The 57,671-nt window shown below is 71.7% G+C and carries 48 protein-coding genes and 3 tRNA genes (2 of these 51 only partly in view); 26 read left to right on the top strand and 25 right to left on the bottom strand.

Annotated features, from left to right (window positions below):
• A protein-coding gene (locus tag ACIRRU_RS09210) for a YtxH domain-containing protein (protein ID WP_363205047.1) crosses the window boundary here: on the bottom strand, positions 1-208 show its 5' portion. It extends 101 nt beyond the left edge of the window; only the first 208 of its 309 coding nucleotides appear in the window; the start codon lies at positions 206-208; its stop codon lies off the left edge, out of view.
• A gap of 180 nt (positions 209-388) precedes the next feature.
• Here ACIRRU_RS09210 and ACIRRU_RS09205 point away from each other — a divergent pair.
• The 9 genes from ACIRRU_RS09205 (at position 389) to ACIRRU_RS09165 (ending at position 17,206) form a co-directional block, all read left to right on the top strand.
• Positions 389-461, top strand: a tRNA-Asn gene (locus ACIRRU_RS09205).
• 5 nt (positions 462-466) lie between these two features.
• A tRNA-Asn gene (locus ACIRRU_RS09200) sits at positions 467-539 on the top strand.
• A 255-nt stretch (positions 540-794) separates the two neighbouring features.
• Positions 795-868 (top strand) — tRNA-Ile (locus tag ACIRRU_RS09195).
• A 1,445-nt stretch (positions 869-2,313) separates the two neighbouring features.
• Entirely contained in the window at positions 2,314-5,976 is a 3,663-nt protein-coding gene (locus ACIRRU_RS09190) for a LamG domain-containing protein (protein WP_403678157.1), read from the top strand.
• A 206-nt stretch (positions 5,977-6,182) separates the two neighbouring features.
• A complete protein-coding gene (locus ACIRRU_RS09185; RefSeq protein WP_403678155.1) occupies positions 6,183-12,620 on the top strand; it encodes an RHS repeat-associated core domain-containing protein in 6,438 nt (2,145 codons plus the stop codon).
• Positions 12,621-12,639: 19 nt separating this feature from the next.
• Complete coding sequence (locus tag ACIRRU_RS09180) at positions 12,640-13,071, top strand: hypothetical protein (protein WP_403678153.1); 432 nt, start codon at positions 12,640-12,642, stop codon at positions 13,069-13,071.
• Positions 13,072-14,046: 975 nt separating this feature from the next.
• On the top strand, positions 14,047-14,847 hold the full coding sequence (locus ACIRRU_RS09175) for an SAM-dependent methyltransferase (protein WP_363205046.1): 801 nt from the start codon (positions 14,047-14,049) through the stop codon (positions 14,845-14,847).
• A 97-nt stretch (positions 14,848-14,944) separates the two neighbouring features.
• Positions 14,945-16,210, top strand: a complete 1,266-nt coding sequence (locus ACIRRU_RS09170; RefSeq protein WP_403678151.1) for an MFS transporter — start codon at positions 14,945-14,947, stop codon at positions 16,208-16,210.
• Between the two features lie 108 nt (positions 16,211-16,318).
• Positions 16,319-17,206, top strand: coding sequence for a LysR family transcriptional regulator (locus tag ACIRRU_RS09165; protein WP_403678149.1), 888 nt, complete (start codon positions 16,319-16,321; stop codon positions 17,204-17,206).
• A gap of 78 nt (positions 17,207-17,284) precedes the next feature.
• Here the strand turns inward: ACIRRU_RS09165 and ACIRRU_RS09160 are convergent, their stop codons facing one another.
• The gene (locus ACIRRU_RS09160) at positions 17,285-18,136 is read right to left on the bottom strand and encodes an SDR family NAD(P)-dependent oxidoreductase (protein WP_403678147.1); all 852 of its coding nucleotides are present in this window, start codon (positions 18,134-18,136) and stop codon (positions 17,285-17,287) included.
• Between the two features lie 411 nt (positions 18,137-18,547).
• On the opposite strand from ACIRRU_RS09160, the gene ACIRRU_RS09155 reads away from it, so the two are divergent.
• Positions 18,548-18,988: a hypothetical protein gene (locus tag ACIRRU_RS09155; RefSeq protein ID WP_403678146.1), complete on the top strand. Its 441-nt coding sequence runs from the start codon at positions 18,548-18,550 to the stop codon at positions 18,986-18,988.
• A 171-nt stretch (positions 18,989-19,159) separates the two neighbouring features.
• On the opposite strand, the gene ACIRRU_RS09150 is transcribed toward ACIRRU_RS09155, so the two are convergent.
• The 3 genes from ACIRRU_RS09150 to ACIRRU_RS09140 all read right to left on the bottom strand — a co-directional run bounded on the left by ACIRRU_RS09150 (position 19,160) and on the right by ACIRRU_RS09140 (position 23,458).
• Complete coding sequence (locus tag ACIRRU_RS09150) at positions 19,160-20,551, bottom strand: carboxyl transferase domain-containing protein (RefSeq protein ID WP_403678376.1); 1,392 nt, start codon at positions 20,549-20,551, stop codon at positions 19,160-19,162.
• 46 nt (positions 20,552-20,597) lie between these two features.
• Positions 20,598-22,118, bottom strand: coding sequence for an acyl-CoA synthetase (locus ACIRRU_RS09145; protein WP_403678145.1), 1,521 nt, complete (start codon positions 22,116-22,118; stop codon positions 20,598-20,600).
• 122 nt (positions 22,119-22,240) lie between these two features.
• A complete protein-coding gene (locus tag ACIRRU_RS09140; RefSeq protein ID WP_403678143.1) occupies positions 22,241-23,458 on the bottom strand; it encodes a nitrate/nitrite transporter in 1,218 nt (405 codons plus the stop codon).
• Positions 23,459-23,564: 106 nt separating this feature from the next.
• On the opposite strand from ACIRRU_RS09140, the gene ACIRRU_RS09135 reads away from it, so the two are divergent.
• Positions 23,565-23,996, top strand: a complete 432-nt coding sequence (locus ACIRRU_RS09135) for an Lrp/AsnC family transcriptional regulator (protein WP_363205040.1) — start codon at positions 23,565-23,567, stop codon at positions 23,994-23,996.
• 160 nt (positions 23,997-24,156) lie between these two features.
• Here ACIRRU_RS09135 and ACIRRU_RS09130 read toward each other — a convergent pair whose 3' ends face one another.
• The 3 genes from ACIRRU_RS09130 to ACIRRU_RS09120 form a co-directional block, all read right to left on the bottom strand.
• Complete coding sequence (locus ACIRRU_RS09130; RefSeq protein WP_403678374.1) at positions 24,157-25,686, bottom strand: GAF domain-containing protein; 1,530 nt, start codon at positions 25,684-25,686, stop codon at positions 24,157-24,159.
• 56 nt (positions 25,687-25,742) lie between these two features.
• A complete protein-coding gene (locus ACIRRU_RS09125; RefSeq protein ID WP_363205039.1) occupies positions 25,743-26,780 on the bottom strand; it encodes a rod shape-determining protein in 1,038 nt (345 codons plus the stop codon).
• A 253-nt stretch (positions 26,781-27,033) separates the two neighbouring features.
• Complete coding sequence (locus ACIRRU_RS09120) at positions 27,034-27,600, bottom strand: hypothetical protein (protein ID WP_363205038.1); 567 nt, start codon at positions 27,598-27,600, stop codon at positions 27,034-27,036.
• Positions 27,601-27,724: 124 nt separating this feature from the next.
• Here ACIRRU_RS09120 and ACIRRU_RS09115 point away from each other — a divergent pair, with 124 nt between their 5' ends.
• Complete coding sequence (locus ACIRRU_RS09115; protein ID WP_403678140.1) at positions 27,725-28,588, top strand: hypothetical protein; 864 nt, start codon at positions 27,725-27,727, stop codon at positions 28,586-28,588.
• 94 nt (positions 28,589-28,682) lie between these two features.
• Here ACIRRU_RS09115 and ACIRRU_RS09110 read toward each other — a convergent pair whose 3' ends face one another.
• From ACIRRU_RS09110 to ACIRRU_RS09100, 3 genes are all read right to left on the bottom strand, one after another.
• Positions 28,683-29,588: an oxygenase MpaB family protein gene (locus tag ACIRRU_RS09110; protein ID WP_403678138.1), complete on the bottom strand. Its 906-nt coding sequence runs from the start codon at positions 29,586-29,588 to the stop codon at positions 28,683-28,685.
• A 58-nt stretch (positions 29,589-29,646) separates the two neighbouring features.
• The gene (locus tag ACIRRU_RS09105) at positions 29,647-30,540 is read right to left on the bottom strand and encodes a 4-hydroxybenzoate octaprenyltransferase (protein ID WP_403678136.1); all 894 of its coding nucleotides are present in this window, start codon (positions 30,538-30,540) and stop codon (positions 29,647-29,649) included.
• Positions 30,541-30,737: 197 nt separating this feature from the next.
• A complete protein-coding gene (locus ACIRRU_RS09100) occupies positions 30,738-31,175 on the bottom strand; it encodes a MarR family winged helix-turn-helix transcriptional regulator (RefSeq protein ID WP_403678135.1) in 438 nt (145 codons plus the stop codon).
• Between the two features lie 125 nt (positions 31,176-31,300).
• Between ACIRRU_RS09100 and ACIRRU_RS09095 the strand changes: the two genes are divergently transcribed.
• The 3 genes from ACIRRU_RS09095 to ACIRRU_RS09085 all read left to right on the top strand — a co-directional run bounded on the left by ACIRRU_RS09095 (position 31,301) and on the right by ACIRRU_RS09085 (position 33,721).
• On the top strand, positions 31,301-32,320 hold the full coding sequence (locus ACIRRU_RS09095; RefSeq protein ID WP_403678133.1) for an NADP-dependent oxidoreductase: 1,020 nt from the start codon (positions 31,301-31,303) through the stop codon (positions 32,318-32,320).
• 93 nt (positions 32,321-32,413) lie between these two features.
• The gene (locus ACIRRU_RS09090; RefSeq protein ID WP_403678131.1) at positions 32,414-32,842 is read left to right on the top strand and encodes an organic hydroperoxide resistance protein; all 429 of its coding nucleotides are present in this window, start codon (positions 32,414-32,416) and stop codon (positions 32,840-32,842) included.
• A 75-nt stretch (positions 32,843-32,917) separates the two neighbouring features.
• Positions 32,918-33,721: an EI24 domain-containing protein gene (locus ACIRRU_RS09085; RefSeq protein WP_403678129.1), complete on the top strand. Its 804-nt coding sequence runs from the start codon at positions 32,918-32,920 to the stop codon at positions 33,719-33,721.
• Between the two features lie 16 nt (positions 33,722-33,737).
• Here the strand turns inward: ACIRRU_RS09085 and ACIRRU_RS09080 are convergent, their stop codons facing one another.
• Positions 33,738-34,322, bottom strand: a complete 585-nt coding sequence (locus tag ACIRRU_RS09080; protein ID WP_403678128.1) for a TetR/AcrR family transcriptional regulator — start codon at positions 34,320-34,322, stop codon at positions 33,738-33,740.
• A 170-nt stretch (positions 34,323-34,492) separates the two neighbouring features.
• Between ACIRRU_RS09080 and ACIRRU_RS09075 the strand changes: the two genes are divergently transcribed.
• Complete coding sequence (locus ACIRRU_RS09075) at positions 34,493-36,982, top strand: glycoside hydrolase family 3 protein (protein WP_403678127.1); 2,490 nt, start codon at positions 34,493-34,495, stop codon at positions 36,980-36,982.
• 18 nt (positions 36,983-37,000) lie between these two features.
• Here ACIRRU_RS09075 and ACIRRU_RS09070 read toward each other — a convergent pair whose 3' ends face one another.
• Together ACIRRU_RS09070 and ACIRRU_RS09065 are read right to left on the bottom strand one after the other, a co-directional pair.
• Positions 37,001-38,002, bottom strand: coding sequence for an aldose epimerase family protein (locus ACIRRU_RS09070; RefSeq protein ID WP_403678126.1), 1,002 nt, complete (start codon positions 38,000-38,002; stop codon positions 37,001-37,003).
• Positions 38,003-38,013: 11 nt separating this feature from the next.
• Positions 38,014-38,943, bottom strand: a complete 930-nt coding sequence (locus ACIRRU_RS09065; RefSeq protein ID WP_403678125.1) for an SGNH/GDSL hydrolase family protein — start codon at positions 38,941-38,943, stop codon at positions 38,014-38,016.
• A 374-nt stretch (positions 38,944-39,317) separates the two neighbouring features.
• Between ACIRRU_RS09065 and ACIRRU_RS09060 the strand changes: the two genes are divergently transcribed.
• Positions 39,318-39,812 (top strand): DUF3145 domain-containing protein, encoded by a 495-nt coding sequence (locus tag ACIRRU_RS09060; protein WP_363202746.1) that lies wholly within the window; start codon positions 39,318-39,320, stop codon positions 39,810-39,812.
• Between the two features lie 93 nt (positions 39,813-39,905).
• Here ACIRRU_RS09060 and fabF read toward each other — a convergent pair whose 3' ends face one another.
• From fabF to ACIRRU_RS09035, 5 genes are all read right to left on the bottom strand, one after another.
• On the bottom strand, positions 39,906-41,171 hold the full coding sequence (gene fabF / locus ACIRRU_RS09055) for a beta-ketoacyl-ACP synthase II (RefSeq protein ID WP_403678124.1): 1,266 nt from the start codon (positions 41,169-41,171) through the stop codon (positions 39,906-39,908).
• 76 nt (positions 41,172-41,247) lie between these two features.
• Positions 41,248-41,496 (bottom strand): acyl carrier protein, encoded by a 249-nt coding sequence (locus tag ACIRRU_RS09050; protein WP_084745743.1) that lies wholly within the window; start codon positions 41,494-41,496, stop codon positions 41,248-41,250.
• 63 nt (positions 41,497-41,559) lie between these two features.
• The gene (locus ACIRRU_RS09045; RefSeq protein ID WP_363202744.1) at positions 41,560-42,591 is read right to left on the bottom strand and encodes a ketoacyl-ACP synthase III; all 1,032 of its coding nucleotides are present in this window, start codon (positions 42,589-42,591) and stop codon (positions 41,560-41,562) included.
• Between the two features lie 9 nt (positions 42,592-42,600).
• A complete protein-coding gene (locus ACIRRU_RS09040; protein WP_363202769.1) occupies positions 42,601-43,515 on the bottom strand; it encodes an ACP S-malonyltransferase in 915 nt (304 codons plus the stop codon).
• Between the two features lie 89 nt (positions 43,516-43,604).
• Positions 43,605-44,807, bottom strand: a complete 1,203-nt coding sequence (locus ACIRRU_RS09035) for a helix-turn-helix domain-containing protein (protein ID WP_363202743.1) — start codon at positions 44,805-44,807, stop codon at positions 43,605-43,607.
• Positions 44,808-44,949: 142 nt separating this feature from the next.
• Between ACIRRU_RS09035 and ACIRRU_RS09030 the strand changes: the two genes are divergently transcribed.
• The 6 genes from ACIRRU_RS09030 (at position 44,950) to ACIRRU_RS09005 (ending at position 50,699) form a co-directional block, all read left to right on the top strand.
• Entirely contained in the window at positions 44,950-45,606 is a 657-nt protein-coding gene (locus tag ACIRRU_RS09030) for a pirin family protein (RefSeq protein WP_403678122.1), read from the top strand.
• A 208-nt stretch (positions 45,607-45,814) separates the two neighbouring features.
• The gene (locus ACIRRU_RS09025; protein WP_403678120.1) at positions 45,815-47,086 is read left to right on the top strand and encodes an aminotransferase class I/II-fold pyridoxal phosphate-dependent enzyme; all 1,272 of its coding nucleotides are present in this window, start codon (positions 45,815-45,817) and stop codon (positions 47,084-47,086) included.
• 228 nt (positions 47,087-47,314) lie between these two features.
• Positions 47,315-47,854 carry a hypothetical protein gene (locus ACIRRU_RS09020; protein WP_403678118.1) on the top strand — a complete coding sequence of 180 codons (540 nt, stop codon included), beginning with the start codon at positions 47,315-47,317 and terminating at the stop codon, positions 47,852-47,854.
• 37 nt (positions 47,855-47,891) lie between these two features.
• Entirely contained in the window at positions 47,892-49,307 is a 1,416-nt protein-coding gene (locus ACIRRU_RS09015) for a hypothetical protein (protein ID WP_403678116.1), read from the top strand.
• Positions 49,308-49,310: 3 nt separating this feature from the next.
• Complete coding sequence (locus tag ACIRRU_RS09010; RefSeq protein WP_403678114.1) at positions 49,311-49,895, top strand: hypothetical protein; 585 nt, start codon at positions 49,311-49,313, stop codon at positions 49,893-49,895.
• Positions 49,896-49,910: 15 nt separating this feature from the next.
• Positions 49,911-50,699 carry an ABC transporter ATP-binding protein gene (locus tag ACIRRU_RS09005; protein WP_403678112.1) on the top strand — a complete coding sequence of 263 codons (789 nt, stop codon included), beginning with the start codon at positions 49,911-49,913 and terminating at the stop codon, positions 50,697-50,699.
• Between the two features lie 363 nt (positions 50,700-51,062).
• On the opposite strand, the gene ACIRRU_RS09000 is transcribed toward ACIRRU_RS09005, so the two are convergent.
• Positions 51,063-51,404 carry a DUF397 domain-containing protein gene (locus tag ACIRRU_RS09000; RefSeq protein WP_403678110.1) on the bottom strand — a complete coding sequence of 114 codons (342 nt, stop codon included), beginning with the start codon at positions 51,402-51,404 and terminating at the stop codon, positions 51,063-51,065.
• On the bottom strand, positions 51,388-52,212 hold the full coding sequence (locus ACIRRU_RS08995) for a Scr1 family TA system antitoxin-like transcriptional regulator (RefSeq protein ID WP_403678108.1): 825 nt from the start codon (positions 52,210-52,212) through the stop codon (positions 51,388-51,390). The genes ACIRRU_RS09000 and ACIRRU_RS08995 overlap by 17 nt, the downstream gene beginning before the upstream one ends.
• A gap of 84 nt (positions 52,213-52,296) precedes the next feature.
• Between ACIRRU_RS08995 and ACIRRU_RS08990 the strand changes: the two genes are divergently transcribed.
• The gene (locus ACIRRU_RS08990) at positions 52,297-52,770 is read left to right on the top strand and encodes an ATP-binding protein (RefSeq protein WP_403678106.1); all 474 of its coding nucleotides are present in this window, start codon (positions 52,297-52,299) and stop codon (positions 52,768-52,770) included.
• On the opposite strand, the gene ACIRRU_RS08985 is transcribed toward ACIRRU_RS08990, so the two are convergent.
• Positions 52,739-53,551: a serine hydrolase domain-containing protein gene (locus ACIRRU_RS08985; RefSeq protein WP_403678104.1), complete on the bottom strand. Its 813-nt coding sequence runs from the start codon at positions 53,549-53,551 to the stop codon at positions 52,739-52,741. The two genes, ACIRRU_RS08990 and ACIRRU_RS08985, sit on opposite strands and share 32 nt — an antisense overlap.
• Before the next feature lie 17 nt (positions 53,552-53,568).
• On the bottom strand, positions 53,569-54,060 hold the full coding sequence (locus ACIRRU_RS08980) for a GNAT family N-acetyltransferase (RefSeq protein ID WP_403678102.1): 492 nt from the start codon (positions 54,058-54,060) through the stop codon (positions 53,569-53,571).
• Positions 54,061-54,148: 88 nt separating this feature from the next.
• Here ACIRRU_RS08980 and ACIRRU_RS08975 point away from each other — a divergent pair, with 88 nt between their 5' ends.
• Positions 54,149-54,649 (top strand): MerR family transcriptional regulator, encoded by a 501-nt coding sequence (locus ACIRRU_RS08975; RefSeq protein ID WP_403678100.1) that lies wholly within the window; start codon positions 54,149-54,151, stop codon positions 54,647-54,649.
• Entirely contained in the window at positions 54,649-55,665 is a 1,017-nt protein-coding gene (locus ACIRRU_RS08970) for an aldo/keto reductase (protein WP_403678098.1), read from the top strand. Before ACIRRU_RS08975 ends, ACIRRU_RS08970 begins: the two co-directional genes overlap by 1 nt.
• Positions 55,666-55,826: 161 nt before the next feature.
• Here the strand turns inward: ACIRRU_RS08970 and ACIRRU_RS08965 are convergent, their stop codons facing one another.
• Complete coding sequence (locus ACIRRU_RS08965; protein WP_403678372.1) at positions 55,827-57,065, bottom strand: acyltransferase; 1,239 nt, start codon at positions 57,063-57,065, stop codon at positions 55,827-55,829.
• Between the two features lie 119 nt (positions 57,066-57,184).
• Positions 57,185-57,671, bottom strand: partial view of an alpha/beta hydrolase gene (locus ACIRRU_RS08960; RefSeq protein ID WP_403678097.1) — the final stretch only. It continues 578 nt past the right edge of the window; 487 of the gene's 1,065 nt are visible here — the last part of the coding sequence; its start codon lies beyond the right edge, outside the window; its stop codon occupies positions 57,185-57,187.

Here is a 57,671-nt window from a genome sequence, read left to right as displayed (position 1 = left end):
CCCCGACCTTGTCGCTGACCGAGTGGTACGCCTTGCCGGCGATGTCCCGGCCGCTGTGCGCGGCGCTCTCGGCGGCGTTGCGCACGGCGGGGTTCTCCGTGAACTGCCGGGCCGACTTCTTCAACTGCTCGTAACGCTCGCGCCCGGATCGCGTGCCGAGCACGTAACCGAGGGCCACTCCGGCGATGAACGTGAGCCGGTACCGCATGGCTGCCACCCTTCCTGCGCTTGGTGCGACGTGTGCAGCCCGCCTACCCGCAGCGCCCGAGATCACCCCGGGCACTACCGATTGGCGGAGCACCCCCCTGCTTGCGCTAATGTATGTGTCGCAGCGAACGCGCGCCGCTCGGCAGCCGCCAGGCAGGTACGTTTCGAAGCACCGCAGCAATCCCCTGTAGCTCAATTGGCAGAGCAGCCGGCTGTTAACCGGCAGGTTACTGGTTCGAGTCCAGTCGGGGGAGCGCGATCCCCTGTAGCTCAATTGGCAGAGCATTCGGCTGTTAACCGGAGGGTTACTGGTTCGAGTCCAGTCGGGGGAGCGATACGGAAGAGGACCCTTCGGGGTCCTTTTTCACGTCCCGCACCGCCACGCCCCGGACCCCCGCGCCCCTTGTGCGGGAGCCCCCGCGCAGCCCCCGGGCGACTCTTTCGGGTCACTTCGATCTTCCCCGCAACCGGGCAGCACGCAGCGCCGTCCTCAAGATCAGGCGAAGTCGACCATCCGAAGCAAGAGATCGTATGACCGGCTATGCTGCGGCAGACGGGGCGCACACATGTACGCGCCACGCCGAAATGGGGCGGTAGCTCAGCCGGTTAGAGCAGCGGACTCATAATCCGTCGGCCGTGGGTTCGAGTCCCACCCGCCCCACCGAGTGTCCCCAGGCAGAATCGTTCTGGCCTGGGGAAACGCTTTCTTTGGGGGGAGTTTCGCGTGCGGCGTTCGCACCACAGAGGTGCAGCGAACGCCGCTCCGGGGCAGGCGGGACAAACCTTACGTGGCTGTGACCTGGGTCTTTTCCGGCGTCGTGTCCGTGGGGCGGTTGTGAACGCTCCCACGGCCTCTCAGTACGGTCTCCTGGGAGCGAGGTACGGGGCTGCGGCCCCGGAGAGGTCGGTCTGTCCTGCCGGCGGCGGCTCTGGTGGCCGACCGGTCTCCACCCGGCGGAGGTAGTGGAGTCGGGTTCGAAGATTGCGACATCCCCGGGGCGGCAGGGGTCCTCATGGCTGTCCCGTAAAGGCTGTCCCGTAATTCAGATCCGGGCCGGCCAGGGTCCCGCCGGAGAGCCGGATTTTCCTGTTGCAGCCCGGCTTGCCACCCTGTGGTGAGACCTCGACTAATCCGCCCATACCGGACTCTACCGAGCGGCACCAGTAGTTACGAGACAGCCTTTAGGCGGAACGGCCGCGGTTGGCTCGAGCCCTTGTCCGCATCGGGCTCCGGGCCTCAGGCGGTCGATGTCCTGCGGATCCGTGGATCCGCAGGACGTGCACGATGGCAGGTTTGGTCCGCCCGTCCCCGGCCCGGGGGCTGCCGTGGGCGTGTATGGGATGCGCGCCCGGTGTCGGGCGCGGCGGCGACCTCGACTTCGCCAGCCCGCCACTCGACACCAGGGCGGCATCGCTGCGGCAAGGACGGCACCTGCTGGCAATGCCGTTGCACTTACCTATTGTTGCTGCCGCTGGTGGACCAACTGTTGGGGATGGCCTGTCCGTCGACCTCGCCGGAGCCCGTCCCTGCGCGTTGGCGTCGCCGATCGAGGCAATGGCCGGCACACCCGGAGCCGGGGGCGGCTGGGGTAGTCCTTGGTGAAATACCGCTGCCCGGCGGAGGGCCTTCCGTTCCGGCGGCCATTCCTTCTCGGCCTTGCTACCGGGCTGTCTTCCTCCTGGGATCTGCTCTGCCCCGCACCTCCCGCCGCGTCCTGGCCACCGCCTCCGCCATCACTGCCAGGGCTTCGTCATCAACGGTGCCCGGCTGCCGGCTGAAGAACGGCCTCATCATCAAGGCGCCATCGCTGACGTCAGCTGACACAACCTCACACGCGCGACCGTGGACTCTGCGTACCCCTCCACCGCGGTCCGTACCCGACTCCCGCGACCAGATCTCCCGCGCGCCCGAGAGGCCTCGGTGGCTTGATCATGTCGTTGACGGAGTGCGGTCAATATTGGTTAGATCACGCATTCTTTGTGAAGTTTTCGTAAGGGGGGCTCACTGTGCGCAGTGGAGGGTGGTCGCTTCATATGTCGGCCACACATAGGGGAAGACGAAGACTCGGGCGCTCGACCGCGGTGGCGGTTCTGACGACGGCGCTCATGACGATCGCCTCGGGCGCGCTGCCGGCGTCGGCCGCCCAGGCCGGTTCGCTCCAGAACCGAGCGGCCGACGACGAGCGGAAGGCCGAGGCGCCCGCCTCTACGGAGGAGGATCGCCTGCTGCGGGAGGCCAAGGACTCGGGGCAGCGCGTCGAGGTGACCGGGGAACGTACCGCCTATTCGACGGTGTTCGCGAATCCGGACGGAATGACCTTCACGCTGGAGCAGTCCACCGTGCCCGTGCGCGCGGCGAAGTCCGGCGGCTGGGTGGAGCCGGACGCCACCTTGGTGCGCGGGGAGGACGGAACCGTCGGTCCGAAGGCGTCCGCCGCCGCCATGTTCTTCTCGGGGGGCGGGGAGGCGAAACCGCTGGCTGCCATCGTCGACCAGGGGCGTTCCCTCGCCGTCGACTGGCCCGACCCCTTGCCGGAACCGGTGCTCGACGGCCCCACCGCGCTCTACCGCGATGTCCTTCCTGACGTCGATCTACAGGTCAACGCGACCGTGGAGAGCTTCCAGTACGTCCTGGTGGTGAAGACCCCGGAGGCGGCGAAGAACCCGCGACTGGAGGAGCTGACGTTCGGTCTGCGGACGGAAGGGCTGGCCATCCGCAAGGGTGCGACCGGGAACCTGACGGCCGTCGACGGAACGGGCCGGACCGTGTTCCGCGCGCCGCCGGCCCAGATGTGGGATTCAGCGGGTTCGGTCGACGCCGGGCAGGCGAAGTCGCTCCCCCCGAAGGCGACCGCCGAAGCAGGCACCCGTTCCGCCCCGAAGGTGACGGCCGAAGCGGGCACCGCCGCTGCTCCGGAGCCCTCCGACTCGGGCAAGGGCGTCGAGCCCGGCCAGGGCGACAAGGTGGTGCGCATGGACGTGCGCGTCGCGAAGGACTCGCTGACCGTGGTGCCGGACGCCGCCATGCTGAGCCGGACCAAGCCGTCCGCCTTTCCGCTGTTCATCGACCCGCTCGTGACCTGGGGGGAGGGTGAGCGGACCCTGCTGCGTTCCGACGGGTACGAGTCCTACGACTGGTCGAACGGTGACGACGGCCTGGGCAAAGGCGTCGGCGAGTGCGGCACGTGGAACGGCTATTACTGCGGCCCTGGATACACCCAGCGTCTCTATTTCGAGTTCTCGCCCGCTTCGCTGAAGGGCAAGCACGTCCTCGACGCGACCTTCGCGGTCACCGAGCCCTGGGCCTTCCAGTGCGAGCCGAGGTGGGTGGACCTGGTCCGCACCGACGACATCTCCGCGTCCACCACCTGGTCCTCCCGCCCGAAGGAGCGGGACCTGATGGTCGACCGGCACGTGTCCGCGGGCCGGGGGTCGCTCTGCGACCCCGACTCTCCCGACGCCGCGATCGAGTTCAACGATAATCCGGACGAGTCCAACGAGAACCTCACCTCCACGGTGCGTGACTTCGCGGCCGGCAAGTTCGCCCGGCTGACCCTCCAGCTCCGTGCCCATGACGAGGGCGACACGGCTGCCTGGAAGCGGTTCAAGAACGACGCCGTGCTGTCGGTCAAGTACGTGGGCAAGCCTGCCGTTCCCGTGAACGTCGGAATCACCTCGGGGACCGGCACGGTCTGCTCGCCGAACTCCGCCGACCCCGCCGTCATCAGCGATCCGACCCCCCAGCTGGTCGGCAAGCCGAAGACCATGGCCGGTGCTGAGTCCCAGGCCAATCTGCGGATCCGCTGGCGCACCGAGCGCTGGGACGGAAGCGCCTGGGTAGTGGCCCAGACCGATATCGACAGCCCGACATCCGGCTACGTGGGCAATCTCTCCGTACAGTCCAGGAGCTTGCCGACGGCGCTGACCGAGGGCGTTGGCTATCGCCTCAAAGCCCTGACGCTCTCGTACTACGAAGGGGGCACGAACCGGCTCAACACCGGTTACAGCGCACCTTGTTACTTCAAGATCGACAACACCTCGCCCAAGGCTCCGACCGTGAAGCTGCAGGCTCCCTACTCCCAGTGTCTGCCGAACGCGTGCGCGGCGGGAGGCGGACCGGGAGTCGTAGCGAAGGTCCGGTTCACTCCGGCGGCCGTGGACACCAACGTCGTCGACTTCCAGTACCGGCTCACCGAGAGCGAGGCGTGGAAGACGGTGTGCAAACCCGGTTCCCCCTGCATTTTCGAAGCCGCCATCACCCCGGTGAAGTCCGGTACCCAGCGTCTCTACGCCAAGGCGAAAGACGCACTCGGACGTTGGGGCGAGCAACAGGTGCTGGACTTCCTGGTGGCCTCGGGTGAGGGGCCCATCGCCCGTTGGCGCTTCGACGAGGCCACGGGGGTGGCGAAGAACAACGTGGCAGGCGGCTCCGCGCACGACGCGTCGCTCGTCGGCGCGGCGGTCCGTGACGACCGGGGTCGCCGGGGACTGATCACTCACGACGCGAACGGAGTGCCGCTCGCCAGCCCGGTCACGGACCGGGGACTGTCCCTGGACGGCAGCGGGGCGGCCGCCACGACCGCCCGGTCGGTCGTGGAGACCCGGTCGGCCTACACGGTCTCGGCGTGGGCGCGGCTGAACACCCGTGACAAGGACGCCATCGTGCTGTCCCAGGACGGAGCGAAGTACAGCTCCTTCCTCATGTGGTACGAGACCAGCTACAACTCCTGGGTCTTCGGGGTGAAGGAGAAGGACGAGGACAACGGCCAGGCCTACCTCGGCATCGTGGGCAAGGCGCCGGCCGTAACGGGCGCGTGGACTCACCTCACCGGCACCTACGACCCGGCCTCGAAGGAACTGAAGCTGTACGTCAACGGCGTACTCCAGGGCACCCGGGTGACGCCCAGCGGCTGGTCGTCGTCCGGCCCCTTCAACGTGGGCCGCTACCTCTGGAACGGTCAGCGGAACTGGAACTTCAACGGGTCCATCGACGAGGTCGCCGTCTGGCAGCGCCGGCTGGAGGACACCGAGATCGCGGACGAGGCCAGGCTCCTCACGTCGGAGGGCTTCGCCGGCGCCGAACTGGTCGCCGACTGGTCGCCGACTGGCGGCAGCGGCACGGTCGTCACGGACGGTACGTCCGGGTACGGCCGAACGCTGAATCTGACCGGCGGTGCGGCGATCCAGGACGGAGAGATCGTCTTCGATGGTGTGGACGACGTCGCCACATCCAGCGGAGCGCCGCTCGACGACACCGGATCCTTCACCGCCACGACGACCGTCGCCCTGGACAAGGAGCGGGTGCTGTCGAAGAACGTCGGCTACACGGGCCAGGTCTTCGGGCAGCGCACGGCGAGCGGGTCGTCCTGGGGCTTCTGGTACCAGATGTCGGGCAAGGACACCGTCCTCGATCCCGAGACCGGTCTTGAAGTGACCGAGCCGGTCGGCAAATGGCACTTCGGGCGTCTCAACGCCGACGGGACCCTGACCTCGGTGGTGTCCGACGAGATCGTGTCGCTGGACAGCGTGGTCCGGCTGACCGGGACGTTCGACGCCCAGGCCGGGACGATCAGCCTGTACACGGGGCACAACCAGAACGGCGACGACAGGGCCTACACGGCACAGGCGGGCACCGCCGACCTCGCCGTCGCTGCCGCCCGGAGCGGCGGCGCCTGGAAGAACCATCTGCCGGCCCGGATCTCGGAGATCCGCCTGTGGGCGGGAGCCATGGCCGGATCGGGCCAGATCGACGCCCACGTGGGCGACTGAACCGACCCCTCTTCGAGGGCGGTGCCGCGTCTGCCGCGACACCGCCCTCGCTCTCGCGGCCCGACGGCCGTACGACCGGCGCCCGGGTGGGAAGCCGGCCTCTCGAACTGGAGTGCATGGACATGTTCGGCACTGGCACAAGACGACGGGGGAGCGGGGGCCCAGGGCTCCGTCCCCGAGCTCTGGCCCTGGCCCTGACTTTGGGCATGGTGGCACCGCTGGCGCTGGTCTCCAGCGCCGAAGCGGCCCAACGCGGCCTCGGCCGGCCCGACGTACAGGAACAACGAGTCAGCAAGGTGAGGGCCGTCGACACGGTGGCGGGCAGGAAGGCCCGCAAGCAGGTCGCGGCAGATCTGGAGGCCAACACCCGGCAGGCGGGCCGGGCCGCCACCGAGCGGCGTGACGCCGTCTGGCCGAAGCCGGGAACGGCCGAGCTCTCGGCGGCTGAGGGCACGACGGCGGAGGCCGTCGTCGGCGGGCTGCCGCTGGCCCTGTCCCGGCGGGACGCCCGGAGCACCGGGGCGGCCGCCGTGGGACGGTCGACCGTCACCGTCCTCGACCAGAAGGCGGCCGACCGGCTCGGCATCACCGGAGTGGTGCTCACCGCCGATGTGCCGGCCGGCGGATCGGCCGATGTGGCCGTGGAGTACGGCGGATTCGCCTCGGCGGTGGGCGGCGGCTGGGCCGGCCGGCTGGAGCTCGTACAGCTGCCGGCCTGTGCGCTGACCACACCGAGGAAACCGGCCTGCCGTCAGCAGACGCCCCTCGGGTCCGACAACGACACGCGCCGGCAGGAGGTCTCCGCGACACTGCCGTCGAAGCCCGCGTCCGCTCCGGGAGGCGCACGGGCGACGTCCGCCGCCGGTACGGCCGTCCTGGCGCTCACCGCGGCCGGAGCAGGCGCCGGTGAGTCCCCGAAGGGCAGCGGCGACCACTCCGCCACCGAGCTCGCCGAGTCCTCGTCGTGGTCGGCGGGCAGCAGCTCCGGGGCCTTCACCTGGAACTACGACCTCAAACTGCCACCCGCCGCCGCAGGACCGACGCCCACCATGTCCCTGTCCTACGACTCCGGGAGCGTGGACGGCCGCACCGCCACCACGAACAACCAGGGCAGCCCCGTCGGCGAGGGATTCGGCATCACGGAGTCCTACGTCGAGCGCAGTTACGGCAGTTGCGACGACGACGGCCACGAGGACGTCTTCGACCTCTGCTGGAAGTACGACAACGCCAGGCTGGTGCTGAACGGGAAGTCCAGCACGCTGGTCAAGGACAAGACCTCCGGGCAGTGGCGGCTGCAGGGCGACGACGCCTCATCGGTCACCCGGTCCACGGGCGCGGACAACGGCGACGACAACGGCGAGCACTGGACCGTCGTCACGGGCGACGGGACGAAGTACGTCTTCGGCCTGGACAAGCTCGACGGGGCCGGAAGCCAGCGGACCAACTCGGTCTGGACGACTTCCGTCTTCGGCGACGACAGCGGTGAGCCGGGGTACACGGGCGGGGACTCCTTCGCGAAGCGCTCCCTGACCCAGGCGTGGCGCTGGAACCTGGACTACGTCGAGGACACCCGGGAGAACGCGGCCACCTACTGGTACACGGCGGAGGCCAACCACTACCGCAAGAACAAGGCCGACAAGGCCGACACCTCCTACATCCGCGGCGGATACCTCAACGAGATCCGCTACGGGCTGCGCAAGGGCGCGCTCTTCACCGACGCCGCCGACGCCAAGGTCACCTTCGGCCACGCCGAGCGGTGCACCGCGGCGGACTGCACGACCCTGAAGAAGGAGACGGCGCACCACTGGCCGGACGTGCCGTTCGAGTCGCTGTGCTCCAAGGACGACGCGGACTGCGAGGCCCTCGCCCCGGCCTTCTTCACGCGCAAGCGCCTGACGTCGGTCAACACCTTCTCGTGGTCCGCGGCGACGTCGGAGCACACCCCCGTGGACTCCTGGGCGCTGACCCAGAAGTACCTGGACGGCGGCGACATCGGCGACACCTCCGACCACGTCCTGACGCTCACCTCGCTCAAGCGCACGGCCAAGGCGGGAACGGCCGTCGAGTTCGACCCGGTCGGATTCACCTACCACATGCGCCCCAACCGGGTGGACGGCACGGACGACATCCTTCCGCTGACCCGGCCCCGCGTATCGACGGTCACCTCGGAGACGGGGGCGGTCACCACCGTCACGATGTCGGCGCCCGAGTGCGTCCGCAGCGAGGTCCTCGGCAAGCCCGAGGACACCAACACCCGTAACTGCTTCCCGCAGTTCTGGAACATCAACGGTTCCTCGGTGGCGTCCGTGGACTGGTTCCACAAGTACCGCGTGGTGGCCGTGGTGACGTCCGACCCGGCCGGACAGAACGACACGGTCGAGCAGGAGTACCTTTACAGCGGAGCCGCCTGGCACTACAGCGACTCGCCCTTCACCCCCAAGGACGAGCGCACCTGGTCGGACTGGCGCGGATACCGCCAGGTCACCGTTCTCAAGGGCGCCAAGGACACCACGCGTTCGAAGGTGGTCTCCCTCTACCTCCAGGGCATGGACGGTGACGCCAACAAGGACGGCACCACCAAGTCCGTCAGCACACCCGCGCTTCCGGTCACCGGCCTGAACCTCGCGACGACGACCGACTCCGGGGCCTTCGGCGGGCAGCTGCGACAGCGGATCACCTACGCGGGGAACTCCCCGATCGGCGTGGTGGTCAACCAGCCGTGGCAGAAGGAGACCGCGCGCCAGGACGTGCCCGGCGCGGGCGACCACGTGGCCCGCTACGTACGCACGCAGAAGACCACCACGTACACCTATCTGACCGCTCCCAAGTCCTGGCGCGCCCGGACCGTCTCCACCGACCACGACGAGTACGGCATGCCGTACCAGGTGCAGGACAACGGTGACGACGCGAAGAGCGGCGACGAGATCTGCACCCGCACCTGGTTCGCCCGCAGCGACGACTCCGGCATCACGAGCCTGGTCTCGCGTACCCGGACGGTGGGGAGGACCTGCGCGACGACCGACGCGTCCCTGGACCTGCCGGCCGACTCCTCCCGGCGCGGAGACGTCCTGACCGACTCGGCCATCGCGTACGACGGCGCTTCCTGGTCCGCCACGCAGAAGCCCTCCAAGGGCCTGCCGACCTGGTCGGGACGCGCCGCCTCCTACACCGCGGCCGACGCCCCCGTCTGGCAGAAGACCGGCACCACGTCCTACGACACGCTCGGACGTGCCCTGACCGTCACCGACGCCGATGACAAGTCGACGGTGACCGGCTACACCCCGACCACCGCGGGCCCGCTGACCGGAACCGTGGTCACCAACGCCAAGGGCTTCAAGACGTCGACGTTCTTCGACGCCCGGCGCGGGGTGCCACTGCGCACGTACGACGCCAACTCCCGCAAGACGGAGCTGACGTACGACGCCATCGGCAGGCTGACGGACGTCTGGCTCCCCAACCGGAACCGGGCGGCGGGCGAGAGCCCGAGCCAGAAGTTCCGCTACGCACTCAGCAACAGCAAGCCGTCCGCGGTCTCGACGGCGGTGCTGAAGAAGGACGGGGTCAGCTACAACACCACGTACACGATCTACGACGCGCTGCTGCGGCCGCTCCAGACCCAGTCGCCGACCCCGCAGGGAGGCCGGCTGCTCACGGACACCCGCTACGACTCCCGAAGCCTGGCCTACGAGACGCACGCGGACATCTTCGACAGCACGGCGGCGCCCAACGGCACGTACACACGCGCGGAGTACGGCGAGTCGCCCACCCAGACCGAGATCGTCTTCGACGGCGCCGAGCGGGAGACGTCGAGGTCGGTGCTCTTCTTCGGCGTCAAGCGCTGGACGACGGCCACCGAACACACCGGTGACTCCACCGGCACGAGTGCCCTGGCCGGAGGCACCGCGAACCGGGTGATCGTCGACGCCCGCGGCCAGAAGACCGAGACCCGCACGTACGCGGGCCAGCAGCCGACCGACCCCGCGTACGGGGGCGGCCTGGGCGTCTCCTACACCTCGGCAGCCACGGAGTACACCCTCGACGGCAAGACGAGCGTCTTCACCGGTCCGGACAAGGCGCGCTGGAGCTACGAGTACGACCTGTTCGGCCGCCAGACCGCCGCCGTGGACCCCGACAAGGGCCGGGCGACGACCGGGTACAACAAGCTCGACCAGGCGATCCGGGTCACGGACGCCCGCCAGCGGTCGGTGCTGACGAAGTACGACGAGATCGGCCGGATCACCGGCACCTGGGACGGTGCCGAGACCGACGCGAAGCGCCTCACCGAGCACCTCTATGACGGGGTGATCAAGGGCAAGCCGTCCTCGTCGATCCGGTACGTCGGCGGCAAGGCCGGTCAGGCGTACACCCGTGAGGTCCTCACGTACGACACGCTCGACCGCCCGTTGAGCAGCCGGATCAAGCTGCCGGCCGACGACCCGCTGGTCAAGGCTGGCGCCCCGGCGACCATCGATTCCACGAGCGCCTACAACAACGACGGGACGCGCCAGAACACCAAGGAACCGGCGCTCGGCGGGCTGCCGTCGGAGGTGATCGAGTACGGCTACACCGCCCTCGGACAGGTCAAGTCCGTCGTCGGCAGCACCGGTTACCTGCTCGACACCGACTACTCGGCCCTCGGCCAGCCGCAGCAGCTCATCCTGGGCGTGGCCAACACCGAGGCGCACAAGAAGGCCTACGTCACCCACACCTACGAGGAGGGCACCGGCCGCATCACCCGCAGCCACGTCACGGACCAGACCCACCCGTACATGCTGCAGGACCTCAACTACAGCTATGACCAGGCGGGGAACGTCACCGCCATCGCGGACCCGACCACCCTCGGCGGCACCGGAAAGGCGGACGCCCAGTGCTTCGCCTACGACGGCTTCCGCCGCCTGACCGAGGCGTGGACGCCCTCCTCGCAGAAGTGCTCGGACCCCCGCGACGCGACGAAGCTGTCGGGACCCGCGCCGTACTGGACGGGGTACACCTACGACACGGCCGGACAGCGCAAGACGGAGACCCAGCACAAGCCGGGCGGGGACACCACCGACACCTACTGCTACCGGGGCGGCGACAAGCAGCCGCACACCCTCGCCGGCGTCAGCGCCACGGGCAACTGCACCCAGCCCGAGCGCTCCTACACCTACGACGACGCGGGAAACACGGACTCACGCCCGGGAGCGGCCGGGAAGCAGGTCCTGGAATGGGGCGCCGAGGGCAAGCTCGCCAAGCTCACCGAGGGAACCCGCACCACTGACTACCTCTACGACGCGGACGGCAACCTCCTCATCCGCGGCGAGAAGAACGGCGAGCGGGTGCTGTACGCCGGTGCCACCGAGCTGCACCTCAAGAGCGACGGCACCTTCTGGGCCCAGCGCTTCTACGGGTCCACCGAGCTGTCCGTCGCCGTGCGCACCAACGAGAGCGGCGCCAACAAGCTCTTCTACCTGGCCGGTGACCAGCACGGCACCTCCAGCGTGGCTATCGCCTCCGACACGCAGGCGGTGACCAAGCGCTATATGACCGCCTTCGGCGTGGAGCGGGCGGGTGCCGTCGGGTCCTGGGTGGACGACCGGTCCTTCCTGGGCAAGACACGTGACAAGTCCACCGGCCTGACCCATCTCGACGCCCGTGAGTACGACGCCGAGCTTGGCCGGTTCATCAGCGTCGACTCGCTGCTGGAGACTGAGAAGCACCAGTCGCTCGCCGGTTATGGCTACGCCGAGAACAACCCCGTCACGTTGTCCGATCCCACTGGCCTGGGCAGCTTCTCCTGCACCATGGGCGTGGACTGCCCGACCGGGGCGGAGAAGGTGGAGGAGACCGTCTCCCCGCCACTGTGGGGCGCCAGCAGCACCGGCACCTCGGGCACGTCCTGGAGCGGCCCGCTCGGCTACACCGGGATTCCCACGCTGCCGCTGGTGCAGCAGCCGCCGCTGCTCATGGGCCCTGACCCCATGCCGTTGATGTTCACCGGTCCGGTCAGCCCCGAGATGCAGAAGCTGCAGAAGATGTTCATGGAGGCACAGGCGATGTGCCATCTGCCGTCGGGCAGTCTCGTGAACAACGAGCACGGGGGCGACGGCAAGGTCAACAGTGACGGTCCCTGGTCACTCGCGTTCCGCTGGGCCTGGGGAGCTGATTTCCACTGGAAGTCCTCCAAGCAGGAGATCACGCTCCCGGACGCGAAGTACGACGGCGACGACACGATCACCCAGAACCTGATCGAAAGCACCAGCATGAAGGACGCGCGGGTCTTCGTGGCCAACACCTTCCGTGACACTGGAACCCTCAAGGGTAAAACCAAGTACAGCACCACCAAGAACGCCGAGGGGCAGGACCGGAATCTCGCCCAACTCGTCGGTCTCTACGCTTCCGACGTCGGCGGACTGCTCGTAGGGAAGAAGGACAGGAAGGCTCAGGGAGTACTCGGCTCCTACGATCTCAAGTACACGATCACCGAGAGCAAGGGCAGCACGCTCACGGTGAAGTACACCGCCACCACGGACATCAACAACGAGTCCTTCATACCGATGCATGCCAAGTGGCAGGAGTCCGCCAACAATGGGCCCAAACACATGGGAGGATTCTTCGCCGGCTACCGGGTCGAGATCCGCTGGCAAGAGACCATTTACAAGTAGAGGTATGGGGAGCATGTCGGTGGGAAGAGCGCGTTGCGCCGTCATATCCCTGGCCCTGGGGCTGGCGATGGCCCTGAGTGGGTGTTCCACTGCCGGTACCTCGGCCGTGGACACCGACGGGCTGCCGGGCGTCTGGACCGGGAGCGGCGGCGGCCGGGTCGAGTTCTACGCGGATGGCCGGTTCAGCATGACGGGGATTCCCGCCGAGTCCATCGCATTCACCTGGAGCGAGCCGCGGAACGGCGCGACCAGGGTCTCGGGTGCGGGAACCTGGGAGCAGCGTGACGTCGACGAGGACACCCTGCTCCTGATGATCGACGCCGGCGGCTCATTCCCGACGGACGAGGAGGTCGCCACCCTCATGGTCGCCGAGGACGGTCCGCCCCAGGTGCTCTTCTTCAGCACGAACGTCGACAAGCCGTACGGCTACGAGATCGAGAAGAACCCGTAGCCACTTCGGACGCCTCGACAGGTTTCCGGGCCGTAGGCCCGGGGCCTGGCAGCCCGGGTCGGACACGAGCCGGCCCGGGCCTGGCGTTTGACGCCCTGATGCGCGATCGTCCGGGGGCGTGGGGCGATGTGTTGACCGGAGACGAGGCCGCCGACCACCCAGTAACGAGCTTGGCGCCATAAGCAGCGAGACGTCGAGGGGGTCGCACGGCCTCCGAACGAGCAATGCTCAGGACTTGTGGATCGGTTCCGGGAGGGTGCGCGAGGGCCCACCTTCCCGAATGATCCTGTGATGACCACCGAGTAGGCCCGCGTTCGCAAGGGGAGCCTGAGTGGTCGGCCGGTACGGCATCGGCGGGGAAGACCGTGGCGGCGTCGGCAGGAATGTCATCTCGGTGGGCGCCTCGTGGCAAGTGTGACTGTGGTCGCTGAGGTTTCCGCCGCGCCCGCTCACTGTCCGGCTGTGCCATGCTGACCGAACGACTGCCGCTTTGGCGAGGTCAGGCCGGGGGAGTGCTCGGAACCTTGACCCCTGCGAGGCGCTGGCAAGGTGGTGCAGCGAACGCTGCACCATTCCCGATCGAGCCGGATCAAGCAGGACGCAACCGGATCGAAGCGGGCGTATAAATCGGTCCCTTTGGTAAATCTGCAGGTGAGAGGCGTCACTTGTACGGGTTCGAGTCCCCCGCCCCACCGCTGGCGTTTTGCAGGATCGTTCCTGAACGGGTGAAACGTGGAGAGGCCCCCGCCCGTGGGGGCCTCTCCACGTTTGTGCGAGGCGAGGCCCCGTCCGTGGTGGCCTCTCCACGTTTGTGCGAGGCGGTCCCTGAGGCGGACGCCCGCCCGCCGCCCGCGCCGGGGCACCGGACCGCCCCGGTACGCGCCCTCCGCGGCCGGGACGGGGTGCGGCAGCGCTCCCGCACAACGGTGCGGGTATCTTCGGTAATCCTTCTGCACGCGTAGAACGGAGCGGGCTGTGAACGACGTAGCTGGCCGGATCGATACCTCTGTCCCCCACTCGGCGAGGGTGTACGACTACATCCTCGGCGGCAAGGACCACTACCCCGTGGACGAGGAGGCGGGCGACGCCATGTGCCGGCACTGGCCCGCGCTGCCGGTGCACATGAAGGAGAACCGGCGGTTCATGCACCGCGCGGGCCGCTATCTCGCGCGGGACAAGGGCATCCGCCAGTTCCTGGACATCGGCACCGGGCTGCCGACCGCCCCGAACTTGCACGAGGTGGTGCAGCACGAGGTGCCGTCGGGCCACGTCGTCTACGTCGACAACGACCCCATCGTGCTGGCGCACGCGCGGGCGCTCCTCCAGAGCTCCCCGGAGGGCGCGACCGCCTACGTCGACGCCGACATGAACGACCCGGACGCCATCCTCGGCAGCGAGCAGTTCCAGTCGCTCATCGACCTGGACGAACCGGTCGGGCTGATGGTCATCGGCATCCTGCACTTCATCCTCCCGCCGGACGACGACCGCCTGGTGCGGCGTCTCCTCGAACCGCTGCCCTCCGGCAGCTACCTCGCGATGACCGTGGGCACGGCGGACTTCGCCCCCGAGGAGGTGGGCCGGGTCGCCGAGGAGTACGGCCGTCAGGGCATGCCGATGGCCCTGCGCGACCTGCCGACCGCCACCGGACTCTTCGACGGACTGGAGCTGGTCGACCCCGGCGTCGTCCAGGTGCACAAGTGGCGCCCCGGCCCCGACCAGGAGGGCGTCGACGACGCGGCCATCGCCATGTACGGGGCCGTCGCGCGCAAGCCGTGAGGCACGCGCCCGCCCGCGCGCGCAGTACGGAGCCGGCCCGTCCCTGTCCGGGGACGGGCCGGCTCCGCGGGGGCGCGGCGAGCGCATACCATCCCGTGTGACCGAAACGACCCGACCGCCCGCGCAGCGCCCCCGGATATTCGCCGACCTCACCCCGCTCCGTACCTCCCCCGACTACCGGCGGCTGTGGTTCGGGAACACCGTCTCCTGGGTCGGGCAGGGCATGACGGCCCTCGCCGTCTCCTTGCAGGTCTACGACATCACCGGGTCCGCGTTCTCCGTGGGGCTCATCGGGCTCTGCTCGCTCGTGCCGCTCGTGGTGTTCGGGCTCTACGGCGGCGCCGTCGCCGACACCGTGGACCGGCGGAAGCTGGGGCTGTTCAGCGCCGCCGGATCGTTCCTGCTGGCGCTCGTGCTGGTGGGGGCCACGACCGCCGGGATCGAGAACGTCGGGCTGCTGTACGCCGTCGTCGCCCTCCAGGCGGTCTGCTTCGCGCTCAACGCGCCCGCCCGGTCCTCGATGATCGCCCGGCTGCTCCCGGCCGAACAACTGCCCGCCGCGAACGCGCTCAACAGCATGACCGGCACCACCGGCACCCTGGTCGGGCCGATGCTGGGCGGGCTCATCGTCGGCTGGTGGGGGTATCACGCCGCGTACACCGTGGACGCCGTCTGCTTCACCGCCTCGCTCTACGCCATGTGGCGGCTGCCCTCGATGCTGCCCGACCGGCAGGAGGGCGAGACGCGCAAGCGGGCCTCCGTACGGGACGGGCTGCGGTTCCTGGGGACCCGGCCCAATCTGCGGATGACCTTCTTCACCGACCTGTGCGCCATGGTCCTCGCCCACCCCCGCGCCCTCTTCCCCGTCGTCGCCGTCCTCTGGTACGGGGGTGACGCGCGGACCACCGGACTGCTCGTCGCCGCCCCCGCCCTGGGCGCCCTGCTCGGCGGGGTGTTCTCCGGGTGGCTCGGCCGGATCCGGCGGCACGGGCTCGCCGTCCTCATCGCGGTCGGTTCCTGGGGCACCGCCATCGCCGTCTTCGGGCTCACCCGCAACCTCTGGCTCGGGCTGCTCTTCCTCGCGCTCGCCGGGTGCGCCGACACCATCTCCATGGTCTTCCGCAACACCATGCTCCAGGCCGCCGTGCCCGACGAGATGCGCGGCCGCCTCCAGGGCGTGTTCATCGTCGTGGTGGCGGGCGGGCCCCGGCTCGGGGACTTCCTCGCCGGTTCGGCCGCCGACCTCCTCTCGCCCGCCGTCGCCGTCACCGGCGGTGGCATCGCGTGCGTCGTCGCGGTGGCGCTGCTCGCCCTGAAGTGGCCCGCCTTCGCCCGCTACGACGCCCGCGACCCGAAGCCGTAGCCGCAGCCGTGGCCCGTTCGGCCGCGCGCACCCGGGGCCGGGCCTCCGCCTCCAGCGCCTCAGCCGCGTGTCCGGAGAGCTTCAAGGCGTTTCTGGGACACTGGGGGGATGGCCAGGGAGATCGAGCTGAGACATTTCCGGTACCTGCTGGCGGTGGCCCAGGAGGGAACCGTCAGCGGAGCCGCCGCGCGCCTGGGGATGACACAGCCGGCGTTGTCGCGGGCCATCCAGTACGTGGAGTCCGCCGTGGGGACGGCATTGTTCGAGCGCGGCCACCAAGGGGTCACCCTGACCCCGGCGGGGCAGGCCCTGTACGCGGACGCGCTGGTGGTCGACCAAGCGGCGCGGACCGCGGTCGCCAGGGCCTCCCGGCACGACCTCCAGGAGACCCGTCTACGGGTCACGGCGCGGGGGTGCGAGGTCGACATCCTCCAGCACCTCGTGTCGCACCACAACGCGACACGTGGAGCACACGCGCCCGCTCGCGGAGACGTGGTGGACGGAGGGACCCAGCTCGCCGAGGTCCGGGCCGGGGACGCGGACGTGACGATCGTGCGGCAGCCGTTCGACCGGCGCGGCATCGACACCGAGCTGGTCCGGGCCGACCGCCGCGTGGCGCTGCTCCCCTCGGCCCACCCGCTCGCCGCCCGCAAAGTGATCGAACGGGCCGACCTGGCCGACGAGGTGTTCCCGGTCTGGTCGGACACCACCGACGAGCACGCCGCGTACTGGGCCGGAGCGGATCGCGACGCGTATCCGTGGAAGCCCGGCCCCGTGGTGACGGACGCCGCCCAGTACACCGCGCACATCCGGCTGGGGCACGCCGTCGGGTTCGTTCCGGAGCCGTTGCTGCCGGAGCTGACCCTCACCGGGATCAGCGTCGTCCAGGTCCGGGACCTGTCGCCGAGCCGCGTGGAGCTGGCCTGGTCCGACACGGCGACGTCGCGTCACATCGCGTACTTCGTGCAGAACGCGGCGGAGTTGGCACCGGCGTGACGGACGGATCCGCGGAATCGCGGATCGGCGTGCTCGTCCGCCCGACGTCGGCGGACGAGCACGCGGCCGGGCTCGCGGTCAGCCCGCGAGCACGCGTCGGGTCAGTGCGCGGACCGAGTCAGAGATGTCCGGGGTGAGGTACTTCACGAGGTCCTGCGACGGCTTCCCGTCCGGTCCGAGGGTCACTCCGGTGAAGTCGTCGAGGGCGGGGTCGGTGGCCGCGGTGACGACGGAGTGGGCGACCTGGTCCGCGGAGACCATACCGGCCTGGATCTGGTCCCAGAGGCCGCGAATGGCGGGAGGAAGGATCTCCGGGGTCATCTCCGCGGCGTTCGGAGTCGCCGCGGCTCCCGGCCCGACGGGGTCCACGACGACGACCGAAACACCACTGCCGCTCAGTTCCTCGGCGAGATCGAGGCTGTGCGCGAGGTGGGCCAGCTTGGCCCGGCCGGCGACGGCCATGCCGTGGTACTCCCCGTCCTGCTCGATCTGCTCGTAGGTGGGAAGCCCGTCGATCACCGCCGTGGTGATCGACGAACTGGTCACGTCGACGATCCGGCTCGGGGAACCTGCCCGCAGAGCGTCGAGCAGAGTGGTGGTGAGCAGGGTCGGGGAGAGGTGGTTGAGGGCGAAGCTCGCCTCGATACCGTCGACCGTCTCCCGACGCGTCGACCACATTCCGCCGACATTGTTCACCAGTAGCTGCAACGGCCCTTCGTCCGCCAGCCGTGCACCCACGGTGAGAATCTCATCCAGGGACGAGAGGTCGGCCTGGAGGAAGCGCACGTTGCTTCCGAGGCTCCGCACCGCGTCATCGCCGCGGTGGGCATCGCGGCCGATGATGGTGACGTGGAATCCCTCCTTCTGTAGCCCTGCGGCCACGTGAATTCCGATTCCACCGGTTCCGCCCGTGACAACTGCCTTGCGCATCATTCTGTTTCCTTACATCTCGATGCGCCCAGGAAACTCTGCGCCGTGCCCAGCTGTCCAAAGCTTCGACGGCATGGGTCCATGCGGAAGCGGCATGACTGGCAGCCGCGGGAGTCAGGTGGGCAGCCGGTGGAGTCCTGCCGATCGACGTCGCCGTGCGCCGGTTCCGGGACGCGGCTCCCGAGGTCGGCCGCGTCGAGGCCGGGGGCGCCGTCCGGTCTGTATCGGACGTGCCCCGGCCCCGTATACGCCGCGCCGCGGTACTTCTTCCGCACGAACTCGACTTCCGCCTCTGCCGCCTTTCCCAGCTCACGCACTGCGTGACAGCCCCGCCCGGTTCGCGCTCAGGAGCATGGCGCCGAGCGGCGCGGGACAGGTGCGCCAGAACTCCGCCCGTGAGAAAGGGAAAACGTGAGCAGTCAGATCGAATTCATCAAGGAGTACAGTGCTTTCATCGAATCCACGGTGCTCGACGAGCCGACGTTTCTCGCCACATTGCCTCGTTACATCACGGACGAGTCGATCCTCATCGAGCCCGAGAGCCTTTTCGGCCGCCTGGTCGGATTCGACGGCTGGAAGCAGTGGCACACCGCGGCGGCGCAGATGGCCGAGGTTGCCGCCGTCCAGTTCAGCACCAGCGGATCCGAGTTCTTCGAGACGGACAACACCGTCCTGCACTACTACGAGGTGACGTTCACAGCCCGTGAGGGGTACCCGGACGGTTTCCGTACCTCGTTCGTCGAGCGGTTCGAACTCGCCGACGGCAAGATAGCGAAGCTCACCGAGCACTACGCCGACGCGGGAGCCCTCGCAGCCTTCCTCGCCCCGTCCGACCCTTCACCGATGAACTGAGCTTCTTCGATGTGGCCGGCGGCCGGGTGACGGGCCGTGCAGCGCGACGCGCGAGGCCCCCGGGCCGTTGACCAAGACGTCTGACGTCTCCATCAGGCCGCTCGGGGGCCTCGTCGGACGTCCGTTCCGCCGCACCCGACCCGCGTGGATATTCGCGCAGTGGGCCGCCCCTCAGCCGACGATGGAGCGCACGAGCCCGAGCTCCAGCAGGTCCTGCGGGCGCAGTCGCAGCTGGTCGGCTGTGGCGCCCGTCTCGGACGGGGGCCGCTTGAGGATCGCCGCCGCCAGTTCCGGGGCGATCACCGAGAAGTAACTGTCCGTCGTCACGTGGGTGTTGCCGGGCGCCGCCAGGGCCAGGGCCCCGCCCGAGCCGCCCTCGCCGATCACCAGCGTCGTCACCGGGACCCGGGCCGTCGCGATCGCCGCGAAGGTGTCCGCGATGGCCGCGCCAGCCCCGGCCCGTTCCGCCTCGGCGTCGTTCGCCGCACCCGGGGTGTCGACCAGGGTGAGGACGGGGACGCCGAGCCGGTCCGCGAGCCGGATCGTCCGGGCCGCCGCACGGTATCCGGCCGGGCGGGTCGGGGTCCCGCACTGCGCGACGTACGCCACTGCCCGTCCGTCGGCGCGCAGCCCGAACCCGCACAGCAGCTCCGGGTCCGTGCCGCCGCACCGGTCGCCGCGCAGCGGGAGCCGTACGGCGAAGTAGTCCGTCAGATACGCCTCCGCGCGCGGGCGTTCCGGGGCGCGGGCCCGCGCCACCGCCTCCCACCCGCTCGACGGCGGCCCGGAGGCGGAGGCGGACGGCTGGGCGCGGGGGAGCGGTGCGGCCTCCGGGAGCTCCCGTGCAACCGTCCCCGGATCGCCCGGTGTGAGCTCCCGTGCAACCGTCCCCGGATCGCCCGGCCTCAGCGCCCTCAGCCACTGGCCCACCGTGTCCCGCAGCTCCCCGGGCTCGACCACCGCGTCGGCCTGGCCCGCCTCCCACTGGCCCTCGGCGCTGTACGCGTACGGCTCCGCGTCCGGCGGGCGGACCCGGGACCCGGCGAAGCCGACCTGCGCGCCGGACAGGGCCAGCACCACGTCCGAGCCCGCCCCCACGGTGGCCCAGCCGCCGCCCGTCGCCGGATCGCGGACCACCGCGAGCTGCGGGAGGCCCGCCGCGCGCAGCCGGGTGGAGGCGGCGGCCACCCGCTGGAGCTGGGTGAGCGCGACCATGCCTTCCTGCATCCGGCTGCCGCCGGTGGCGACGAGCGAGACCAGGGGGAGGCGCCGGGCCAGGGCCAGTTCGTACGCGGCCTCCAGCCGGTCGCCCGTCAGCAGCCCCAACGAGCCGCCCAGGAAGCCGAACTCGAAGGAGACCAGGACGCACGCGCGATCGCCCACGACCCCGGTGCCGTACACCACGGACTCCTCCTCCCCGGTCCGCGCCGAGGCCCGTTCGCGCGCCACGTCGTAGCCCGTCCAGCCGAGCGGCCCGTCGGCGGGCAGGGCGCGCGGGCGGGGGCGGTGCTCGGTGAAGCCCGCCGCGCCGGTCAGCAGAGCGATCGCCGCACGGGCCGTCATCCGGGACGGGGTCCCGCCGGGGAGCGACGTCCCCGGCACGGTCTCCTCAGGCACGGAGCGACCTCTTCAGGATCTTGCCCAGGTCGTTGCGGGGCAGCGCGTCCAGGTAGCGCACCGTACGTGGGCGCTTGTGCGGGGCCAGCTGCGCGGCCACATGGTCCGCCAACTCCGCCGCGCCCGGCGGGGATTGCGGGTCCGCCGCGACCACCCAGGCCACCACCCGCTCGCCGAGGTCAGGGTCCTCCTCGCCCGTGACGGCGACCTCGCGGACGCCCGGGTGGGCCAGCAGCGCGTTCTCGATCTCACCCGCGCCGATCTTGTAGCCGCCGCTCTTGATCAGGTCGGTGGCCTTGCGGCCGACGATCGTCACCCAGCCGTCCGCGTCCACCGTCCCGACATCGCCCGTCCGGAACCAGCCGTCCTCCGTGTGCGCGGCGGCCGTGGCGTCGGGGCGGTTGAGATACCCGGTGAACAGGTTCGGGCCCCGGACCTGGATCTCCCCGATGGCCCCCTCCCCGTCGAGCACCGAGCCGTCCTCCTCCACCAGGCGCAGCTCCACCCCCGCGAGCGGTGGGCCGACCGTCCCGGGGCGCGGGGCGCCGCCCACCCGGACACCCGTGTTCATCAGGGTCTCCGTCATGCCGTACCGCTCGACGACCCGCTGCCCGGTCGCCGCCGCGATGCGTTCGTGGTCGTGCACGGGCAGCGCCGCCGAACCGGAGACCAGCAGCCGCGCCCCCGCCAGCGCCCCGGACAGGGCGTCCCGTCCGGCACGGTCCGCCGGGGCCTCCAGGGCCTCCGCCAGCCGGTGGTACATGGTCGGTACGCCGAAGAGCATCGTGCCGCCGGACCCAAGCTCACGGGCGACGCCCTCGGGGGAGAACCTGCCCAGGTGGCGTACGGAACCGCCGCGCCGCAGCGGGCCGAGGACGCCCAGGATCAGCCCGTGGACGTGGAACAGCGGCAGCGCGTGCACCAGGACGTCGTCGCCGGTCCATCCCCAGGCGTCCTCCAGGGCGTCGAGCGACGCGGCGAGGGCCCGGCGGGGGAGCACGGCCCCCTTGGGCGGCCCGGTGGTGCCGGAGGTGTAGACGATCAGGGCGGCGGCCTCGGGGTCCTCGGGTGCCGCGCCCGCGTCGCGTGCTGCGGGCGCCGCACCCGCCCCGCGGTCGTCCCCTCGCCCGCCCTCCTCGCGCCGCGGTGCCCGCGCGTCCACCGTCACCCGGCGCAGCGGCCCCAGCGCGGGCGGCAGTTCCTCGTCCGGGCCCGACAGCACCGCCGCGGGTTCGCTGTCGGCGAGGATGTGTGCCAACTCGCGCTCTCCCGTACGGGGGTTGAGCGGGACAGCCGCCACCCCGGCCCGGAGCGCCGCCACCACCGCGATCGCCGTCTCCGGCGTCGGCGTGGCCCAGACGGCCACCCGCTCCGCGTCCGCGATCCGGGTGGCGAGAGCGGCGGAGGCGTCGGCCAGCTGCCCGTACGTCAGAGCGAGGTCACCGAAGCGGACGGCTTCGCGGGAGGCCGCCGGACCGACGGGGGACTGGAGAGCGGGAAGGAGGAGGGTCACGCGGGCAGCCTAGGGCCTGTCGTCACACTGCCGCCTGCCGCCTGCCGCCCGACGGCAGTGTGACGACAGGCCCTAGGGCGGGGGTAGTCGCCGAGTGGGTGACCGCCGGGATGACGCTCGCCTCATCGCCGCACGGTCCGCATCCGCCCGTACGCGTACACACAGCCCGCCAGCGCCAGGTCGGAGAGGAGCATGAACCCGATCGCGTACGAGTCCTTGGCGCTGTAGATCGCCCCCATCACCAGCGGCGGCACGAATCCGCCGAGCCCGCCCATCGCACCGACGATCCCCGTCACACTGCCCACCTTCGGCTGCGGGGTCACCTGGGAGACCAGCGCGAACACGCTGCCGCTCGCGGTGCCGAGTCCGGCCGCCATGGCCAGCAGGGCGATCGTGCCCAGCGGGTTCAGCGGTGGCTCGAAGGCCTGCACGATCGCCATCAGGGCGGCGAGCAGCAGCGCCCCGGAGGTCACCGTGGCCGGGTGGATCCGGTCCGAGAGCCAGCCGCCGACCGGCCGGAAGACGACGGTGACCAGGGCGAACCCGGCCGCCTTGGTGCCCGCCTCGGTGGGGGACATCTCGTACCAGGTCTTCAGGTACGTCGGCAGATAGACCCCGAACGCGACGATCCCGCCGAAGCCGATCGCGTACAGCGCGGAGAGCTCCCAGGTCACCCGCAGTTTCCCGGCTTCGCCGAGCCGGTGCGCCAGGGTGTCCGTGGGGACCTTGCGGTCGGGATGGTCGCTGACCAGGACGGCGGCCAGCAGCGCGAACACCACCAGCGCTCCCGCGACCACGAGGAACGGCAGGTTGTCGCCGTGCTTCGCGATGCGCGGGGTGAAGTACCCCGAGAGCGCCACCCCGCCCATGCCCATGCCGAACACACCCAGCGCGAAGCCCCGTTTGTGCGGCGGGAACCAGGAGTTGACCAGCGGGACGCCGATCGCGAACGTGGTCCCGCCGAGCCCCAGCAGGAAGCCCACGGCGATCATCGCGCCGTAGGAGTTCTTCGCCGGGATCAGCAGCAGTACGGGCACGATCGTCAGCGCCGACACCAGCGGGAACATCAGCTTCGCGCCGTACTTGTCGGTCAGCGCTCCCACCGGGATACGACCCAGCGACCCGACGAGCACCGGTACGGCCACCAGGAACGACTGCTGGAAGGAGCTCAGCCCGAGCCGGTCCTTGTAGTCCCCGGACATCGGCGCGATCAGATTCCACGCCCAGAAGGTGAGCGCGAACCCGATCGTCGCCATGACGAGATTGCGGTACGCGGCCGCGGGCGGCGCGACGTCCGCGGCCGCGGGCGGCTCGGGGGACTGCTTCACGGCGGTATCCACACAGCAAGTCAAGGGGCCGGGTGAGCGCACGGCCCGTCGGGCTGCGCCAACCGGGCGACACCGGCTTCCCCCGGCCGATATCGCCACAAGCTGCGACAATCGCGGTATGGACCGGCTGGACAGGGAAATCCTCGGCATTCTCCAGGAGGACGCGCGGATCTCGTACCGGGATCTGGGCGTACGCGTGGGGCTCAGCGCCAACGCGGCGGGCGACCGGGTCCGCCGGATGCGCCGCGACGGGGTCATCCGCGGCTTCACCGTCATCGTCGACCCGGCCGCCGACACCCGTTCGGGCCTGGTGGTCTTCATCGATGTGACGCTGCGCCTCGACACGACGAACGAGGAGTTCGAGCGTTCGGTGCTGATGCTGCCCGGCATCACCGAGGTGGTGCACGTGACCGGCGGCCACGACTACCTCGTACGGGCCACCGCCGCCGACCCCGGGGCGCTGGACACGCTGCTGCGCCGGCTGAAGCGGGAGGCGGGCGTCGCCCACTCCACCACCCGCATCGCGCTGCGGGCGGCCCCCAAACACTGACCCGCCCCACGGGCTGCCGGGGTGCGTCCGCCCCACGGCGTGCCGTACGCCGGTCGCCCCTCGGCGCTGTCCCGGTCGCCCTGCCGCGCGTCGGCCCGCCATGCGTCGGCCCGTCGTGCGTCGGCCCGCCGTGCGTCGTGGCCCGTCGGGGACGGGCACCCTAGAGCGGCGCCTGCCAGGTCACCGTGGTGGGCCCGGCGTCGTCCTCGCCGCGCCCGTCGTCCGCGACCACCAGCCGCACCCCGCCCCGCCCGTCCGGCAGCCTGACCGTGGCGTCCACCTCCACCTCGATGGCGGAGACCCCGGGCCTGCGGTGCGCGGCGGCCAGCGCCCCGCGCAGCGCGGCCAGCAGCTCCCGCCCCGTCTCCTCGCCCACCAGCGCGTCCACCGCGCCGGTGAACTGCACCGACGGAGGGAAGCCCAGCAGCGCCGCCGCGCCCCCGGTCTCCCGCAGTACCCGGCCCCGGAAGGAGCGCGGGGCGGCGGCGGGCGGCTGCTGGAGGGCGAAGATCGCGGTGCGGACCTCCTGGATGGTGGAGTCCAGCTCGTCCACGGCCCGGCCCAGCAGATCCCCGGTGTTCTCGCCGCCCCCGCTCCCGCCGCCGGTCTCGCCACTCCCGCTGCCGCTGCCGCCGGTCTCGTCGCCGCCGCCGCTCCAGGCCACGCCGCTCCCGTCGTCCCCGCCGTCCCCGGCGGCTCCGCCCTCGCGGGTCTCCTCGGACGCGGCCCGACGCCGGGTCGACTCCAGCATCATCTCGGTGGCGAAGAGCCGTTGGACCACCAGGTCGTGCAGGTCACGGGCGATCCGGTCGCGGTCCTCGTACACCGCGAGCTGCTCCCGGTCCGCCTGCGCGTCCGACAGCACCAGCGCCAGGGCGGCCTGCGAGGCGAACTGGGTCGCCAGCAGCCGGTCCACGTCCGTGTACGGCGCCTCACCGCGCCGCCGCGGCAGGGCCAGGGTGCCGATGAGCCGCCCGCCGCTCTGCAACGGCAGCATCATGCTCGGCCCGAAGCGGGAACGTACGCCGGTGGTCATCCGGGGGTCGGTCGCGGAGTCGTCGATGAAGACCGGTTCGCCGCCGAGCAGCTGGACCAGCACCGGCGAACCGGGCTCGATCACCGCGCCCACGATCCCCGCCGGGTCGTCCGCGGTGGAGGCGGTGACGATCTCCATCCCGCCCGCCTCGGTCGGCTGGAGAATGACCCCGGCCGTCGCGCCCGCGAGCGCGCGGGCCTGCTCGGCGACCGTCGTCAGCGCGTCGGCGGCGTCGGTGCCGGTCAGCAGGGCCGTGGTGACGGCGGCCACCCCCTCGATCCAGCGCTCGCGCTGCCGGGCGGTCTCGTAGAGCCGGGCGTTGCCGATGGCGATGCCCGCCTGCGCGGCGATGACCCGCAGCAGGGCCGTGTCCGTGGCGGAGAAGGAGGACCCCGGCCCCTTCCCGGAGAGGTGGAGATGGCCGAACACCTCGGTGTGCACCAGGATCGGCGCCCGGAGCGAACCCGGTTCCGGCCGCTCCGCCGTCGCCGCCCCGGCCGTGTACAGCTCGGCGACCCGGTCCCGCTCGGGCTCCAGCACGCCGAGCGCGCCCTCGCGGGCCCCGGTCAGGGCGGTCGCGGTGTCCACGATCTGCTGGAGCGTGGCGGCCAGTTCGAGATCGCTGCCGACATCGAGCACCGCCTCCAGCAGCATCGGCAGCCGCCCGGCCCCGGCGGCGGAGTCCTTCTCACCCGGGGCCGTCGACGGGCTCACCCCGCCAGCGGGTTGAGGACCATCGGCTGGATCTTGCCGTCGAGCATCGCGCCGAGGCCCAGCACCGAGCAGACGTCGGGGCGCTCCGCGATCTGCACCGGCATGCCCGTCGCGTCCCGCAGCATCTGGTCGAGGCCCGGGAGCAGCGCGGTGCCGCCCACCATCATGATGCCGCGCTCCGCGAGGTCGGCCACCAGATCCGGCGGGCAGTCGCGGAGGACCTTGCCGACGCCGTCCAGCACCGCCGTGAGCGGGGTGTTGATGGCCTTGCGTACGGAGGCGGTGTCCACCCGTACCGTACGGGCCAGGCCGGTCGCCACGTCGCGGCCGTGGATGTCGGTGAGGGCCGGGCCGGTGAGCTGGAGGCCGTTGCCGTGCAGCGCCAGTTGCAGCGGGCGTACCGACTGGCTCGGCAGCACCAGCTCGTGGCGCTGGCGCAGGTACTGGATGATCGCCTCGTCGATCGCGTTGCCGCCCACCGGAATCCGTACGGCGGTCACGATCGACCCGAGCGAGAGCACCGCGATCTGCGTGGTGGCGGCCCCGCACACCATGATCATGGTGGCGGTCGGCTGCTCGACCGGGAGCCCGCAGCCCACGGCCGCCGCGATCAGGGTGTCCACCAGCTCGACCCGGCGGGCGCCGAGCCCGACCAGGGTCTCCACCGTCGCGCGCTGGGCCAGCGGATCGGCCTGGTGCGGGGTGCACGCGGCGGCCCGCAGGCGGGGCTTGCGGCGCAGCTGGCGGCGGAGCTTGTCGCCGAGCAGATGACGCAGCATCCGCTGGGCCATCTCGATGTCGACGACGGTCCCGCCGGACACCGGGCGGGCCACCCGGATGTACTCCGGGGTGCGGCCGGTCATCTGTTCGGCGAGCGCGCCGACGGCGATGAGCGAACCGGTACGGGTGTTGACGGCGGCGACGCTCGGCTCGTCGACGACGAGCCCGAGGCCCTTCACGTACACCCGGGTCCTCGCGGCCCCGAGGTCGACGGCGACATGGCAACGCTGCAACTGCTCAAGGCTGACGGTCACGACGGTTCTCCCGAGAGCGCGCGGATGGGGGCACCGGCGGCAGCCGGTCTCTTCCTTCTCCTTGCATGGTCCCGCCGCCCGGCCCGTCGCGCGCGCTGAGCTGCGCCGTAAGGGGGCCATCAGCTGACGGGCCGCCAGATCCCGGGGGCGGGCGGCGGCGTCAGCGGTGATCCCCGGCGCGGACGGCGACGGTGTCAGCGGTGGTGCCGGGGGAGGGGCGCGGCACGGAACGCCCGGAGGGCGCGGTGCGGGCTCAGGCCGGGAGCAGCCGCTGGAACAGGCCCCAGGTGAACTCGGCGACCCGCTCCCGCCCGGTCGCCGGATCGGTGACGGACAGCGCCCACCGGGTCGGCGCGCTGCCCTCCATCGGCCGCGCCGGGGGGAAGGCCCGCGCCACCTCGTCGACCGTGCACGACCAGGGGCGCAGCCCGTCGACCGAGGTCAGCTCCGGGCCCGCCGCCCCCGGGGCCCGCACCAGCCACTCGTTCCACACCGCCCCGCCCGGCCCGGCCATCACCTCGAACCGCAGCCGGGGCCACAGCGGCACCGGCCACAGCAGCGCCTCGCACTCCAGGTCCCCGACCCGGCGCTTCAGCGTCAGCTCCGGCTCGCCGAGCACCGAGCGGTAGCGCCGCAGCGCGCCCCGGCCCCGTGGCGCGCGGACCATCGCCTGCCAGCGGCGGTTGGCCTCGCGCAGATCGGCGGTCGAGGCGCTCAGCTCCTGCCGGGCCTCCTCGACCAGCCCGGGGTGGTGGTCGGCCATCCGACGGAGCAGGACGAGCTGGAACTCACGCGGGCCGAAGGGGGTGGGAGCGGTCATGTGACCCATCTTCCCGCAGGTCAGGCGTATCGGACCGGCCGTCACCGGAATCCGGCCTTCCTCACAGGATCCTCACCTGTGCGGGTTCCTCCGTTGATCCGTACACGTCTAACCTGCGGGCGCCATGGATTACTGCCACTCGTGCCGACGGCATCTCAACGGAGCCCTGGCCTGCGCCGGGTGCGGAGCTCCCGCCGAGGCGCTGGGCCCCTACGCCGTGTCCGCGCCCACCGGGTACGCACCGGACGCGCCGGACGAAGCGGCCGCCTCCGCCCACCGCCCCACCGGCCCCGTACGCGGGCGCCGGCGCGAGGACCGGCGCGCGCGGCGCCGCGCCCGGGGGAGCGATATCGGCGGCCCCGGCGGCAGTGACGACGAGCGGGGTCAGGGGAGTCGTGGAGAAGGCGAGCGGGGCCGGGGCGGCCGTGCCGACGAGCGGGGCCGTAAGAACCGGGGCAGCCACCGGCGGCGCGGCCGGACCGTCCTGCTCGCGACCCTCGGGCTCCTCCTCGCGGCGGGCGTCCTGAGCCTGGCCGAACTGGCCCTGGAACCCGGGCGCGAGGACACCGCCTCCGACTACGTACGCGAGGAGCCGGGCGACCCCACCGCGCCGCAGCCGGACCCGCCTGCCCCCGAGCGGCCCCGGGACCCGGGACCGGTCGGCACCCGGACGGACCCGGCTCGGGCCCCCTCGGCGGACGGTTCGCCGACCGGCGCCCCCGGCGCCGGGCCCACGGGTCCGCCGGGCCCCGGCGCGTCCGGGACGGCTCCGCCCGGGGAGTCCCCGGACCCGGGCGGCTCCGAGGACCCCGGTCCGCCCGAGGCGTCCGGCAGTCCGTCCCCCGGCCCGTCCTCGCCCGGCGATCCGCAGGAGCCGACGACGCCCCCCGCGCCCCCGCCGCCCTCTCCGGGCGAGCCCACCCCCACCCCGACGCCCACGCCGACACCGACCTCGACCTGCACGCCGTTCCTCTGGTGGTGCGTGTAGGGCGGGGCCACGTCCGATGACGGGTGGCGGGCCACGGCTGGTGGTGCGCGGAGGACCGGGGCCTGCTGTCGGCGGACCGCCTCCCGGCCGGTGATCAGGCCGACGGGGACTTCGGTGGGACTCCGGACAGCCGTCCGCGGGCGGCGGCCTGGATCTGGGAGGGCCCGAGCCCCCATTTCAGGGTGCGCCCGACGGCCGTGGCCAGGGGCCGGTCCCAGCCCGTGCGGACGGGTGCCGGGCGGTGGATGCCGAGCTCGGCGCGGGCCCAGCCGGGCAGGATGCCGACCGAGGCGTTCATGAGCAGGCCGACGACCAGCCGCTCGCGCCGGTTGCGGCCGAAGGCCCGCAGGAAGCGCACCGAGTCCAGCGCGGCCGCGGTGGCGTGGAGCTGGGGCCGCATCCGGGTCAGGTAGTCCGCCGCCTCGGCGCGGGAGCGCGGCACGCCCCGGGCCCCGAGCGCCTCGGCCATGGGCGCGGCCTGGCGGTAATAGGCGTCGCAGCCGGCGGGAGTGAGCCGCTGCCGCCGGGGCGCGTAGCCCTGGTGACCGGCGAGGAAGCTGCTCACCTCGGCGGTGTGCACCCAGGTGAGCAGGCCGGGGTCGTCCGCCCGGTAGGCCCGCCCGTCGGGGGCGGTGCCGTGCACCCGGGTGTGGATGCGCCGGACGAGGGCGACGACCTCGCGGGCGGCGGGCGCGGAGCCGAAGGTGGTCGTGGTGATGAACCGTACGGTCCCGTTCAGCCGCCCCACCGGGTCCGCGCGGAAGTCGGAGTGCTGGTCGACGCCGGCCATGGCCAGCGGGTGCAGGGACTGGAGCATGAGCGCGGCGAACCCGCCGACGAGCATCCCGGTCGCCTGCCCGTGCACCCGCCACACCGGGTCTCCGGGCGCGATCCCGAAGAGCCCGGGGTCACCGGGCGGCGTCGCGTACCGCTCCAGCTGGAGATCGCCGCCGTGCAGGGCCGCCGTGAGCTCCGCCGCGATCCGGTCCCGCAGTCCCACCGGCGCCTCCGGGTGCCTCGTTCCTCCGGGCCGTCCACTCTTCGGGGCCGCCCGTCCCTCAGCCGAGGGTAGCGATCCGCCCGGCGAGCACGGCCAGGAGGATCAGCAGGCCGCACAGCGGGTTGGAGCCGAACGCCCGCGCGCAGGCCCGCACATCGTCGGGGTCGGCCCGCCACACCTGCCACCCCAGCTGGACGGCGACCGCGCCCAGTCCGGGCCAGAAGAGCGGCCCGAGCCCGGCGACCGCCCCGAACCACGCGAGCAGCGCCACGCCCGCCGCGTACACAGCGCCCACCAGCACCCGGCTGCGGCGCCCCAGCAGCACGGCGGCCGACCGTACCCCGGCTCCCACGTCGGCCTCCCGGTCCTGGCAGGCGTAGATCACGTCCGTCCCCACGGCCCAGCAGATCAACGCCCCGTACAGCAGCCACCCTTCGGGCCCGAGCCCCCCGGCGAGCAGGACGTACACCACCACGACCGCCCAGTTCATGGCGAACGCGAGCCACACGTGCGGCCAGTGGGTGATCCGCTTCAGGTACGGGTACAGCGCCGCCAGGGGCGCCCCGGCCGCCGCCCACAGCACGGCCTCCAGGCTCCATAACGCCATCACGAGCGGCGCCACCGCCCCCACCGCGAAGGACATCGCCAGCACGCGCCCGGCCCTCAGCCGCCCGGAGGCGACGGGCCGCCCCGCTGTCCGCGGCACCTGGACGTCGAACCGGGCGTCCAGCACGTCGTTGAGCCCGCAGGCGGCGCCGCGCGACAGCACCCCGTAGACCAGGAGCAGCAGCCCGAGCACCACCCCGTCCCGGGCCCCGGCGAGCGCGCCGAGCGCGATCCACCCGGGCAGCACCAGCAGCCAGACCCCGACCGGCCGGTCCAGCCGTAACGCCTCCAGATACGGCCGCACCCCGGCGGGGGCCCGGTCCACCCACCGTGCGGCACGCGCCACGGGGGGAGGCGGGGGTGCGGCCGGTCGCGGGACGGGCGCGGGGGCCTCGGCGGGGGGCTGCGGAGCACCGGTCATACGGCGGTCACGTCCCTTCAGCGGGCTGCCTGATCGCCTCAACTTAGCTTTATAGAAGGCTAGTTGGCGACCTTTGCCAGGTGAGGAACCGCCCGGGACGGGCTACGCGGCGGGCCGCGCCCTCAGGCGTCCGCGGGGGCCTCGCCCAGCATCCGGCGCAGCAGGTCCCGCAGGAGTGTGCGCTCGGTGTCCGAGAGTCCGGCCAGCGGCTCCCGGGCGAAGTCCAGCGCGTCCCGCAGCTCCCGGGCCGTGTGCCTGCCCCGCTCCGTCGCCGCGGCCAGCTTGACCCGGCGGTCGGCCGGATCGGGCCTGCGCTCGACCAGCCCCCGGGTCTCCAGCCGGTCGATGATCCCGGTGACGTTCGACGGCTCGCACTTCAGCTTGAGGGCGATCCTCCGCATCGGCAGGGGCTCCAGCGAGAGCAGCCCGAGCACCCGGGCCTGCGCCCCGGTGAGCGCGTGCTCGGCGGCGGCCCGGTCGTACTCCTCGTGGTAGCGCGCCACGACGGTGCCGATCAGCTCGACGACCTCAAGGGTCACGGTGTCTGTACGAGTGGCCATGACCGACAGCCTACCGATTTACTTGACAACATGAAATATCCAGGAGCATGGTTGTTTCACGTAATGAACCTTTTCCGGCGGACCTCCCCGGAGACCCCGTAGGACGTTGAGGAGAACCCGAGCCCATGTCTGCTGCACTGCCCACGACCAGCCGCGAATGGCACCTCGTCGCCCGTCCGCACGGCTGGCCCCGGGCCGAGGACTTCGCGCTGCGTGAGGCCGCGGTCGCCGCTCCGGCCGAAGGCCGCATCCTCGTCCGCAACAAGCACTTCTCGGTCGACCCGTACATGCGCGGCCGGATGAACGACGTGAAGTCCTACACCCCGCCCTTCCAGCTCGACCGCCCCATGGACGGCGGCGCGGTCGGCGAGGTCATCGCCTCCGCCGCCGAGGGCTTCGCCGTGGGCGATCACGTGCTGCACGGCCTCGGCTGGCGCGAGATCGCCGACGTCCCCGCCGAGCACGCGGTGAAGGTCGACGCCGGTATCGCCCCGCTCTCCGCCTACCTCGGCGTGCTCGGCATGCCCGGACTCACCGCCTACGCGGGCCTGTTCGACGTCGCCTCCTTCAAGGAGGGCGACGCGGTCTTCGTCTCCGGCGCGGCCGGGGCCGTCGGCAGCCAGGTCGGCCAGCTCGCCAGGATCAACGGCGCCTCCCGGGTCATCGGCTCGGCGGGCTCCGACGAGAAGGTCAGGCTCCTCGTCGAGGAGTACGGCTTCGACGCCGCGTTCAACTACAAGGACGGGCCCGTCCGCGACCAGCTCAGGGAAGCCGCCCCCGACGGCATCGACGTCTACTTCGACAACGTCGGCGGCGAGCACCTCGAAGCCGCGATCGGCTCGCTCAACCTGCACGGCCGTGTCACCGTCTGCGGCATGATCGCGCAGTACAACGCCACCGAGCCGACCCCCGGCCCGCGCAACATGGCACTGATCATCGGCAAGCGGCTCCGCATCCAGGGCATGCTCGTCGGCGACCACGCGGACCTGAAGGAGAAGTTCGTCCAGGATGTCGCGGGCTGGCTGGCCTCGGGCGAGCTGAAGTACCAGGAGACCGCGATCCAGGGCATCGAGAAGGGGTACGACGCCTTCGTCGGCCTCCTGCGCGGCGAGAACACCGGCAAGATGATCGTCTCCCTGGCCTGATTCCGGCCCGTTCGGGTACCCGTTAGGCTCACCCCAGGCCGTCGCGATCGTGGGCGCGAGTCGCGGCGCACCAACCGGAGGAATCCTCACATCATGACCATCCAGAAGATCGACGTCGCCTACACCGCCGTCGCCACCGCCGAGAACGGCCGCGACGGCCGGGTCGCCTCGGACGACGGCCGGCTCGACGTCGTGGTCAACCCGCCGAAGGCCATGGGCGGCAGTGGCGCTGGCACCAACCCGGAGCAGCTCTTCGCGGCCGGTTACAGCGCCTGCTTCCAGGGCGCGCTGGGCGTCGTCGCCCGCCAGGAGGGCGCTGACATCTCCGGCTCGACGGTGACCGCTTCCGTCGGTATCGGCAAGAACGAGGCGGGCGGCTTCGGCCTGGAGGTCGCCATCAGCGCGACCATCCCGAACGTCGACCGGGCCACCGCCCAGGCGCTCGTGGAGAAGGCCCACCAGGTCTGCCCCTACTCCAACGCCACCCGCGGCAACATCAAGGTCGAACTGTCGGTCGCCTGACGGCTTCCGCACGCTCGCGCGTAAGGACCGCATCCCGTCCGGGGTGCGGTCCCGCACACCAGTACGCTGACGCCCATGAGTGATCTCGGGGCAGGATTCGGCTACTTGGCGAAGGGGCAGCGCTGGGCTGTCCGGCACGGGCGCTGGCTCGGGATCGGTCTGCTGCCCGGACTTCTCACCCTGGTCGTCTACGCCGGGGCCCTGATCGGACTCGGCTACGGCGCCGACGACCTCGTCGCCTGGGCGACCCCGTTCGCCGACGACTGGACCTCGCCGTGGCAGGGGCTGCTGCGCACCGGGCTGACCGCGCTCGTCTTCGTCCTCGGGCTGTTCCTCGCGGTCATCACCTTCACCGCCGTCACCCTGCTGGTCGGCCAGCCGTTCTACGACTCGCTCTCCGAGGAGGTCGACCGCAGCGAGGGCGGTGAGGTCCCCGAGTCCGGCCTGCCGCTCTGGCGGGACCTGTGGGTCTCCGCCCGGGACTCCGTCCGCATCCTGCTGCGCGTCGCGCTGTACGGGATCATCCTCTTCGCCTGCGGCTTCATCCCCGTCGTCGGCCAGACGGTGGTCCCCGCGCTCGGCTTCTGCGTCTCCGGCTACTTCCTGGCCCAGGAGCTGACCGGGGTGGCCCTCCAGCGCCGGGGGTTCGAGCTGAAGGCGCGGCTCGCCCTGCTCCGCCGCCGCCGGCTGCTGGTCCTCGGCTTCGGGGTTCCGCTCACGCTCGCGTTCCTGGTGCCGTTCGTCGCGGTGTTCCTGATGCCGGGGGCCGTCGCCGGGGCCACCCTCCTCGTACGCGACCTGGTCGACCCGGCCGAACCGCCCGTCGCCCCCGCCGGGGACCCGGGCGCCGCCACCGCCGCGGGCGGCCCGGCCGCCTGACCGGCTCCGGCGCGCCCTACGCCTCGTCGGGGCCCCGGGCCGTCCTCAGCAGCTCCAGGAACTCCCCGAACGCCCCCGGCATGTCCACCGCCTCCGGGTCCAGCAGCCACTGGTACTGGAGCCCGTCCATCACCGCCACCAGCAGCACGGCGGCCCGCTCCGGGGACAGCCCGCCCGGCAGCGTGCCGCCGTACTCCGCGCGCAGCGTCGCCGCCATGGCGGCCCGGACCCCGGTGTAGCGGCGGGTGAAGAACTCCCGGGCCGGGTGGTCCTCCGTCACGCTCTCGCCGAGCAGCGCCGCGAACGTCCGCACGATCACCGGCCGCATCGCGTTGTACTCCACCAGCGAGCCCAGCAGCTCCAGCCGCCAGGCGTCCGCCTCGCCCCCGCCCCCGCCGGTGTCCCACCGGTCCCGGTCCTCCAGCACCGCCACCAGCAGCGCCTCCTTCGTCGGGAAGTGGTGCAGCAGCCCCTGCTGGGTCAGACCCACCCGCTCGGCCACCGCCCCCAGCGTCGCGCCCCGGTAACCGCGCTCGGCGATCACCTCAAGGGTGGCCCGCAGGATCTCGGCCCGCCGCTCCTCGCTTCTGGCCCGTGCCATCGCCGGCCCCTTCCCCGCCGCCCGGCCCCGCGCCGGTCCCCCTCAGCAGAACCGTACGGCGTCACGGACCCGGCTCCACCGACGTAACGAAAAGATAACAAAACCTACCAGGTTACCGGTGAACGCGTCACCATGGAGGCGTCCACCGGACTCGACCAGGAGGTACGGCCGTGACAGCCGCGTCCAGCATCAGCGACCCCGAAGCCCTGCGCCGGGAGGCCGTCGACGCGGCCCTCGCGGCACTCGGCCTCGACGACAAGGCGCGCCTGCTGGCCGGACAGGATCTGTGGACGCTGCCCGCCCTGCCCGCGATCGGACTGCGCTCGCTGGTGATGTCCGACGGTCCGATCGGCGTCCGGGGCGTGCGCTGGACCGCCGCCGACCCCTCGATCGCGCTGCCCTCGCCCACCGCGCTCGCCGCCGCCTGGGACCCCCGGCTGGCCCGCCGCGCCGGGCGGCTGCTCGCCCAGGAGGCCCGCCGCAAGAGCGTGCACGTCCTGCTCGCCCCCACGGTCAACCTGCACCGCACCCCGCTGGGCGGCCGCCACTTCGAGGCCTACAGCGAGGACCCCCTTCTCACCGGCGAGATCGGCACCGGTTACGTCCTGGGCGTCCAGGACGGCGGGGTCGCCACCACCGTCAAGCACTTCGTGGCCAACGACGCCGAGACAGACCGCTTCACCGTCGACAACACCGTCGCCCCGCGCCCCCTGCGCGAGCTGTATCTCACGCCCTTCGAACGGATCGTCAAGAACGCCCACCCCTGGGGCGTGATGGCCGCCTACAACCAGGTCAACGGCTCGACCATGACCGAGCACCGCTACCTCCAGAACGCCGTCCTGCGCGGCGAGTGGGGCTTCGACGGCTTCATCGTCTCCGACTGGCTCGCCGCCCGCTCCACCGTCGGGGCGGTCACCGGCGGCCTGGACGCGGCCATGCCGGGGCCGCGCACCGTCTACGGCGAGGCGCTCGCGACCGCGGTACGGGCCGGGGAGGTGGACGAGAAGATCGTCGACATCGCCGTACGGAACATCCTGCTGCTCGCCGCCCGCGTCGGGGCCCTGGACTCCGCCCCGCCCGCCGTGGCCCCCGCCGACCTGCCCGCACCCCTCGACGGCGAGGCGCTGGCCCGCGAGATCGCCCACCGCTCCTTCGTGCTCGTCCGCAACGAGGGCGGCACCCTGCCGCTCGCGCCCGGCTCCACCGTCGCGCTGAGCGGGGCGCTCGCCCGGGACGCCCGGGTGCTCGGCGGCGGCTCCGCGCTGGTCTTCCCCGACCATGTCGTCTCCCCGCTCGACGGCCTCACCGCCGCCCTCCCCGAGGGCGCGCTGAGCTACGCCGTCGGAGCCGACCCCAGCGACGAACTCTCCATCGCCGGGGCCGGGTTCGACCTCACCGCCGTCTGCCGCGACGCCTCCGGGACCGTCCTGGCGACGCTCCCGCTGCCCACCGGCCAGATCCAGTGGATCGGGGCCGACCTGCCCGACGGCGTCACCCACGAGACCCTGCACAGCGTCGAGATCACCGGGACGTTCACCCCGCGCGAGAGCGGCGAGCACACCTTCGGCACCCGGGGCTTCGGCGGCTTCACGCTCACCGTCGCGGGCCGCACCCTGTACGACGGCGACCAGGACCGCGCCCCGGGGACCGACCCGCTCGGCGCGTTCTTCAGCGAGCCCGTCGAGCGCGGCCGCCTCACCCTCCCCGCCGGTGAACCCGTCGAGGTCTCGCTCACCCACCGCCCGGTCCCCATTCCCGGCCACCCCTTCAAGGGCGTCTCCTGCTGCCTCGTCCACCTCGCCCCGCGCCGCGACCCGAAGGACCTCGTCGCCGAGGCCGTGGCGCACGCCCGCGGAGCCGACGCCGCGATCGTGGTCGTCGGCACCACCGAACGCGTCGAGTCCGAGGGCTTCGACCGCACCGACCTCAAGCTCCCCGGCCACCAGGACGACCTGGTCCGCGCGGTGGCCGCCGTCAACCCCCGTACGGTCGTCGTCGTCAACTCCGGCTCCCCGGTGGAGCTGCCCTGGCGGAACGAGGTCGCCGCCGTCCTGCTCGGCTGGTTCCCCGGCCAGGAGGCCGGGCACGCGCTGGCGGACGTCCTGCTCGGCACGGAGGAGCCCGGCGGCCGCCTCCCCACCACCTGGCCCGCCGTCCTGGCCGACGCCCCGGTCACCGCCACCACCCCGGTGAACGGCGAACTCGCCTACACCGAGGGCGTCTTCATCGGCTACCGGGCCTGGGAGAAGGCGGGCACCGCCCCCGCGTACCCCTTCGGCCACGGACTCGGCTACACCAGCTGGGAGTACGACGCCGTCACGGCCACCCCCGAGGCGGTCACCGTCCGCGTCCGCAACAGCGGTTCGCGCCCCGGCGGCGAGACGGTCCAGATCTACCTCGCCCCGGAACCCGCCCCCGGCACCCCCGAGCGCCCGGCCCGCTGGCTGGCCGGATTCGCCCGGGTCACCGCCGGACCGGGCGAGAGCGCCGAGGTCACCGTCCCGGTGGAGCGCCGCGCCTACCAGGTCTGGGACGAGGCGCTGAACGGCTGGGCCACCGTCCCCGGCCGCTATCAGGTCCAGGCGGCCCGCTCGCTCGCCGACGTCCGGGCCACCGCCACGGTGGAGATCACGGCCGACCCGGAGCGCCGCCGCTCATAGGCGCCGGCGCCCGAGCGGTCAGCGCACCCCGAAGCCGTACGTCGTCCGCGAGGCGAACTCCTCGCCGGGCCGCAGCACCGTGGACGGGAACTCCGGCCGGTTGGGGGAGTCGGGGAAGTGCTGGGTCTCCAGCGCGATCCCGGCACACGGGCCGAACGGCCGCCCGTCGAAGTGGTCGGCCGTGTACAGCTGGAGCCCCGGCTCGGTCGTCCGGACCGTCAGCACCCGCCCGGACCCGGCGTCGTACAGCTCGGCGGCGACCCCGTCGGCGGGCGCCGCGTCCAGGACGAAGTTCTGGTCGTAGCCCGCGCCGACCGTCCGGTACCGCCGGAAGTCGAAGCGGGTCCCGGCCACCGGGGCGAGGAGCCCCGTCGGCACCGAGGCCGCGTCCACCGGAGTGATCCGCTCCGCCGCGATCCGCAGCTGCTGCCCGAGCGCGCTGCCGCTGTCCGCGCCCGCCAGGTTCCAGTACAGATGGCTGGTCGGGTTGAGCACGGTCGGCGCGTCGGTCACCGCCCGGTGGTCCAGCACCAGCGCCCCGCCCGGCCCGAGGGTGTACGTCACGGAGAAGTCCAGCCGCCCCGGGTAGCCCTCGTCGCCGTCCTCGGAGACCAGGGACATCCGCACCCCGCCGGGGACGGCCACCGCGTCCCACACCCGCTTGTCGAAGCCCCTCGCCCCGCCGTGCAGATGGTTGCCGCCCTCGTTGCGCGTCAGGCGGTGCGTGCGCCCGTCCAGGGTGAACGCCGCGCCGCCGATCCGGTTCGCGTACCGCCCCACCACCGCGCCGAAGTAGGGGCCCGGGAACTCCTCGTACCCGCCGACGTCCGCCAGACCCAGCGCCACCGGAGCCCGCGACCCGTCCCGGCCCGGTGCCAGCACGGACTGCACGATGGCCCCGTACGTGAGCACCCGCACCCGCACGCCGTCCCGCTCCAGCGTCCACCGGCGCACGGGCGACCCGTCCGCGAGCGCCCCGAAGTCCTCCGTACGCGTGATCGTCTCCGTGCTCGTGGTCATGGTGCCCGACCCTACGCGGGCGGCTGTGAGGCCGTGACGTTGCGGTAGGCGATCTCCGCCAGCCGGGCCTGCCCGTCGCGGCTCGGGTGGAACCAGTCCCAGGGGCTCAGCTGCGCCGAGGTGAACCGGAAGCCGAAGACCGCCCCGCCGTCGTAGCGGCAGTGACGATCCTTCGCGCAGACCTCCCGCAGCACCTCGTTGTACGCCACCACCCGCTCGCGCACCGCCTCGCGCCGGGCCACGGCGGCTGGCCCGAGGTCGTCCGCGCCGGCCAGCATCGACTGGCAGATCCCCAGGTCCCAGATCTTCTTGCCCAGCTCGTTCACCCGCCCCGTCGACCACAGCCGCTTCAGGTCCGGCACGCTGGAGACGTACACCTGCGCCTTCGGGGCCCCGGCCCGCAGCTGACGCATCGACGCCGTGAACGATGCGCGGAAGTCCGCCACCGGCGTCATCAGCGCCGCCGAGTCCCGGCAGGCGTCGTTCGCGCCGATCATCACCGTGACCAGTTCCGGCCGCTCCTTCGCCGCCAGCGCCATCTGTGCGGGCAGCTGCACCATCCGGGCCCCCGACGCGGCGTGGTTCCAGCTGTGGTCCGCCGCCTTCGACGCGCCGAGCAGCCGCACCGCGAGACTGCGCACCGCGGCGTCCGTCCCGGTCGCCCACGACACCTCGGGGCAGTCCGCCAGCACCGAGCAGGCGTCGAAGCCCCGGGTGATGGAGTCCCCGACGGCCGCGACGGACCCGGGCCGCGGATTCCAGTCCGGGGTGGGGGAGGGCGACGGGGAGGCGCCGCGCGAGGAGGCGGGCGCGTTCCGTGACACGCCGTGGTCACCGCCCCCGCCGGAGCACCCCGCCAGCGCGGCCGTGCCGACGCAGCCGAGTGCCGCCAGCGCGGCGAGCGCCCCGCGCGTCCGAGGGCGTGTCGCGGGCTCCCGCATCGGTGTGTTCCCCTCCGGTCTACCCCTGGTTTATGCCTGGGGACATGCCCCCGGCACACTCCTCGTCCCCAGGTAGGAGGCGTGCGCGCCCTGCCGGGTGAAAGCTGGGCGAATCAAGGGCCTGGGACCGACGGTACGTCACACGGACGGCCCCGGCGCACGGTAGCTTTTCCCCGTCGAACCAGTTGCGTTCCGCCCGTCCGCGCCCACGTGGGTGGCTCCGGTACATTACGTCACGTCACATACTGTCCCTTTTCTGGAGATTAACTCCCGATGCTGTTTACTGATGACAACCTCGGGTCGTGGCCGGAAAGAGACGGTACGGACGCGAGGCCGCTGGGGAAGGCGTACCTCGTCCCACACGGGAGGTTCCGGTGACGACACGTGGAGTCCTGTACGTTCACTCCGCACCGCGCGCGCTGTGCCCACATGTCGAGTGGGCGGTGGCGGGTGTTCTCGGAGTGCGGGTCCAGCTGGACTGGATCAGACAGCCGGCCGCGCCCGGCACCTGGCGGTCCGAATTCTCCTGGAAGGGCCGCGCGGGCACCGCGTCGCAGCTCGCCTCCGCCCTGCGCGGCTGGGATCTGCTGCGCTTCGAGGTGACCGCCGAACCCTGCCCGACCGCCGAGGGCGAGCGCTACAGCTCCACCCCCGGCCTCGGCATCTTCCACGCCGTCACCGGCCTGCACGGTGACATCCTGATCCCCGAGGACCGGCTGCGCGCCGCACTGGCCCGCTCCACGCGCGGCGAGAGCGATCTGGAGGCCGAGATCGCCTCCCTGCTCGGCAAGCCGTGGGACGACGAGCTGGAGACCTTCCGGCACGCGGGCGAGGGCGCCCCGGTCCGCTGGCTGCACCAGGTGGTGTGAGCCGGGCTTCCCCGGCCGACGACGAAGCCCGCCTCCCGGACCCGGGAAGCGGGCTTCACCCGTATCAGGGCGGGGCGGACGGCTGCCGGACCGTCACACGGAACGGAACGCCAGCACCACGTTGTGTCCGCCGAATCCGAACGAGTTGTTGATCGCCGCGATCGGCCCCTCGGGCAGCGGCCGCGGCTCCCCGCGCACGACGTCCGCGTCGACGTCCCCGTCGAGGTCGTCCACGTTGATGGTCGGCGGGGCCATGTGGTGGTGCAGCGCGAGGACGGTGGCCACCGTCTCGATGCCGCCCGCGCCACCGAGCAGGTGGCCCGTCATCGACTTCGTCGCCGAGATCGCGACATGGTCGAGGTCGTCGCCCAGCACCTTGCGCAGGGCCTTGATCTCCGCGATGTCGCCCAGCGGCGTCGACGTGGCGTGCGCGTTGAGGTGGGCCACCTCGGAGGGCTTGAGGTCGCTGGAGTCCAGCAGGTTCCGCATGGCGGCGGCGATGCCCCGGCCGGTGGGCTCGGGCTGCGCGATGTGGTGGGAGTCGGCCGACAGGCCCTGGCCCAGCACCTCGCAGTAGACCCTCGCGCCGCGCCGGGCGGCGTGCTCCGCGGACTCCAGGATGACGACGCCCGCACCCTCGCCGAGGACGAAGCCGTCCCGGCCGGTGTCGTAGGGGCGCGAGGCCTTCTGGGGCTCGTCGTTGTTCTTGGACATCGCCATCATGTTGGCGAACGCGGCGATCGGCAGCGGGTGGATGGCCGCCTCCGTGCCCCCGGCGACGACCACGTCGGCCCGGCCGGTGCGGATCATCTCGACGGCGTAGCCGATGGCCTCGGCGCCCGAGGCGCAGGCCGAGACCGGGGTGTGGACACCGGACTGGGCGTTGACCTCCAGACCGACGTTGGCCGCCGGGCTGTTGGGCATGAGCATGGGGACGGTGTGCGGGGAGACGCGGCGTGCGCCCTTCTCCCTGAGCACGTCGTACTGGTCGAGCAGGGTGGTCACGCCGCCGATGCCGGAGGCGATGACCGAGCCGAGACGCTCGGGGCGGACGGTCTCGTCCTCCTCACCGGCCTTGCCGGTGTAGCCCGCGTCCGCCCACGCCTCGCGGGCCGCGATCAGCGCCAGCTGCGCCGAGCGGTCCAGCTTGCGGGCCAGCGGGCGGGGCAGGACCTCGCCCGGGTCGACGGCCGCGAGGGCGGCGATCCGGACGGGCAGTTCGGCGAACCGCTCGCCCTCGAGGGGCCTGACGCCGGACCGGCCGGCCATCAGACCTTCCCAGGTCGATGCGGAGTCGCCACCCAGCGGAGTGGTTGCGCCGATACCGGTGACGACCACGGTGCGATTGGTCGAGTTCACTGGAAAATCTTCTCCACGTGTAGAGGGTCGTGAATCAGCGGCGCCACCGCCGGGTGGCGACACAGCCGGACTGGGATCAGCCCTGGTGCTTCAGGATGTAGTCGGCTGCGTCGCCGACCGTCTTGAGGTTCTTGACGTCCTCGTCGGGGATCTTCACGTCGAAGCGCTCCTCGGCGGCGACGACGACCTCGACCATGGACAGCGAGTCGACGTCCAGGTCGTCGGTGAAGGACTTGTCCAGCTGGACGTCCTCGACCGGGATACCGGCGATCTCGTTGACGATCTCGGCGAGACCGGAAACGATCTCTTCCTGCGTGGCGGCCATCTTGGCGCTCCTTCGGTGGGTTTCTTCGGTGTTCGTAGCTACGGACCAAAAGGTCCGGTGTGCCTAGGGGAGGGTAACGACCGTCGCGGCGTAGACGAGACCCGCCCCGAAGCCGATGACGAGCGCGGTGTCGCCGCTCTTCGCCTGACCGGTCGCCAGAAGCCGCTCCATCGCGAGCGGGATCGAGGCGGCGGACGTGTTACCGGTGGACTCGATGTCACGGGCGACCGTGACGTGCTCCGGCAGCTTCAGGGTCTTCACCATCGAGTCGATGATCCGCATGTTGGCCTGGTGCGGGATGAAGACGTCCAGGTCTCCCGGGGCGATCCCGGCCGCGTCCAGCGCCTGCTGGGCGACCTTCGCCATCTCGAAGACGGCCCAGCGGAACACCGCCTGGCCCTCCTGCGTGATGGCGGGGAACTTGACCTCGCCCTTCGAGTCGAGCGGCAGCCGCGACACGTCGCCGAGGCGGAACTCGTCCCAGCCGACCGTCTGCTTGATCGTCTCGGACTTGTCGCCCTCCGACCCCCACACGGTCGGGCCGATGGCCGGTTCCCGCGAGGGGCCGACGACGACCGCGCCCGCGCCGTCCCCGAACAGGAAGGCCGTCGCGCGGTCCTCCAGGTCGGTCAGGTCGCTGAGCCGCTCCACGCCGATGACCAGGACGTACTCCGCCGAGCCCTCGACGACCATGCCCTTGGCGAGGGTCAGCCCGTAGCCGAAGCCCGCGCAGCCCGCCGAGATGTCGAAGGCGGCGGGCCTGCCCGCGCCGATCCGGTGGGCGATCTCGGTGGCGACGGCCGGAGTCTGCTTGAAGTGCGAGACGGTCGAGACGACGACCGCGCCGATCTGCCCGGGGTCGATGCCCGCGTCCGCGATGGCCTTGCCGGACGCCTCGATCGACATCGCGGCCACGGTCTCCTCCGCGGAGGCCCAGTGGCGGGAGACGATGCCGGAGCGGGAGCGGATCCACTCGTCGGAGGAGTCGATCGTTTCGAGGATCACCTCGTTCGGCACGACCCGGGTCGGGCGGTAGCCGCCGACCCCGAGGATGCGCGCGTACGGGGCGCCCTGGCTGGGCTTGATCTTCGACATGCTCGCTCCTTAGGCGCCCGCGTGCTCGGAGATGAGCGCGCGGGCCGCGTCGAGGTCGTCGGGGGTCTTCAGCGCCAGCGTCTTCACGCCGGGCAGCGCGCGCTTGGCGAGCCCGGTCAGTGTGCCGCCGGGGCTCAGCTCGACGAGTGCGGTGACGCCCAGGGACTGGAAGGTCTCCATGCACAGGTCCCAGCGGACCGGGTTGGCGACCTGTCCGACCAGCCGGGCGACGACCTCGGTGCCGGTGGCCACGGTGTGCCCGTCGGCGTTGGACACGTACGTCACGGACGGGTCCGCGACCGTGAGGTCCCCGACGGCCCCGCGCAGCCTGTCCACGGCCGTGGCCATGTGGTGCGTGTGGAACGCGCCCGCCACCTTCAGTGCGACGACCCGGCGCACGCCCTCGGGCTTGTCGGCCTCCAGGGCGGCGAGCTGGGCCGCGGTGCCCGCGGCGACGATCTGGCCGCCGCCGTTGACGTTGGCCGGGGTCAGCCCGAGCTTCTCCAGGTGCGGGACGGTCACGGCCGGGTCACCGCCGAGCAGGGCCGCCATTCCGGTCTCGGTGACCGCGGCGGCCTCGGCCATGCCGAGGCCGCGGGTACGCACGAAACGCAGAGCGGCCTCCTCGCCGAAGACACCGGCGATCGAGGCGGCGGTGATCTCACCGACGCTGTGACCCGCGACGACGGACGGCGAGGCGCCCAGGGCGGACGCCGACAGCAGCCCGGCGGCCACCAGCAGCGGCTGCGCGACGGCCGTGTCGCGGATCTCGTCCGCGTCGGCGTTCGTGCCGTAGTGGGCGAGGTCGAGCCCGATGGCCTCGGACCAGGCCGCGATGCGGTCGGCGGCGCCGGGGAGATCGAGCCAGGGAGTCAGGAAGCCGGGCGTCTGAGCGCCTTGGCCGGGAGCGACGAGTACGAGCACCCTCACACTCTCTCTTGTGGACGGCCCAGCACGCCCGTGGGGACAGGGACGAAGAACCGTCGGGGGAATTGTTGAAGTACAACAAAAGTCTAGGACTGGATATCCGCCGCGGCCAAGCGCCCCAGGATCAGGGCGATCCGCAGCGTGAACGCGGAGCGCACATCGGAGGGTGACCATCCGGTGACGTCGGTCACACGTCGTAGCCGGTAGCGCACGGTGTTGGGGTGCACGAACAGCATCCGGGCCGCGCCCTCCAGACTGCTCGCCTGCTCCAGATAGACACTCAGCGTTTCCAGCAGAGCCGAACCGGCCTCTTCCAGCGGTCTGTAGATCTCCTCCACCAACTGGTCCCGCGCGGCCGGATCCCCGGCCATCGCGCGCTCCGGCAGAAGATCGTCCGCCAGCACCGGGCGCGGCGCGTCCTGCCACGCCGAGCACGCCTTCAGCCCGGCGGCCGCCGCCTGTGCGGACCGGGTGGCCGCCAGCAGGTCCGGCACGACGGGTCCGGCGACCACCGGCCCGGCGGCGTACGGGCCGATCAGGCCCTTGGCGACCTGGAGCGGGTTGTCGCTGCCGCCCGCGATGACGACCAGACGGTTGCCGAGGACACCCGTGAGGACCTGGAGCTTCGCGTGCCGGGCGGCGCGCCGGATGGCCTCCACGGTCAGTTCGCTGTCCCCGTCGGGCGCGGTGCCGAGGACGACACAGACGTGCTCGGGCGAGTTCCAGCCGAGCGCGGCGGCCCGCGAGACGGCCCCCTCGTCGGCCTCGCCGGAGAGCACCGCGTTCACCACGAGGGACTCCAGCCGGGCGTCCCACGCGCCCCGCGCCTCGGCGGCCTGGGCGTAGACCTGGGCGGTGGCGAAGGCGATCTCCCGCGCGTAGACGAGCAGCGCCTCGCGCAGCACCGACTCGTCGCCGGGGGCGGCCACTTCCTCGATCGCGGCCTCCATGACCTCGATGGTGGTGCGCACCATCTCCACGGTCTGCCGCAGGGTGATGGCCCGGGTCAGCTCGCGCGGGGCGGTGCCGAACACATCGGTGGAGATCGCCTGCGGGGCCTCGGGAAACCGGAACCACTCGGTGAACGCCGCGATACCGGCCTGGGCGACTAGGCCGATCCAGGACCGGTTCTCCGGGGGCATCGCCCGGTACCACGGCAGCGATTCGTCCATGCGGGCGATCGCGTTGGCGGCCAGCCGGCCGGAGGACTGCTCCAGCCGTTTCAGGGTCGCGGCATGCAGATGGGCGTCGTGGGCGTCAGGCTGCTGCTCAGGATCGGGTCGGGGCACGAGGACAAGACTGCCTTATCGGGCCGGTGGATCGGTGGGCCGGGGCGACGGTGCCCCCTACCGGCGGGTAGGAAGCTCCCGCCGCCCGGTCCGCCGCTCCCGTCCGGAGCCGGGCGGGCGCGCCCCCGGCTACCGTGGCCGGGTGATATCCGTGCACCGGTCCGACGACCGCTACCGGGGCGGCGACGCGGCCGCCGGGATCGAGACCCGGCACGCCCTCTCCTTCGGCCCCTTCTACGACCCGGACAACCTCCGCTTCGGCCCGGTCCTGGCCTGCAACGAGGAGCGCCTGGCCCCGGGCGCGGGCTTCGACGAGCACCCGCACAGCCATACGGAGATCGTCACCTGGGTCGTCGAGGGCGAGCTGACCCACCGGGACTCCACCGGCCGGGCCACCGTCGTCCGCGCCGGGGACGTGGCCCACCTGAGCGCCGCCTCCGGGGTCCGCCACGTCGAACGCAACGACGGCACGCACCCGTTGACCTTCCTCCAGATGTGGCTCGCGCCCCTGGAGCCCGGCGGCGAGCCCTCGTACACGGTCGTCCCCGGCATCGCCGACTCCACCCCGTACGCGCTGCCCGGCGCGGGTGCGATGCTCCACGTCCGGCGCCTGGTGGAGGGCGAGCGCACGGCGGTCCCGGACGCGGTGCGCGCCTACGTCCACGTGGTACGGGGCCGGGTCGCCCTGGACGGTGAGGAACTGGCCTCCGGCGACGCGGCCCGGATCACCGGGGCCCGGGGCCTGGCCGCGGTCGCGGTGACGGCGGCGGAGCTGCTCGTCTGGGAGCTGGCGGGCTGAGCGGGGCGGCACCCCGGGCCCGGCACGGACAGCACGTGGCGGGCCCGGCACGGTCGGCAGGGGCCGAACGCTGAACATGGACAGCTCGCGGCGGTCGCGGCGGCCCTTTGTAAGGTGCTGGCGGCGTCACGTTTCCCCACGACGCCCCGTATGACGCTGTCCGTGCGCCGTGCGTCCGCCTGCGAAGGAGATCCCCATCAACCCCACCGTGTCCAGCCCCGATGCCCTGGCCACCCTCCGAGACCGCGCGCAGCAGGACTACGCCGAGCTGGTACGGCGGAACCTCTCCCTCGACCTCACGCGCGGCAAGCCCGCCGCGGACCAACTCGACCTCTCCGCGCCGCTGCTGGCCCTGCCCGGCGACACCTACCGCAGCGCCGAATCGGTGGACACCCGCAACTACGGCGGTCTCCACGGCCTGCGCGAGCTGCGCGAGATCTTCAGCAACCCGCTCCAGGTCCCCGTCGAGCAGCTGATAGCGGCGGGCAACTCCAGCCTGGAGCTGATGCACGACAGCCTCGTGCACGCGCTGCTGAGCGTGATGCCGGGGGCGGAGTCCCGCTGGGCCGACCAGGAGCGGATCGCCTTCCTCTGTCCCGTACCCGGCTACGACCGGCACTTCGGCGTGTGCCAGCGCCTCGGCATCGACATGATCCCCGTCCCGATGACCGACCAGGGCCCCGACATGGAGACCGTGGAGCGACTGGTGGCCGAGGACGCCTCGGTCAAGGGCATCTGGTGCGTCCCGAAGTACAGCAACCCGGACGGCGTCAGCTACAGCGACGAGGTCGTCGACCGGCTCGCCGCCATGCCCACCGCGGCCCCGGACTTCCGGATCTTCTGGGACAACGCCTACGCGGTCCACCACCTCACCGACGAGCGGGTCGCGATCGCCGACGTGCTCGCCGCCTGCGCGGCGCACGGCCACCCCGACCGGGCCTTCGTCTTCGGCTCCACCTCGAAGATCACCTTCGCCGGCAGCGGCGTCGGCTTCTTCGGCGCCTCGCCCGACAACATCACCTGGCTGCTCGGCAACCTCGCCAAGCGCACCATCGGCCCGGACAAGGTCAACCACCTGCGGCACGCCCTCTTCCTCAAGGACGAGGCGGGCGTCCACGCCCACATGGACCTGCACCGCGCCAAGCTCCGCCCGAAGTTCGACGCCGTCCTGCGCATCCTCGAAGCCGAACTCGGCTCCACCGGCCTCGCCACCTGGACCGACCCCAAGGGCGGCTACTTCATCACCCTGAAGGTCCTCGACGGCTGCGCGAAGGACGTCGTCCGCCGCGCCGCCGAAGCGGGCATCGTCCTCACCCCCGCGGGCGCCACCCACCCGCACGGCCAGGACCCGGACGACGCGGTGATCCGGATCGCCCCCAGCTTCCCCACCCCCGAGGAACTGGAGCAGGCCATCGCGGGCGTCACGGCCTGCGTGCGCCTGGTCGGCTACGAGAAGCGGCTGGCGGACACGGCGAGTTGAGGGCATTCGGCTGCCGCCGTGTCCGGCGTTTCGGACGCCTTCCTCGACTGCCAGTCCATCGGCTGACCGATGACCGGCTGACTTATCCGGATGGCCCCAGGGGGGCAAAGGGGTTTTGAGGTCGGCGGTCGAAGTGGAGGTGTTTCTTCCGTGACGAAAGAGTGCTGAACTGTGCGCTCGTGACTGGCCGCCCTCACTGGGGCGCAGTTCGGACTCTATGGGGGAATCATGATTGACCGTCACTTCTATGTCGGGCTGGGAATCGCCTTGGCGGCTGGACTGATGACCGTCACAGCCACCACGGCACATGCCGACTCGCCGTCCGAGAGTGAGGACGCTTACACCTTCAATCCGAATGAGGCCGGGCTGATACACCTGTACGGTGAGCCCGATGCGGGCGCTGCCGTACAGCCGATGAACTTCACCAGCGAACTGAAGAATTGGAAGCCCGGATCGAAGGAATCCCGGCACTGGGCCGACAATGACTACACCGAGATCCAGTTCACCGGTTGCAGAGTCAAGCCCACCGGGGGGAAGTCCGTCACTGTCAGGCTCTTCCAAGCGATTCCGTTCTCGCGGGACAAGGAAATGGGAGACAAGACGTTCACTGCCTGTTTCAGCGGCGGCACGTCCCGAGGCGAGTGGGACGTCCACTACGATGGCGGCGACAACCGCTACTTCACGATCCCGAAGGTGAACGGTTCCGGGAGTATTGAAGGCAGCCTTGAGGTAGACAAGGTGTACGTCGACACCACCAAGGCCGACTAGCGGTCCGCTTCGCACGTCCGCAGCTTCTGTCGCCGGGATGCGCGTCGCGCGCTTCCCGGCGCATCGCATGGGAACGGCAGTCCAATTGAACCTTCGCGCCCGTCTGCGCACCAGTCCGGCACTGTGGACCGCACCGGTCTGGGGCGGCATCATCATCTTCTACTTCTTCTATGTGGTGCACCTTGAGGACTCCCGTGCGGAAGTCCTGGCCGGCCCGCTCTGGGCCCCGGAGCAAGTCGCACTCGTGCTGTCGTTCTTCTACGCGTTCGCTTACGCGATCACCGTAGGGCTCGCGGTGTGGGAGGGCGGCCGGTTGGTGCTGGACGGTGTCTGGACCCTGGCTCCCAGCCGCACCCGAATCCGGGTGGCCGTGCACGCCCTCACCCCCAGCGTGGTGGCGGGCTGGCTCGTGCTGACGGTGCCGGTGATCTTGAGACTGGTGGAAACCAGCCTGATGCCCTCCCTTGCCGCCTTGACGCCGCTGCTGATGGGGATGGGCATCGTCGGCGCGTACGCCCTGTTGGGCTGTGCCCTGGGCCATCTTGTCCCCCGGAGCATCGCTGCTCCGCTTGCCTCTGTCGCTGTGTTCTATCTCGTCAGTGGTTCGGGCGGTTACAGCGATCCGGTCTGGCCCCGTCACACTCTCGGTCAGATCGACACGTCTCTCGCCTTCGGCGAACGCTACGGCGTGCTCACGGTGTTGGTGCCGTTCCTGTTCATCGCGGCGGCAGCAGCCGCCGCTGCGGCATGTTGGCTGCGGGGGCCACGCAGACGGCTGGTACGCACGGCCGCTGTCGTCGCGGCGCTGGGCGTAAGCGTGGCATGCGCGCGGGAAGCGTCAGGCTGGGGGATCGCCGACGGCCCCGTCGTGGCGGGACAAGCCCCGGTGCGTTGCGTGGGAGAGGCCCCGCGCGTGTGCATGGCCGAATCCGGCGGAGCGATCGGCTCCCTCGACGAGGTCCGTACCCACGTCGTGGCATCGGTGCGGAAGTTGCAGGCAGCGGGCGTCCGGGTGGAGATGCCCGACGTTGTCTCGGACGCCCTCCTGGCCGAGCGCCACCGTAAGCGGTCCTCGGCGACTCAGTGGTGGCTGCCGCTGTCCCGGCAGGCCGGTGAGCCGGGCGGCGGCATGGTCAACATCCGTTACGCGGTTCTGCTCACCTCCGTGCGATTCCCGTGCACCTTGCCGGCTGCCTTCGAGCCGGGCATGCCCGCGGACTGGATCGTGCCTCACGACGCCGCGACGCTGTGGGCCGCCCAGAAAATCGATGCGGAATCCCCTTACCTCGCCTGGCGGCGCAGCGAGTACGGCGCGATTCAGAATGCCCACGAGGTGCTGGCGAAGGTGAAGAAGCTGGCGGACGACACCAGCGGTCTCCCCAGCGAAACCGAGCAGAAGGCGTGGTTCCACGCCGAACAGCAGAAGGCGTGCGAGCTGGCAGGGCGGGCATAGGACATGATCCTGTGGATCAGAGCGCGCCGTGCGTTCCCCGTGCTCGTTCCCGGCTTGCTCGCGTTCCTCGCAGTGATCACGGTAGGACGGCAGGAGAACGTACTGCTGCCGGGCCTCACCAACAGCGGGCGTAACCAAGTTCAACTGGTCCATTTCGCGCCGCTGATCGTCACCTCGACCCTGGCCTATTGTCTTGCTCAAAGGCTGCCTGAGGCAGAACTCACGACAGTGCGCAGGATCCGCCTTCTGGACGTCGCGCTCGTGACGGTGGCGACCACACTCGCGGTGTCGGCGAGCTGCCTGGTCGCCGGCATCACGCACACGGACCTTGTCTACGAGGCCGGTCGCAACACGCTGTTTCTCGTCGGCCTCATGCTCGTCGCCGGCGCGCTCCACCCGCAAGCCGCGACGCCGGCGCCCGTCGCCTGGGTCTTCGCCGTCATGTTCGCGGGATACCAGGACTACGACCGTCCGTGGATCTGGGCCGTCACTCTTCATCCCGCGCACATCGTCGTCACTGCCTGCCTCTGCCTGCTCGTCTTCGCAGCCGGTCTCGTCGTGGGCGGCCGCAGCCCGCGTTCCTCCTGAAGGATTCTCTCCCCCATGCATCTGGAACTCAGCTCCGTCTCCTACGCATACGGACGGCGTACGCCGTCCGTCCTTGACGAGCTCACACATACCATCAGCGACGGATTCACGATTCTTCTCGGTCCCAACGGCGCAGGGAAGTCGACGCTGCTGAAACTGGCGGCCGGCGTCAACCAGCCGGATAGCGGAACCGTGCGTCTCGGTGACCTGTCCTCCGATCAGGCGGCCTACCGCGCCCACGTGGCCTGGATGCCGCAAACGATCACCGCCATGACCGGGCTCACCGCACGCGAGCAGGTCGCCTACACCGGCTGGCTCAAAGGCATGAGCCGCAGCGCGGCCTGGGAAGCCGCGGCCGACGCGCTCGACCGGGTCGAGCTCACCTCTCAGGCTGACACCAGAACGCGTCGGCTCTCCGGCGGCCAAGTCCGCCGGGTGGGCGTCGCCTCCGCCTTGGTCCACGGTGCCGGCTTGCTCCTGCTCGACGAACCGACAGCCGGAATGGACCCGACCCAGCGGCGCCTCTTCCGTAACCTCATCTTGCGCCTCGTTGACGACGGCGTCCCCGTGCTCATGTCCACACACGACGTCACCGATCTCGCCGAAGAAGCTGACCAGGTCACTGTCCTCGCCCACGGCGTGATCACCTTCGACGGAACCACGGAAGCCTTTCTCGAACACGCTTCCGCACACGTCCAGGCCGCACGTCGAGCGGAAGACGCCTACGCGGTACTCACCCATGGCGTCATGCCGGAGGACCCTGTGCGAGTCGAACGGCGGACGTCACGCGGGTCGGGGAACTGACGAGTCGGTGCGTGATAACGGGTGAGGCGTCATGTGTGAGTGAGGGCATGATCCGGCTGCGGTGATCATGGTCAATCGGACGGTCCTGGGCCTGGTGTTCGGCGTCGACCGCTCCACCGTCACCCGGGCCGTCCAGGAGATGTGCGCGCTCCTGGCCCAACGGGGGTGCGCGATCCCGGAGCGCCCGGACCTGCCTCTTCGGACCCTGGCGGATGTGGTCGTCTACGCCTGGACCGAGGTCATCGAGCTGCGCCTGGATGACGGTTCACCCTCGACGCCTCACCCGTTGTCACGCACCAACTCGTCAAGCGGCGGTGGGCGGAGCTCGCAGACTCCGGCCGCCGCCTCCTCGCGTGTCGCGCGTCAGCGCAGGCTGTCGACGAACGCCCGCCAGGCGGGGGCCCCGAGGACGATGGCCGGGCCGGCGGGGTTCTTGCTGTCCCGGACGGGCGCGGAGCCGCACGGAGCGGCGGGGGCGGCCTCGACGCAGTCGCCGCCGGTGTTGCCGCTGTGCGAGGACGTACGCCAGGCCGCGCCTCCGGTCACGGTGCACTCGACGCACTCGCCGCCGGTGCTTCCGCTGTAGGAGGACTTCCGCCAGGCCGCGCCGTCGATGACGGTGCACTCGACGCAGTCGCCGCCGGTGCTTCCGCTGTAGCTGGACGTGCGCCAGTCCGCGTTCGTCAGGTCAGGGCCGTGCTCCATAACGCTCCTCCATCACGCGGCTGATGCGCGCCACCGATTTCTCGACGGAGAGTGCGGTGGCCTGGAGGTGAGCGTATCGGAGGGAGGCCTCCCGGATCGTCTCGGGGTTGGCCGTCATATGGCCGGAGATGCGGTCCTCGGTGTAGATGATGTCCGGGTCGTCGTCGAAGCGCAGCTGGTTGAACGAGCCGTCCAAGCTCGCGTGTTCCCCCGCCTCGAACGGCAGCACCTGAATCCGCATCCAGCGGTGCTCGGCGTAGTCCAACAGCCTCTGGAGTTGGGCCCGCATCACCTCGTGGCCGCCGATCGGCCGGTACAGCACCGCCTCGTCCAGCACCGCCCACGCCAGCGGCGGCCTGTCCCGCTCCAGGATGCGCTGCCGCTCCATGCGGGCCGCGAGAAGCGCCTCCAGGTCGTCGGGCATGCCGGTGGCCAGTACCGCTCGCGCGTACTCCTCCGTCTGCAAGAGCCCGTACACCACCTGCGCCTGGTAGGTGGAGATGTACGCCGCCTTCGCCTCCATGTCCGCGTACGGACGAAACCAGCCCGGCAGTTGGCTTCGCAGGACCAGGCTCACCAGGCGGGAGAACAGCCCGTCCGTGCCCAGCGCCTGGTCCAGGGCTTCCGCGAATTCGCGGGTGGGGACCTTCTTCGTCGTCTCGATCTGGCCGATCAGCGAGCCCGAGCAGTACATCATCGAGCCCAACTGGCCCTGTTTCAGGCCGTGCGCCTCGCGCACCCGGCGCAACTCCGAGCCGAAGTAGTCGAGGGGGGATGCGCTCGGGTCGAGCTTCTGGATGTTGGCCACGGCGCGGACCTCCGGTGTGCAACGCCTTGCGGCGTTCGTTTCCGTACGTAGCCGAGCGTATCCAGAGCGTCGCAGCCTGGTGGCATGAATCTCGTACTCATCCCCACGGAGGGATCCCGGGACCCCGTCTACCGCTCCGACTTCATCCTGGGCGAGCACTCGGCCCGGCATCTGCGGCGCGTTCTGCGGCTCTATCTCCAGGCGTGGGAACTGCCGTTCCTGGCCGAAGCGGCGGAGCTGGCCCTCACCGAGCTGATCGCGAACGTCGTGCGACACGTGCCCGGCCGACGGGGGCAGACCCTCATCTACCAGCTGCCGCACGACGAGGGCGTCCGTGTCGAGGTGGCCGACGGCAGTCCCGTCGTGCCCGTCGCCGTCAAGGGCGACCTGATGGACGACGGCGGGCGCGGGCTGATCCTGGTCAACGCCGTGACCGACGACTGGGGCATCGAGAAGCGCTGGGACGGCAGCGGGAAGACCGTCTGGTTCGAGTGCCTGACGCCGCCGGAGAAGGGCGGCAGCCGGTTCAGGAGAGTTCGGCGACTACCGCGTCCGTGAACGGGGTCCACGCCTCCACCGCCCACGGTCCGAAGGCCCGGTCGGTCAGTGCCACGCAGGCCGCGCCCGCCACCGGGTCGATCCAGAGGAACGTGCCCGACTGGCCGAAGTGGCCGAAGGTCGCCGGGGAGGACGAAGCCCCCGTCCAGTGGGGGGACTTGGAGTCCCGGATCTCGAAGCCGAGGCCCCAGTCGTTCGGGCTCTGGTGGCCGTAGCCCGGCAGGACCCCCTTCAGGCCCGGGTGGACCACGCTCTGGGCTTCGAGCACCGTGCGCGGGTCGAGGAGGCGGGGGGCCTGGACCTCGGCGGCGAAGCGGGCCAGGTCGTCGGCGGTGGAGACGCCGTCGCGGGCCGGGGAGCCGTCGAGGGTCGTGGAGGTCATGCCCAGCGGCTCCAGGACCGCCTGGCGCAGGTACTCCGCGAACGGGATGCCGGACGCCTTGGCGATGTGGTCGCCCAGCACCTCGAAGCCCGCGTTGGAGTACAGGCGGCGGTTGCCGGGCGGGGCCGTCACCCGGTGCTCGTCGAAGGCGAGGCCGCTGGTGTGGGCGAGGAGGTGGCGGACCGTGGAGCCCTCCGGTCCGGCCGCCTCGTCCAGTTCGACCGCCCCCTCCTCGTACGCCACCAGCGCCGCGTAGGCCGCGAGGAGCTTGGTCACCGAGGCGAGGGGGAAGCGGTGGCCGGTCGGCCCGTGCGTGCCGAGGACCGTGCCGTCGGCCCGGACGACGGCGGCAGCCGCGGTCGGGACCGGCCAGGTGTCGATGATGCGCAGGCTCTCCATGCGCCCGAGCCTAACGTTCAGAGGTAGAGCCTCATCGCCGGGTCCGGAGTGCGGGCGAAGCCGAGCGAGGCGTACAGGGGCTCGGCGTCCTCGGAGGCCCGCAGATCGACCCGGGTCACCCCGCGCTCGCGGAACCAGCCGAGCAGCGCTTCCGTACAGGCGCGGGCGTGGCCCCGGCGGCGTCGGCCGGGGTCGGTGGCGACGCTGAAGACGTGACCACCGCTGCCGTCGGGGTTGCCGGGGCCGCCCAGCCGGTACTCGATCGTGCCGACCGCGCAGGCGGCCAGGCCCGCACCGTCCGGGGCGTCCACGACGAACGCGGTGAGGTTCCCGGCCGGATCGGCGAGCTCGGCGCGCAGCGTCGCCACCGCCACGGGCCGCCAGGAGGCGTCGGCGTCCGCCGCGGGGCGGTACGCCAGTGAGTCGATCATGACCGCGCGGAGCCGGACCAGTTCCTCGGCGTCCTGCGGGGTGGCGCGGCGGGCGGGGGCGGGGCGTTCGGGTTCCATGGTCGGCCAGGCTAAGGGCTGTCCCCGGGGGTTGTTCTCCCCGTTTCCGCTTGCTTGGAGTGCACTCCAGGGTTCTAGCGTGGAAGGCATGACGGTGATCGACGGACCAGCCCGGAGCACCCCCGCGACCAGCACCGACGCCGAACCCTCCCCAGGGGACGACGCCTGTACGGCCCCGGCCGAGGCGCATCCCCGGCCCTCGGGGCAGGACAGCTACACCATCAGCGAGGTCGTCGCCCTCACCGGGCTCACCGCGCACACCCTGCGCTGGTACGAGCGCATCGGGCTGATGCCGCACGTCGACCGCTCGCACACCGGGCAGCGCCGCTTCAGCAACCGCGACCTGGACTGGCTGGCCTTCGTCGGCAAGCTGCGGCTGACCGGGATGCCCGTCGCCGACATGGTGCGCTACGCGGAGCTGGTGCGCGCGGGCGAGGCGACCTTCAAGGAGCGGCGGGAGCTGCTGGAGGCGACCCGCCGCGACGTGCTCGGGCGGATCGCGGAGCTGCACGACACCCTCGCGGTCCTCGACCACAAGATCGACTTCTACGGTGGCGCCCGCCGGGCGCCGGAGAGGCACAGCGCCTGATGACTGCTGACAAGATTTCCACGGTGCGGCTGGGCACGGACGGGCCGCTCATCGGCGTCCAGGGCCTCGGCTGCATGGGCATGAGCGAGTTCTACGGCGACACCGACGAGTCCGCCGCCCGGGACACCCTGGACGCCGCGCTGGAGGCGGGTGTCACGCTCCTGGACACCGCCGACGCCTACGGGCGCGGGGCCAACGAGGAGTTCCTGGCGCCGTTCGTCGCCGCCCACCGGGACGAGATCACCCTCGCCACCAAGTTCGGCCTCGTCCGCACCGACGACCCCGGCTACCGGGGCATCAGCAACGACCCCGCGTACATCCGTACCGCCGTCGAAGCCAGCCTGCGCAGGCTGAACACCGACGTCATCGACCTGTACTACATGCACCGCCGCGACCCGGCCGTGCCGCTCGCCGAGTCGGTCGGGGCGCTCGCGGAGCTGGTCCGGCAGGGTAAGGTCAAGCAGCTCGGACTGAGCGAGGTGACCGGCCCCGAACTGCGCGAGGCGTACGCCGTGCACCCGATCGCGGCCCTCCAGTCGGAATGGTCGCTCTTCAGCCGGGACGTCGAGCGGAGCGCCGTCGGCGCGGCGGCCGAGCTGGGCGTCACCCTGGTGCCGTACTCGCCGCTCGGCCGGGGCTTCCTCACCGGGGCCTTCGCCGACGCCGGCCAGGACCTCTCCCCGGGCGACTTCCGGCAGAACCAGCCCCGCTACAGCGGCGACAACGCCCGGACCAACGCCGCCCTGCTGGAGCCCGTCCACACCATCGCCGCCGCCCACGGTGTGACCGCCGCGCAGGTGGCCCTGGCCTGGGTCCAGCAGCGCGCCGAGGTGCACGGCCTGACCGTGGTCCCGATCCCCGGCACCCGTAAGCGCGGCCGCCTCACGGAGAACGTCGCCGCCACCCGGCTGCGCCTGAGCGCCGAGGAACTGGCCCTGCTGGAGCCGATCGCCGGGCAGGTGGCGGGGGACCGCTACCCGGACATGAGCAGCACGTCGGCGGCTCGGGAGGAGTGAGCCCCCGGGGACTCTCCCCGCCCGGGAGCCCCCGGGGACTCTCCCCGCCCGGGAGCCCCCGCCCTCTCGTCGGGCCCAACTGCCCGGGAGCCCCCCGGTGCCTTCGGGCCTGGCACACCGCGAACACCGCCCTCCCGCCAGGCACCCGGCTGACGCCGTCCTCACGCCAGGCCCAGCGCGAACACCGCGAACCCCGCCGCGAGCAGCCCCGCCAGCGCGCGGCGGGCGTTCGCGGCGCGGCTGCCCGTCGGCCACGGGGCCTCGAACCGGCGGGCGTAGCGGGCGATCAGCACCAGCAGCCCCGCGAACACCGGCAGCCACAAGGCCCGCGCGAGCAGCCAGCCCACCGTGTCCGGGGCGGCCGTCAGCCCCGCCACCGCCGATCCGCCGCCCCACAGCGACGCCGGCACGGCCGCCGCCAGCATCGCGCTCTGGTGCCAGCACAGGATCGTCATCGCCGCCAGGTTCACCACCACGACCGGCGCCCACAGCAGCGGCCTGCGCAACAGCCGGCCCAGCCGGTCCCGTACCAGGATCGCCGCCCCGCTCTGCGTCGCCGCCAACGCCACCACCAGCAGCGACGGCGGATGCGAGTTCGTCCGGGCCTCGCCGGGCACCCCGACCATCGACGCCGGGTAGTGGAAGACGAGCAGCAGCACCGCGAACAGCACCGCACCCCCGGCCAGCAGCAGCCGCGCCCCGCGCCGCCCGATCCGCCCCTCGCCCCAGGACACGCCGAGCTGATACGCGAAGAGCCAGCCGGGCAGGACGTTGAGCGCGCTCAGCCACGACGGCACCGCCTCCGCGAGGGGCCCGTACCGCAGGAAGTCCACCGCCGCTACGGAGGCCCCCAGCGGCAGCGCCGCCCATCCGCCCAGCCGCCGCGCCGACGAGACGCAGAGCGGGGTCAGCGCCGTGACCACCGAGTACACCCCGACGAACCAGAGCGGCTGGATCACCAGCGTCGACCCCGTCCGCAGGGTGTCGCCGGGGACGCCCAGCACCGACAGCACCGCGAGCAGCACCGCCCACATGGCGGTGACGCCGAACACCGGACGCCCCAGGCGGGCCAGCCGCCCGCGCAGCCAGACAGTCGTCGTCGAGGTCCGGCGGCGGTAGGAGAGCACCGAGGCGTACCCGCCGACCAGGAAGAAGATCCCGAGCATCTGGAGCACCCAGCTCGCCGGGGCGAGCGCGCCGAACGCCGAGAGCGGGCTCGCGTTGTGCAGCCCGTCGGCGTCCAGCCGGAAACCGCCGAGCATCCAGTGCCCGAGCGGCACCGCGAGCAGCGCGAGAGCGCGCAGGCCGTCGATCGCGCGGTCCCGGTGGGCCGGGGTGGCCGCGTCGATCCGCGCGGCGACGCGGCGCGCCCGGGACGCCGTGGCGGGCGGGGCGGTCACCGGGGTGCGCGTGCCGGACGTGGGGGTGTTCGGGCGGGGCCTCGTCGTGCGCGTGCCGGACGTGTGCGTGCCGGACGTCGTCGTGCGCCTGCCGTGCTTCGCCGTGCGCGTCGGGGAGTTCACCGGGTAGCTCCTTCCCTGGCCGTGCCGCCGCGGGCGATCGCCGCGAAGGCGCGGAGCGAGTCCGTGCCGGGCGCGAAGTAGCCGCTGTGGCCTCGGGCGTCGTCGGCCGGGACGTGACGCGCACCGAACGCCGGGTCGGTCGGGTCGGCGCCGTGGCCGAGTCCCGCGAACCGCACGCTCGGCACGTCGTCGATCCAGTCGGTGGGGTCCTTCGCCGCCCATACCCGGGCCCGCGTCCGCAGCGCGTCCACATGGTCGGCCCGCATCCCGGGGGAGCCGAGGACCACCAGGTCGGTGGCGGGGAGCCGGTGGGCGGCGAGGCCGCAGACGACGGAGCCGTAGCTGTGGCAGAAGACGGCGGGCTCGGGCAGCCCGTCCGCCGTCAGCCCCTCCGCGAACCGGGTCAGCCGCTCCGCGCCCGCCTCCGCGAGCCGCCCGGTGGCGGCGTCGACGCCGACGCCCACGGGGGTGGTGTACCCGGTC

Origin of the sequence: Streptomyces sp. NPDC101181 (assembly GCF_044767975.1) — a bacterium.
Lineage (GTDB): Bacteria > Actinomycetota > Actinomycetes > Streptomycetales > Streptomycetaceae > Streptomyces.
This window is presented reverse-complemented; position numbering and strand designations above follow the sequence as displayed.

Bases quoted from the DNA above. Each gene is read 5' to 3' on its own strand.
- ACIRRU_RS09185 (WP_403678155.1), top strand. From the start codon at position 6,183: ATGGTGGCACCGCTGGCGCTGGTCTCCAGCGCCGAAGCGGCCCAACGC.
- ACIRRU_RS09150 (WP_403678376.1), bottom strand. From the start codon at position 20,551: ATGACGGCCCGTGCGGCGATCGCTCTGCTGACCGGCGCGGCGGGCTTC.
- ACIRRU_RS08990 (WP_403678106.1), top strand. From the start codon at position 52,297: ATGAATCTCGTACTCATCCCCACGGAGGGATCCCGGGACCCCGTCTAC.
- ACIRRU_RS09100 (WP_403678135.1), bottom strand. From the start codon at position 31,175: ATGGCCACTCGTACAGACACCGTGACCCTTGAGGTCGTCGAGCTGATC.
- ACIRRU_RS09130 (WP_403678374.1), bottom strand. From the start codon at position 25,686: ATGCTGCTGGAGGCGGTGCTCGATGTCGGCAGCGATCTCGAACTGGCC.
- ACIRRU_RS09085 (WP_403678129.1), top strand. From the start codon at position 32,918: ATGAGTGATCTCGGGGCAGGATTCGGCTACTTGGCGAAGGGGCAGCGC.
- ACIRRU_RS09050 (WP_084745743.1), bottom strand. From the start codon at position 41,496: ATGGCCGCCACGCAGGAAGAGATCGTTTCCGGTCTCGCCGAGATCGTC.
- ACIRRU_RS09020 (WP_403678118.1), top strand. From the start codon at position 47,315: ATGATTGACCGTCACTTCTATGTCGGGCTGGGAATCGCCTTGGCGGCT.
- ACIRRU_RS09045 (WP_363202744.1), bottom strand. From the start codon at position 42,591: ATGTCGAAGATCAAGCCCAGCCAGGGCGCCCCGTACGCGCGCATCCTC.
- ACIRRU_RS09095 (WP_403678133.1), top strand. From the start codon at position 31,301: ATGTCTGCTGCACTGCCCACGACCAGCCGCGAATGGCACCTCGTCGCC.
- ACIRRU_RS09065 (WP_403678125.1), bottom strand. From the start codon at position 38,943: ATGCGGGAGCCCGCGACACGCCCTCGGACGCGCGGGGCGCTCGCCGCG.
- ACIRRU_RS08975 (WP_403678100.1), top strand. From the start codon at position 54,149: ATGACGGTGATCGACGGACCAGCCCGGAGCACCCCCGCGACCAGCACC.
- ACIRRU_RS08980 (WP_403678102.1), bottom strand. From the start codon at position 54,060: ATGGAACCCGAACGCCCCGCCCCCGCCCGCCGCGCCACCCCGCAGGAC.
- ACIRRU_RS09010 (WP_403678114.1), top strand. From the start codon at position 49,311: ATGATCCTGTGGATCAGAGCGCGCCGTGCGTTCCCCGTGCTCGTTCCC.
- ACIRRU_RS08985 (WP_403678104.1), bottom strand. From the start codon at position 53,551: ATGGAGAGCCTGCGCATCATCGACACCTGGCCGGTCCCGACCGCGGCT.
- ACIRRU_RS09070 (WP_403678126.1), bottom strand. From the start codon at position 38,002: ATGACCACGAGCACGGAGACGATCACGCGTACGGAGGACTTCGGGGCG.
- ACIRRU_RS09080 (WP_403678128.1), bottom strand. From the start codon at position 34,322: ATGGCACGGGCCAGAAGCGAGGAGCGGCGGGCCGAGATCCTGCGGGCC.
- ACIRRU_RS09000 (WP_403678110.1), bottom strand. From the start codon at position 51,404: ATGGAGCACGGCCCTGACCTGACGAACGCGGACTGGCGCACGTCCAGC.
- ACIRRU_RS09165 (WP_403678149.1), top strand. From the start codon at position 16,319: ATGGCCAGGGAGATCGAGCTGAGACATTTCCGGTACCTGCTGGCGGTG.
- ACIRRU_RS09115 (WP_403678140.1), top strand. From the start codon at position 27,725: ATGGATTACTGCCACTCGTGCCGACGGCATCTCAACGGAGCCCTGGCC.
- ACIRRU_RS08970 (WP_403678098.1), top strand. From the start codon at position 54,649: ATGACTGCTGACAAGATTTCCACGGTGCGGCTGGGCACGGACGGGCCG.
- ACIRRU_RS09120 (WP_363205038.1), bottom strand. From the start codon at position 27,600: ATGACCGCTCCCACCCCCTTCGGCCCGCGTGAGTTCCAGCTCGTCCTG.
- ACIRRU_RS09090 (WP_403678131.1), top strand. From the start codon at position 32,414: ATGACCATCCAGAAGATCGACGTCGCCTACACCGCCGTCGCCACCGCC.
- ACIRRU_RS09160 (WP_403678147.1), bottom strand. From the start codon at position 18,136: ATGCGCAAGGCAGTTGTCACGGGCGGAACCGGTGGAATCGGAATTCAC.
- ACIRRU_RS09005 (WP_403678112.1), top strand. From the start codon at position 49,911: ATGCATCTGGAACTCAGCTCCGTCTCCTACGCATACGGACGGCGTACG.
- ACIRRU_RS09135 (WP_363205040.1), top strand. From the start codon at position 23,565: ATGGACCGGCTGGACAGGGAAATCCTCGGCATTCTCCAGGAGGACGCG.
- ACIRRU_RS09015 (WP_403678116.1), top strand. From the start codon at position 47,892: ATGCGCGTCGCGCGCTTCCCGGCGCATCGCATGGGAACGGCAGTCCAA.
- ACIRRU_RS09190 (WP_403678157.1), top strand. From the start codon at position 2,314: ATGACGATCGCCTCGGGCGCGCTGCCGGCGTCGGCCGCCCAGGCCGGT.